38 protein-coding genes and 2 pseudogenes are annotated in these 45978 nt (G+C 40.1%); 4 read left to right on the top strand and 36 right to left on the bottom strand.

Annotation, left to right across the window (positions count from 1 at the left end; all coding sequences use genetic code 11):
* Both HMPREF2794_RS10050 and HMPREF2794_RS10045 read left to right on the top strand, forming a co-directional pair.
* Positions 1-251, top strand: a pseudogene (locus HMPREF2794_RS10050) (alanine racemase); the annotation flags it as partial.
* Between the two features lie 15 nt (positions 252-266).
* Positions 267-1247, top strand: a complete 981-nt coding sequence (locus tag HMPREF2794_RS10045; RefSeq protein ID WP_070751444.1) for a dihydroorotate dehydrogenase-like protein — start codon at positions 267-269, stop codon at positions 1245-1247.
* Between the two features lie 102 nt (positions 1248-1349).
* Here the strand turns inward: HMPREF2794_RS10045 and HMPREF2794_RS10040 are convergent, their stop codons facing one another.
* Positions 1350-2675 (bottom strand): PhoH family protein, encoded by a 1326-nt coding sequence (locus HMPREF2794_RS10040; RefSeq protein ID WP_010538565.1) that lies wholly within the window; start codon positions 2673-2675, stop codon positions 1350-1352.
* A gap of 131 nt (positions 2676-2806) precedes the next feature.
* Between HMPREF2794_RS10040 and HMPREF2794_RS10035 the strand changes: the two genes are divergently transcribed.
* Positions 2807-4282: a bifunctional folylpolyglutamate synthase/dihydrofolate synthase gene (locus tag HMPREF2794_RS10035; RefSeq protein ID WP_070751443.1), complete on the top strand. Its 1476-nt coding sequence runs from the start codon at positions 2807-2809 to the stop codon at positions 4280-4282.
* Here the strand turns inward: HMPREF2794_RS10035 and HMPREF2794_RS10030 are convergent.
* The 35 genes and pseudogenes from HMPREF2794_RS10030 to dnaN all read right to left on the bottom strand — a co-directional run bounded on the left by HMPREF2794_RS10030 (position 4250) and on the right by dnaN (position 44847).
* Positions 4250-4624 carry a RidA family protein gene (locus HMPREF2794_RS10030; protein ID WP_010538567.1) on the bottom strand — a complete coding sequence of 125 codons (375 nt, stop codon included), beginning with the start codon at positions 4622-4624 and terminating at the stop codon, positions 4250-4252. The genes HMPREF2794_RS10035 and HMPREF2794_RS10030 overlap by 33 nt on opposite strands.
* A gap of 103 nt (positions 4625-4727) precedes the next feature.
* Positions 4728-5255 carry a DUF805 domain-containing protein gene (locus tag HMPREF2794_RS10025; RefSeq protein WP_010538568.1) on the bottom strand — a complete coding sequence of 176 codons (528 nt, stop codon included), beginning with the start codon at positions 5253-5255 and terminating at the stop codon, positions 4728-4730.
* 1374 nt (positions 5256-6629) lie between these two features.
* Positions 6630-7880: a DegT/DnrJ/EryC1/StrS family aminotransferase gene (locus HMPREF2794_RS10020; protein ID WP_070751442.1), complete on the bottom strand. Its 1251-nt coding sequence runs from the start codon at positions 7878-7880 to the stop codon at positions 6630-6632.
* Positions 7881-7978: 98 nt separating this feature from the next.
* A pseudogene (locus HMPREF2794_RS29495) lies at positions 7979-8219 on the bottom strand (IS66 family transposase); the annotation flags it as partial.
* Between the two features lie 81 nt (positions 8220-8300).
* Positions 8301-8954: a sugar transferase gene (locus tag HMPREF2794_RS10015; RefSeq protein WP_070751441.1), complete on the bottom strand. Its 654-nt coding sequence runs from the start codon at positions 8952-8954 to the stop codon at positions 8301-8303.
* 161 nt (positions 8955-9115) lie between these two features.
* Complete coding sequence (locus HMPREF2794_RS10010) at positions 9116-10123, bottom strand: glycosyltransferase family 2 protein (protein ID WP_234076565.1); 1008 nt, start codon at positions 10121-10123, stop codon at positions 9116-9118.
* Positions 10110-11378 carry a nucleotide sugar dehydrogenase gene (locus HMPREF2794_RS10005; protein ID WP_070751440.1) on the bottom strand — a complete coding sequence of 423 codons (1269 nt, stop codon included), beginning with the start codon at positions 11376-11378 and terminating at the stop codon, positions 10110-10112. Before HMPREF2794_RS10005 ends, HMPREF2794_RS10010 begins: the two co-directional genes overlap by 14 nt.
* A 24-nt stretch (positions 11379-11402) precedes the next feature.
* A complete protein-coding gene (locus HMPREF2794_RS10000; protein ID WP_070751439.1) occupies positions 11403-12377 on the bottom strand; it encodes an SDR family oxidoreductase in 975 nt (324 codons plus the stop codon).
* Between the two features lie 360 nt (positions 12378-12737).
* On the bottom strand, positions 12738-13025 hold the full coding sequence (locus tag HMPREF2794_RS09990) for a hypothetical protein (RefSeq protein ID WP_139147246.1): 288 nt from the start codon (positions 13023-13025) through the stop codon (positions 12738-12740).
* A 361-nt stretch (positions 13026-13386) separates the two neighbouring features.
* Positions 13387-13821 (bottom strand): hypothetical protein, encoded by a 435-nt coding sequence (locus HMPREF2794_RS09985; protein ID WP_139147245.1) that lies wholly within the window; start codon positions 13819-13821, stop codon positions 13387-13389.
* On the bottom strand, positions 13794-14456 hold the full coding sequence (locus tag HMPREF2794_RS09980; protein WP_070751435.1) for a glycosyltransferase family 2 protein: 663 nt from the start codon (positions 14454-14456) through the stop codon (positions 13794-13796). The genes HMPREF2794_RS09985 and HMPREF2794_RS09980 overlap by 28 nt, the downstream gene beginning before the upstream one ends.
* An 11-nt stretch (positions 14457-14467) precedes the next feature.
* Positions 14468-15172 (bottom strand): acyltransferase, encoded by a 705-nt coding sequence (locus tag HMPREF2794_RS09975; protein WP_070751434.1) that lies wholly within the window; start codon positions 15170-15172, stop codon positions 14468-14470.
* A 438-nt stretch (positions 15173-15610) separates the two neighbouring features.
* Complete coding sequence (locus HMPREF2794_RS09970) at positions 15611-16684, bottom strand: glycosyltransferase (RefSeq protein WP_070751433.1); 1074 nt, start codon at positions 16682-16684, stop codon at positions 15611-15613.
* Positions 16685-16688: 4 nt separating this feature from the next.
* Positions 16689-17759, bottom strand: coding sequence for a hypothetical protein (locus HMPREF2794_RS09965; protein WP_139147244.1), 1071 nt, complete (start codon positions 17757-17759; stop codon positions 16689-16691).
* A 184-nt stretch (positions 17760-17943) separates the two neighbouring features.
* Positions 17944-18813, bottom strand: a complete 870-nt coding sequence (locus HMPREF2794_RS09960; RefSeq protein WP_070751431.1) for a glycosyltransferase family 2 protein — start codon at positions 18811-18813, stop codon at positions 17944-17946.
* 2 nt (positions 18814-18815) lie between these two features.
* Positions 18816-19385, bottom strand: coding sequence for a dTDP-4-dehydrorhamnose 3,5-epimerase (gene rfbC, locus HMPREF2794_RS09955; RefSeq protein ID WP_070750318.1), 570 nt, complete (start codon positions 19383-19385; stop codon positions 18816-18818).
* Positions 19386-19657: 272 nt separating this feature from the next.
* Positions 19658-20569 carry an NAD-dependent epimerase/dehydratase family protein gene (locus tag HMPREF2794_RS09950; protein WP_070751430.1) on the bottom strand — a complete coding sequence of 304 codons (912 nt, stop codon included), beginning with the start codon at positions 20567-20569 and terminating at the stop codon, positions 19658-19660.
* Positions 20570-21511: 942 nt separating this feature from the next.
* On the bottom strand, positions 21512-22579 hold the full coding sequence (gene rfbG / locus HMPREF2794_RS09945) for a CDP-glucose 4,6-dehydratase (RefSeq protein WP_070750315.1): 1068 nt from the start codon (positions 22577-22579) through the stop codon (positions 21512-21514).
* 206 nt (positions 22580-22785) lie between these two features.
* Positions 22786-23598 carry a glucose-1-phosphate cytidylyltransferase gene (gene rfbF / locus HMPREF2794_RS09940; protein WP_070751429.1) on the bottom strand — a complete coding sequence of 271 codons (813 nt, stop codon included), beginning with the start codon at positions 23596-23598 and terminating at the stop codon, positions 22786-22788.
* Positions 23595-24812 carry a glycosyltransferase gene (locus HMPREF2794_RS09935; protein WP_070751428.1) on the bottom strand — a complete coding sequence of 406 codons (1218 nt, stop codon included), beginning with the start codon at positions 24810-24812 and terminating at the stop codon, positions 23595-23597. Before HMPREF2794_RS09935 ends, rfbF begins: the two co-directional genes overlap by 4 nt.
* Positions 24809-26281, bottom strand: a complete 1473-nt coding sequence (locus tag HMPREF2794_RS09930) for an O-antigen translocase (RefSeq protein WP_070750312.1) — start codon at positions 26279-26281, stop codon at positions 24809-24811. Before HMPREF2794_RS09930 ends, HMPREF2794_RS09935 begins: the two co-directional genes overlap by 4 nt.
* Positions 26282-26290: 9 nt before the next feature.
* The gene (locus HMPREF2794_RS09925; protein WP_070750311.1) at positions 26291-27319 is read right to left on the bottom strand and encodes a Gfo/Idh/MocA family protein; all 1029 of its coding nucleotides are present in this window, start codon (positions 27317-27319) and stop codon (positions 26291-26293) included.
* Between the two features lie 10 nt (positions 27320-27329).
* The gene (locus tag HMPREF2794_RS09920) at positions 27330-28769 is read right to left on the bottom strand and encodes an NDP-hexose 2,3-dehydratase family protein (protein WP_070750310.1); all 1440 of its coding nucleotides are present in this window, start codon (positions 28767-28769) and stop codon (positions 27330-27332) included.
* Between the two features lie 5 nt (positions 28770-28774).
* Positions 28775-29662: an NAD-dependent epimerase/dehydratase family protein gene (locus tag HMPREF2794_RS09915; protein ID WP_070751427.1), complete on the bottom strand. Its 888-nt coding sequence runs from the start codon at positions 29660-29662 to the stop codon at positions 28775-28777.
* A gap of 578 nt (positions 29663-30240) precedes the next feature.
* Positions 30241-32172 carry a polysaccharide biosynthesis protein gene (locus HMPREF2794_RS09910; protein WP_070751426.1) on the bottom strand — a complete coding sequence of 644 codons (1932 nt, stop codon included), beginning with the start codon at positions 32170-32172 and terminating at the stop codon, positions 30241-30243.
* A gap of 46 nt (positions 32173-32218) precedes the next feature.
* Positions 32219-33355 (bottom strand): chain-length determining protein, encoded by a 1137-nt coding sequence (locus tag HMPREF2794_RS09905; protein WP_070751425.1) that lies wholly within the window; start codon positions 33353-33355, stop codon positions 32219-32221.
* A gap of 12 nt (positions 33356-33367) precedes the next feature.
* Positions 33368-35779, bottom strand: coding sequence for an SLBB domain-containing protein (locus tag HMPREF2794_RS09900; RefSeq protein WP_010538593.1), 2412 nt, complete (start codon positions 35777-35779; stop codon positions 33368-33370).
* A 17-nt stretch (positions 35780-35796) separates the two neighbouring features.
* Positions 35797-36165 carry a UpxZ family transcription anti-terminator antagonist gene (locus tag HMPREF2794_RS09895; RefSeq protein ID WP_010538594.1) on the bottom strand — a complete coding sequence of 123 codons (369 nt, stop codon included), beginning with the start codon at positions 36163-36165 and terminating at the stop codon, positions 35797-35799.
* A 43-nt stretch (positions 36166-36208) separates the two neighbouring features.
* Positions 36209-36781, bottom strand: a complete 573-nt coding sequence (locus tag HMPREF2794_RS09890) for a UpxY family transcription antiterminator (RefSeq protein ID WP_010538595.1) — start codon at positions 36779-36781, stop codon at positions 36209-36211.
* Positions 36782-37398: 617 nt separating this feature from the next.
* Entirely contained in the window at positions 37399-39105 is a 1707-nt protein-coding gene (locus HMPREF2794_RS09885) for a serine protease (RefSeq protein ID WP_010538596.1), read from the bottom strand.
* A 1-nt stretch (position 39106) separates the two neighbouring features.
* A complete protein-coding gene (rlmB, locus tag HMPREF2794_RS09880) occupies positions 39107-39850 on the bottom strand; it encodes a 23S rRNA (guanosine(2251)-2'-O)-methyltransferase RlmB (protein WP_010538597.1) in 744 nt (247 codons plus the stop codon).
* A 33-nt stretch (positions 39851-39883) separates the two neighbouring features.
* Positions 39884-41551: a DNA repair protein RecN gene (recN, locus tag HMPREF2794_RS09875; RefSeq protein ID WP_010538598.1), complete on the bottom strand. Its 1668-nt coding sequence runs from the start codon at positions 41549-41551 to the stop codon at positions 39884-39886.
* A gap of 38 nt (positions 41552-41589) precedes the next feature.
* The gene (gene coaBC / locus HMPREF2794_RS09870; RefSeq protein WP_055268958.1) at positions 41590-42792 is read right to left on the bottom strand and encodes a bifunctional phosphopantothenoylcysteine decarboxylase/phosphopantothenate--cysteine ligase CoaBC; all 1203 of its coding nucleotides are present in this window, start codon (positions 42790-42792) and stop codon (positions 41590-41592) included.
* Positions 42792-43571, bottom strand: a complete 780-nt coding sequence (locus HMPREF2794_RS09865; RefSeq protein WP_022302366.1) for a 3'-5' exonuclease — start codon at positions 43569-43571, stop codon at positions 42792-42794. The genes coaBC and HMPREF2794_RS09865 overlap by 1 nt, the downstream gene beginning before the upstream one ends.
* Positions 43572-43722: 151 nt before the next feature.
* Positions 43723-44847 (bottom strand): DNA polymerase III subunit beta, encoded by a 1125-nt coding sequence (dnaN, locus tag HMPREF2794_RS09860; RefSeq protein ID WP_010538602.1) that lies wholly within the window; start codon positions 44845-44847, stop codon positions 43723-43725.
* Between the two features lie 152 nt (positions 44848-44999).
* On the opposite strand from dnaN, the gene HMPREF2794_RS09855 reads away from it, so the two are divergent.
* Positions 45000-45374, top strand: a complete 375-nt coding sequence (locus tag HMPREF2794_RS09855; RefSeq protein ID WP_010538603.1) for a DUF3127 domain-containing protein — start codon at positions 45000-45002, stop codon at positions 45372-45374.
* The last annotated feature ends 604 nt before the right edge of the window (positions 45375-45978 follow it).

The raw sequence follows: 45978 nt of genomic DNA, 5'->3' as shown, positions 1-45978 counted from the left end.
TGTCTCACATACGCATCTGCGGATTGATGGGAATGGCAAGCAACACCGACGATGTTGAACAAATTAACCGGGAATTTTGTTTACTGAATAGGCTCTTTCAGGAAATAAAAGCAAACTGGTTTGCCGATTCGGATACTTTCCGCGAATTGTCGATGGGTATGTCACACGACTATCACGAAGCAATCGCTGCAGGAAGTACTTTAGTGCGGGTCGGAAGCAAGATATTCGGAGAAAGAAACTATAATACTTAATCAATCATTATTACCATGACCGATTTAAAAACTACTTTCGCAGGGCTTTCTCTCAGAAACCCAATCATTATCAGTAGCTCGGGACTGACCAACAGTGCCGGCAAGAATAAGAGACTGGCAGAAGCAGGAGCAGGTGCCATTGTACTGAAATCTCTGTTTGAAGAGCAAATTATGCTGGAAGCGGATCAACTGAAAGACCCCGCTTTTTATCCGGAAGCAAGTGATTATCTGGAAGAATATATCCGTAAACATAAGTTAGCTGAATATCTCACTTTAATCAAGGAAAGCAAGAAAGAGTGTTCTATTCCCATCATAGCCAGCATCAACTGCTATTCAGACTCGGAATGGGTAGACTTTGCCAAACAGATACAAGAGGCCGGCGCCGATGCACTGGAAATCAATATTCTGGCATTGCAATCGGATGTGCAATATACGTATGGCTCATTTGAGCAGCGTCACATCGACATTCTGCGTCATATCAAACAAACGGTAACCATTCCGGTTATTATGAAACTGGGTGACAACCTGACCAACCCCGTAGCCCTGATCGACCAGCTATATGCTAACGGAGCAGCTGCAGTGGTTCTTTTCAACCGTTTCTACCAGCCGGACATCAACATTGAGAATATGGAACAAGTATCCGGTGAAGTGTTCAGCACCTCCGCCGACCTTGCCACTCCTCTCCGCTGGATTGGAATCGCTTCTTCAGTGGTAAACAAAATCGATTATGCAGCCTCCGGCGGTGTCGCCAATCCGGAAGCGGTAGTAAAAGTAATCCTTGCCGGTGCTTCAGCCGTAGAAGTTTGCAGTGCTATCTATCAGAATACGAATGCATTTATCGGAGAATCCACCCGTTTCCTTTCCGCATGGATGGAACGCAAAGGTTTCAATAATATCGCTCAATTCAAAGGAAAGCTGAATATTAAAGACGTTCAAGGTATCAATACATTCGAACGTACCCAATTCCTGAAATACTTCGGAAAGAAAGAAGCCTAAAAAATGAAGAACTTTGGGGAAATGAAGAATGAAGAATTCGCTAGCGCATTTATGCTGCAAGTAATTCTTCATTCTTTTTTCTTCATTCTTATTTCTTCATTTTTATAACAAGTTGCTAGCCAACTCACTCAACTGACTACGTTCCCCTTTCACCAGATTGACATGTGCAAAGATATTCTGGTCTTTCATACGGTCGATCATATACACAAGACCATTGGACTGGCTATCCAGATAAGGCTGGTCAATCTGCTGGATATCTCCTGTGAATACCATCTTCGTACCTTCACCTGCACGGGTAATAATCGTTTTTATTTCATTCGGGGTAAGGTTCTGCGCTTCATCAATGATACAGTACATTTCGCTCAAACTACGTCCGCGGATAAATGCCAATGCTTCAATCACCAGCTGCTCGCTTTTCTGCATATCTTCGATACGCTTCACTTCGGTCGAGTTGGCGGCAAACTGACGCTTGATCACATTCAGATTATCGAATAGCGGCTGCATGTAAGGAGCCACTTTTTCCTGGGCATCCCCCGGAAGAAAACCGATATCCTTGTTGGACAATGCCACTACCGGACGTGCCAGCAATATCTGCTTATAGTCAGTCAACTTGCCTAAAGCTGCTGCCAAAGCCAGCAATGTCTTACCTGTTCCCGCTTTTCCGGTCAATGCCACTAATTTGACGTTCGGATCATTCAGTATCTCGAAAGCGAAACTCTGTTCGGCATTACGGGGCTCAATACCATAATTACGTCCTTTCGTTACCCGGCAAATGGAATGAGTAAAAGGATTGTAGCGCGCCAGTACACTGTTACGATCACTCTTTAAAACGAAGCATTCGTTAGGGTGAATGACATCCTTAAAGTCAAATTCGCTCAGATCAATGCCCTCTTTAGATGAATAGATGCGATCGATCAATGCCGGATCTACATTTTCAAAGATCTCATTGGATTTCTCGAATATATCGACATTGGATACCTTATCTGTGATATAGTCCTCACTGGTAATACCGATAGAACGGGCTTTCATACGCAGGTTTACGTCCTTGGTCACCAATATAGCCGGAGTTTTCGGATATTTGGCTGCCAGATATTCAACAGCTGCCAGTATCAGATGGTCGGGTTTCTTCACCGGAAAAGACTCATGCACTTTGGGAGCATCCACATTTCCGGGAACTACAAACAGGCGACCCATTCCTTCTCCCAGACTCACCCCTTGGGAGAACAGCTCGTCACTCGTCAGCAAATCCAGTTCCCGGACAAATTCACGGGCATTGAAATTTATCTGCTCGTTTCCTTTCTTGAACTTGTCCAGTTCTTCCAGTACGACAAGGGGAAGATGAATATCATTTTCCTGAAAATTCTTCAAGCAATTGTAGTCGTGAAGAATAACATTTGTGTCAATTACAAAATTTTTCTTAGTTCCCATGATTTCTTAGAATTTAATGTTGATATTTGCAGTCTGATTCATCAATCCTCCGCTATCGGTTGAATTGATGGTTCTAAAGATAAACAATTTTGCGAGCAATAAAGATTGCCCGGAGTTAAATATTATAAAACATGGATTATCAGAACACTTTAAAGTACTTATATGAAAGTACACCTATGTTTCAGCAAATTGGTGGAAAAGCATATAAGCCGGGTTTAGAGACAACACACAAATTGGACGAACATTTAGGTCATCCGCATCAACAATTCAGAACGATTCACATCGCCGGAACAAATGGAAAAGGCTCCTGTTCACACACGATCGCAGCCGTACTGCAAGCAGCAGGATACAAAGTCGGGCTATTTACTTCCCCGCATCTGATTGACTTCCGCGAGCGTATCCGTATCAACGGTGAAATGATTCCCGAAGATTATGTAGTCAGCTTTGTAGAAGAACACCGTTCTTTCTTCGAGCCTCTGCACCCTTCTTTCTTCGAACTCACCACAGCAATGGCATTCCGCTACTTTGCCGACCAGCAGGTAGATGTAGCTGTAATCGAAGTAGGTATGGGCGGACGTCTGGACTGTACCAATATCATCACCCCCGATCTGTGTGTCATTACCAATATCGGTTGGGATCATATGCAATATCTGGGCAACACACTGACTAAAATCGCCAAAGAAAAAGCAGGAATCATCAAAGAAGACATTCCGGTAATAGTGGGTAAAGTATCAGGAGCAGTGAAAAGAGTCTTCACGATGAAAGCCAAGGCTATGAATGCCTGCATCGTCTTCGCGGAAGAATTAAAGAGTTGCACCAATGTGAGATATGCCCCCTATGATACCCTGAAAGAATCCAGAGTCGAGTTGCAGGAGTTATTGGAGGAGGAAATAAAACTTCAGCAGATACAGGAGCTTCCGATGAAAATGATGCAATTTGTCTCTCTTATCAACCCGACCGACGCCATACACGCCATAGACAGAATCATTGATAAAAGAAAAGACGCGATATTGATTCATAATTCCAGTTTTATGACGGGACTCTACTACGAACTGAGCGGCCTCTGTCAGACAGAAAATTGCCTCACGATCCTCGCAGCCCTGGAGATTCTGAAGAACCGGGGATATGAAATCAGCAAGAAGGATTACCATACCGGATTCTCTGACGTATGCGAAATGACCGGTCTGATGGGACGCTGGCAAAAGCTCCAGAGCTACCCCGACGTCATCTGCGACACAGGTCACAATGCCGACGGTTTCAAATGTATCCGTCAGCAGCTTAACTATATACACAATAAATTAAATCAGGAACTGCATATTGTATTTGGCATGGTCAATGACAAAGATATCAGCAGCGTCCTGGAACTGTTGCCGAAAGACGCCACCTACTATTTCACCAAAGCGAGCGTGAAGCGTGCGCTGCCGGAAGATGAGCTGATGAAAATGGCTTCGGAAGCGGGACTGAAGGGTACCTCCTATCCTACCGTAGCAGACGCCGTGCGGGCGGCAAAAGAAAACTGCCCCCCTAAAGACTTTATCTTCGTGGGAGGCAGTAACTTTATTGTTGCCGATTTGTTAGCGAACCGCGATACACTCAATCTCTACTAACGCATCCTTCGGCAAAGCCTTTACAGCAACTGCCGAACGTGCCGGAAAAGCTCCGTCAAAATACGTAGCATATACACCGTTCATCCCGGCGAACAATGACATATCCTGGAGGAATACAGTCGTTTTCACAATGTTTCCCATTGTCAAACCTGTCTCTTCCAGGATGTGTTTTATATTCTCCAGCGACTGGCGTGCCTGTTCTTCAATTCCTTCCGCCATCTTTCCGGTAGCCGCATCAATAGGCAACTGACCGGATACAAATACCATTCCATTGGCTTCTATCGCCTGACTATAAGGTCCGATAGCTCCCGGCGCTTTTTCACTGCAAATTACTTTTTTCATATTTATCTTTCTTTTTTTGTTTACCAATCCTCAAAGGTAGCAAAAAAATGCCTCCCGCAAAACGAATTTTGCAAGAGGCAACCATATTTCTTCTTATTAAAGACTATTCAGCTTTTTCTGTTTTTTCTTCTTCAGCAGGGGCTTCAGCTGAAGTTTCAGCCGATGCTTCGGCAGGAGTGGCTTTCACCGTCTGATCCACCTTTACTCCGTCTCTCGACACGTTCACCGTTACATTGACAGAAGCAGGCTGTGGCTGATACGGCATACGGTTTTTCGGATCTTCACCATACTGGTTAGGACCTACCGTACCATCGGCAAACAACATATAAAGGCCGAATACCCAACCAATGATAGGAACACAGCAAATCAGAATCAGCCAGCCGGATTTGTTCAAGTCGTGCAAACGCTTAACGCCCTGTGCCAAAGAAAACCACAGGGAGGCAATACCTGCCACGAAACCAATCAGGATACCGAAAACAGAACCACCTGCAGAACCGGCAGCCGCACCAAGAAATAAAGTAGCTAATCCCAGAGAATAGGCAATACCAAAAACGATACCACCGATAATACCAGACAGGAAATATTCGATCCTGCGAATACGACCGTCAAAAGAAAAAGGAGCTTTGAACATAATTTTATTAAGTTTATGTGAATAAATAGTTGATTGTAATCTTGATATGCTAGCAAAGATATAAAATAAATTAAATAAAGAAAGCTTTTATGTCAAAAAATCGCCTTTTCTATCAAGAATAGAAAACAAAAAAGAAACCAAGTAGTTTTTTGTAGCATATTTTCTTAAACCTATTAACTGTTGACCGATGAAATCTCCTCACTTGCGAAGCCTGCCACAAAAATATTCCCCCAAAAAGCATATTACGCGATACTACAACCTATTTTGAGGATTCCGTTTTTCCTATCCGAGAAACAAATAGCATGTTATAATCTGGTTTACAAATAGTTGCACGCACTCATCCGCATCCAACACTTCGCTTTACCCTTCTCTCTCAAAAAGACAAAAGGACAAAAAGACATATAATAGTTTTGAAAATGGCAATGAGGAAAAAGAAGCGGATCAGCAAGGTAAAAAACAGAAAGCAAATGCCATGTTTTCCTAAAATCGTGTACAAATATCTACCTGATTTTTTGTTGTTATGAGCATAACCAGTTATTATTGTCCTTAATGCTATCTCCCACACTTCATCCTTTAAATAATTCGTACAACATCCAACACTTTATTGGTAAACTACCAAAAGCATTCATCAACAAAGCAACAATCTAACTCGCGTAAAATACGATTTCGGCAATCACATAAAAACAGTCCATAAAAGGCACTCAATGAATTAAAAATCAGCAAGATAGTTTAAAGAATGTATCATAAGAATTTATAAAAGGGACCATATGTCCTTTTTGTCATTATGTCACTTTGAAAGTTTACAAAAATCATTGGGAAGTTTGAAAAAATCTTCTTAATGATTGGGTTCAAACATTGAGAAGATTCAATACAATCTTCTCAATGTTTTTTTCTTTTTATCGGTGTATTCGTTCAAGAATACGCTCCCAATCGTCGTTTATTTCAATTCTAAGAATTAAATTGCAAGCAATTACAAATGGAGTAATATCCTATTTTATAACTCGCACTAATTTACTTTGTAAGCATTCGCTGCCCCCGTCTTTTCACTTTCTTTGTTCCGTTCTACCTTTATCACCCAAAAGCTATGTGGAAGCTTAAAGAGTTTGAATCAATCTATTCTCATTACGAGAGCAACGATTTGAGGACTCGTGATTTTATGCCAATGAAGTAATCAACGAAGCGAATTCTATTATTAGCAAAAAAAGTTGCGTGAGTCGAGAAACACAAATCCCAACTTTCTTTCATATCACAAACAGCATCGGCGCACGATTCCAAAACTGTGGGTGAATGTGCATCGTGCAAACATATGTACATTTCGTCTTTGTAAAAAGAGTTTTTTTAATGCTAATCACAAGCAAAATCGGATATGAAGTATTAACCGACTAGAATTGCTTCTTTAATACACTCAACGATGTAACGCACCTCATCATCAGTAACGCACGGTCCACTAGGCAGACACATACCGACTTTAAAGAGCTTTTCTGAAACCCCGTTCACATATGCATCAGCATCGGCATATACAGGTTGTTTATGCATAGGTTTCCAAAGAGGGCGACTCTCAATGCCTTTTGTATCAAGAAAAATACGCATAGCTTCAACATTAGCATTAGGTTCGCAATCGGTATGCAATTCCCTTGCCTCATGAGTCACACCGGCAGCACCTCCCACTGCGCCTTGAACAACTACCTGATAAGCATTTTCCTGTCCTCTCACCTTCAGCGCAGGGTCCAGGGTTATGGTACAGAGCCAATAATTGCTATCATATTCTCCTGTGGAAGGCTGACTATGAATAGTTACGCCTTTAATGTCTGCAAGTAACTCCTCATACATCTTCTGAATATGCTTATGGTGAGAAATATGCTCATTAGCTACAGTCATCTGACCTCGACCGATACCAGCGCAGATATTTGACATACGATAGTTATAACCGATATTCTCGTGTTGATAATATGGATATGCTTCACGGGCTTGGGTAGCATAGAACATTATTTCTTTCTTATCATTTGCAGAAGGAGTTATTAGAGCCCCCCCTCCTGAAGTCGTAATCATCTTATTACCATTGAAACTCAGCACACCGTACTTTCCGAATGTACCACACATCTGCCCATTATACTTCGAGCCAAAACCTTCGGCAGCATCCTCGATAACAGGAATGTCATACTTCTCCGCAATTGCTATGATTTCATCGATCTTGGCAGGCATACCATACAGATACACAGGCACAATTGCTTTCGGTTTCTTTCCGGTTTTCTCAATACGGTCTTTAATAGCTATTTCTAATAGTTCTGGATCCATGTTCCAGGTATCCATTTCCGAATCCACGAATACAGGCTTAGCACCTAAGTAAGCGATCGGATGCGAGGAAGCGCAAAACGTAAACGACTGCACAATCACTTCGTCCCCGGGGGTCACACCGCAAGCGATCAAGGCCAAATGTACGGCGGCCGTACCTGCCGAAAGGACCACAACCTCATTCCGACCACCTACAAACTGCTTCAGGTCTTCCTCAAACCCATTCACGTTCGGACCAAGAGGAACGACCCAGTTCGTATCGAACGCTTCTTTAATAAAATTTTGTTCTTTACCACTCATGTGAGCCAAGCAAAGATAAATTCGTTTATCCATAAATTTATATGATTAATAAGTATTCAATTAGGGCATACCCTTTTGAAAGGAAACTTTTGAGTACCTTAAACCTGGTTGTATAAAAAAATACTTTGAATTTAACATTGACTTATAGCCAAAGTAATTTTGTCAGGAGTCATATTAACATGACCTTTGTAGCCGTTAAAAATATCTTTGAAAAAAGTCCCGATGAAATTCCTCCAAAAACTTCCATAAAGCTTCACCATTTCAATTACACTGTGATAAGGCAGCCATTTCTACTCCTGCATCACTACCATAATGAAGCAAATTGTTACGTTGAGTCATTAGCTTTCGGATAGTTCGTTCGGCAAGATTATCCAAACTTCGTGGTAATCTTGCTTATCACAACTTTTATTTTATACCAACTTTTTGTTCTAAGAAAAGTCGAATAATTGCAAATTATATAATTTCGTTATTATAGTTCATATTTCTACCGAGAACAGTACAAAAAACCATCTGGATATCTTTGATAAAAGAATAGTGCTCGTAGTAGTATTTGTTGATGCGCACCTTATCGGGATAAATCACCTTATTGTTATACTCTTCGGCGATTTCTTGAGCGGAACGGCAGTCCCCCTCTTCCTGCTTCTTCGCCACATACTCCGAAATCATCTCATCTTCCAAACGATACTTCAGCGTGGCAGGCCCCGTAATGCCCGGGCGAAGTTTTAATACAATACGGTTATCCCCCTGCAGTTTATCAGCATAACCAGGCACATCGGGACGAGGACCAACGAACGACATATTGCCAATCAGGACATCCCACAGCCCCGGAAGCTCATCAATCTTGTAATGGCGAAGTGTAGCACCCAAAGGCGTAATACGACTGTCGCCCGCCACACTCACCGTCGAACCACTGTGCTTCATCGTCATCGAGCGGAACTTATGGCAAGTAAACAACTTACCATCTTTCCCTACCCGTTTTTGAGTGAATATAGCAGGACCACCCGGCATTTTTATCTTGATAAGAATGGCCACAACGATAAGTAAAGGCCACAGAAAGAGCAAACCGATCAGAGAGACTAAGCGATCGAAAAGAAATTTAAGACACATAACGTTAGGAATAACTCATCATAAATCTGTTCCAAAACATGTTCTAAAGTATCCCCCGGATTACCATTCATATGACACTCTATCAGAATCTTGTTATGAAAAGAAGGAGATTCTGTATCAAACATATTATGAAAGTTTCTCATATACTTGAATTTCACAAATCAAATCTTCTTGAATATAGCCATTATATACCCCCAACCATATGCCAGATGTAGGGACATAAATAGCCAAGACATTTCTAAAATCTCTAACAAAGAGTGCGTTTTCTTGCCAGCGAAATATAGCCCCAAACATAAATGAAGACAAACAATACCCAAACATAAAGCCCATATTGTCCTCCAAAAGTACCCCCAAATAATGGATAGCATCAAGAAAACCACAAATGCAAACGGAATTAAATGACGTAACGAAAGTGCAGAGCTTCCTTTCTTAAGCAAAATCATATTCCAAAAGCCGTTACCATACGCCTGTTTCAACATTTTAGACAGAGTAGTACGAGTATAATAAGTCGATTTGATTGAGGGATCAAAATAAAACTTATAACCTGCCGCTTTTATTCTGCTATGGAGTTCAATATCTTGATTTCTCACCATCTTCTCATTAAAATATCCAACCTCTTCAAACACACTCTTCTTATACAAACCGTACACTGCAGTATCTGCATAACATGCTTGACTTGACACGCGAAATGATGAGTTTCCCACTCCGAACGGAGAAGACAGCACCTTTGATATCACATTCTCAGCACCATCCAAAGAAAGAGAAGTTAGCTTACCGCCTACACATACAGCATCAACTTTTAAGATTGCTTTAATGCTATTTTCCACAAAATCAGGTTCTGCTTCGGCATGAGCGTCTATACGTGTAACATATTCTCCCTTAGCTGCATTAATAGCGATATTCCATCCCGTAGCTAAGATTTTCTTCTCATTTGTCACAACAGTAATCACCAGCCCTTCCTTTATATATTTATCTTGAAATTTCCTAATAACATCAAGGGTTCCATCTTCAGACTTTCCGTCCGCTATGATAATCTCATATTTGTCTTTAGGGTATGTCTGATTAATAAGAGACATCAATGACCTCTCAATGTAGTTCTTCTCGTTACGAGTAACGAGAAGAACTGAAACAAAGGGTAACTGCGCTGAACCCATATTACAATCTAGCATCGATAATATTTCTATCCAATGTACACTTCACATCAAAGATAACATGATTTTCCTTTAAGAGAGTACAAATATCCATTCCTTCAAACTTTTTGTGAGCAACAGCAGCAATTGCAACATCAAATTTTTGAGTAGGTAGTTCATTTACTACCTCAACACCATACTCGTGCATTGTTATGGCAGGATTAGCCCATGGGTCGTAAACTGTTACGTTCACATTATACTCCTTCAGAGTTCGATAGATGTCAACAACCTTAGTGTTACGTACATCAGGACAGTTTTCTTTAAAAGTGAAGCCTAAAAGAATAACATTTGAGTTAAGCACTTGAATTCCTTTCTTAAGCATACACTTAACCGTTTCAGTAGCTACATACTCTCCCATACCATCATTCATTCGTCGTCCGGCAAGAATAATCTCCGGATTATGACCATGACGTTGGGCACACTGAGCCAAATAGTAAGGATCAACGCCAATACAGTGACCACCTACCAGACCTGGACGGAAAGGCAAGAAATTCCATTTAGTACCAGCAGCTTCAAGAACATCGAGAGTATCAATATCCATTTTGTTGAAAATACGTGAAAGTTCATTTACAAATGCAATATTAATATCACGCTGAGAGTTCTCAATCACTTTAGCAGCTTCAGCTACTTTAATTGAAGGAGCAAGGTGAGTTCCAGCTGTGATAACAGAAGCATAAACCTCATTTACATATTGCCCAATCTCAGGAGTTGAGCCTGATGTTACTTTCTTGATATGTTCAACTGTATGAAGTTTATCACCAGGGTTGATACGCTCAGGAGAATAACCTGCAAAGAAATCTATATTCATCTTCATGCCACTTACTTTCTCTACCACAGGAATACACTCATCCTCTGTTACCCCAGGATAAACAGTTGATTCATATACAACCACATTACCTTTGGAGATAACTTTACCGACAGTAGTAGATGCTCCATATAGAGGAGTAAGATCAGGGTTGTTATTCTCATCCACTGGAGTAGGAACTGCAACTACATAAAAGTTACAATCTTTAATTTGTTCGATGTCTGCTGTGCAAAGAAAACCATGATTATTGATTGCATCCTGAAGCAGTTCGTCGCTTACTTCAAGTGTTGAATCATGACCAGCCATCAAAGCCTCACAACGTTTTGCGTTCATATCGAAACCAATGGTCCTGTACTTAGAACTGAAAAGACGAGCAAGGGGAAGTCCTACGTAACCCAAGCCTATTACACAGATTTTAGTCTCTTTCATTTTTTATTGCCTTAAAACTATTTATTACAAATTTGCTTTATACCAATCAATCGCTGCAGCTATACCTTTCTCGAAACTCCAGTCCGGATCATAATCAAGGAGCTTTTTAGCCTTAGAGATATCCGCATTAGAGTGCTTAATATCACCTGCTCTATCTGGACCGAATTCAGGCTCAATATTTACACCAAGTGCTTTAGTCAAGCCATAATAAATGTCAATCAGATATTCACGCCCACCATATGCGATATTAAAAGTTTGACCGGCAGCTTCACTTGGAGCGAGACATGCCTTAAGGTTAGCCTCTATTACATTCTCAACATAAGTAAAATCACGCGATTGCTTGCCATCACCATTGATGCGGCATACCTGACCGTTAAGCAACTGCTTTATAAACTTAGGAATAACTGCTGCATAAGCTCCATCCGGATCTTGTCTGCGACCAAACACATTGAAGTAACGCATTCCATAGGTATCAAGACCATAATGTTTTGTGTACTGCTTTGCCCACTCTTCATTGCAACATTTGCTTACGGCATAAGGAGAAAGGAGATTACCTTCTATACCCTCTCTTTTAGGAAGATTTGGCTCATCTCCATAGACAGAAGAACTTGACGCATACACAAACTTCTTCACACCTTGTTGACGAGCCGCCTCAAGCATATTAAGTGTACCTTGAATATTGTTCAAAGAATAGAATAACGGCATTTCAATAGAGCGGGGAACAGATCCCCAAGCAGCTTGATTGAGAACATAATCCACTCCTACGCAAGCCTTCATGCAAATATCAAGGTCTTTAATATCCCCCTTTATAAACTCATAGCCAGGATTATCAATAAACAACTCGATATTCTTTTGCTTACCAGTTGAAAGATCATCCAATGCACGGACACGATACCCCATATTCAAGATTGCCTCGCACAAATTACTACCAATGAAACCTGCAGCTCCAGTCACCAAGAATAATGAGTTCTCTGGAAATTTTAGATGTTTATATGCCATAATATATTTTATTTTTTATTCTCCATGATTAAAGTTCTACTGCATAAAGACCTCTCTATGCCCTTCAAAGATAGAATCGAAGCAAACTTTCTTGCCATCTCTGCTCCAACGAAGACGCAAATCACAATGAGTATCATTATCGTATTTAAAGAAAGCGAATACACGGGCTATTATTTTTATATTTTTGCCCTCAGGGGCATTATCCCTAAGAATTTTACAACTGCAATACGAGCTCTGTTTGAATATGAGTCAATCACAATCAAATTCTTATCTACAGAGTAGTAACTAGAATGGCCAGCATTACTTTACTGAGCCCACAGGGGTTTCCACTCTTGAGTTTTATCTTTCATCAAATAGTAGCTATTGCCTTCTACATATTTGCGTCCAAAGGCGAGGTTGGAAATTTGCAAAATCTACGTATTTAAGAATATCTACAACTTCTCCAATTTCAATATCCATTCGCCAAATAGCTGTATTATTAGGAAGAGCTTCACCTTTGATGGTTTCTAGCAAAACTGCATATCCATACCCCAAGCGCAAACTATATAAACGAGAGAAATCAAGTAACAATGCTATCTTACCATCTACCGAAACCGTATATGCAAGCATTGGCAATACACTCTCAACACCTGTTTCTATATTCAGCACTATCAAGCAATATTTACCCTGACGTATATCATTGTAAAGAATATGCCTCTTGCAATCAAGATCCAGCCGCTGTGCTATACACTCTTGTTGAATGTTCCATGTATGTGTAGTAGTAATTTTACGTATGCTATTAACCTTCAAATGTTAATTAATAAAATATCAGCTGATCCAACTGGATCTAGTTCATTCCAAGTATCCTTGGCTCGCATACAAATAATGTAATGACCTGTCGCATCCCAAAGGTTCTTGTCATGATAAGCAAAGAAATACTCATAATTCTTACCGTTTGGCGAAATACGAATGATATTTCCTTCTGATTTTTTTCTTACTTACTTCATAGTAAACAGACTGATATACTCGTTTAATCATTCTCTTTACTGATGGAAATTTGTTCAGTTGGTAGTTTATTTTTTTTTCTATGTTCATATATAAATCGTCTTAAACGGCTAATTAAAATAATAGGCCATGAGATATTATATTTCAATAGAGGTATAAATATTTTCGCTTTTAGGACAAGGTACTTGTTATCAACACCAGCATTGGTCTCATAGGATGCATGATATTTTTTAAGCCTAGAAGATACTTCTCTCTTTAATTCCTTACCACTAAACAGACCTGTTAATCTATCAATAGAGACAATAACCGCAAATACATTAAAAGCATTGACTGTATTTGCATAACTATCATACAAGTGTACAGATTTTATTAATTCTTTAAGAGGCTCTACAATATCACCCAAAGGATCAGAAAGTGGCAAAGAAGATAAAGTCATTTGATGCTCAACATAATAATACACAGGTTTTGTGTCGAGAAAGGCATATGATTTAGAATAAAACATCTCCTTAAATGTAAACATAAGTTCTTCACCATTTTTAAAATTAGAGTATCTAATATCATTTTGATGCAATAAACTTGTCCGCACACACTTTCTACACCCCCCCAATTAATATATCCCGTTATTTGCCCACGAATTAAAGAATCTTTTGATAATTCTGCATACTTCGACATAAATTGCTTTTCGATAGTTTTTCCATCTTCAGAGACCCTCAAAATATCAATAAACACCAAGTCATTGCCACTAGTTTTTTCACTCAATAATGACAAGTAGTCACTGCTGATATAATCATCGGCATCTACAAAAACAATCCATTCTCCCTTAGCCATTACTATAGCCTTATTACGGGCAGCACCTGCTCCTGTATTGTTTTGATGAAAAGGAATAATTCGGCAATCTTTCTGAGCATATTCTTGTATGATACACCAGCTATTATCTTGCGATCCATCATCTACAATTATTGCTTCCCAGTTCTTATAAGTTTGCGACAATAAACTATCTACACATTTCTTTAAATACTTCGAGGCATTGTAGACTGGTACAATAAATGAAAACAATGTGTTTTCATCTGTCTTGCAATTTTTATAATTTAACATATTCAAAATTGTTATAGGCCTGCCTTCATCAAGAAATCATCAAAGCCGTTAAATATAGGTTTATTATGTTCCTTGTAATATGGATAAGATTCTTTCAGTTGTTCCTTTATAGGCAATCTATCATCTAATTCATCACCCTGCATAAAAAGGGGAAATTCTTCATAGAATTCATATATATGAGGTTTCCGATTAAATCGTTCCTGAATGCTAGCTGCATAATCCAATGCTTCTTGAACAGACTGCTCCTTTCGCTTCTTATAATACTCCTCTATAGTACATATTACCTTGGCAGGTCTTCCAATTGCTACGCTATTTGCAGGTATACTTTTTGTAACTATAGACCCATATCCTATAATACAATTATCACCGATTTCAACCCCTTTAAGAACAGTACACCACCGACCAAAATATACATTATTACCAATTTTCACTTTCCCTGAACTGCAAACAAAATCATTAAACAATTTTCTCAAAACCATATTAGAGGCATCATGTGTCATCAAAGTGAAACCGGTATTAATTCTTACATCAGAGCCTATTTCCACTAACGATGGTCTAGAAAAATCTATGGAAATGGTTTTGAAGTCCCCCCACCATATACGCTCCCCAAGTTTTACCCCTTTATAAGATAGAAATTTAGGAAAAAATAGGGTTCCTCTTACTAAACGAAAATACACAGCATTAAATAAACGCAGAAAAAAAGGAATTTTATTCATGACAATTAATGATTATAATTCAATATAAGGAAAATTCATCTATTTATTAAGAACAACTAGTGAACAGAACACGATTAATATAATTGAATATCAAGCAGTTGATACATAAAATGCAGGTAATACTTTGCATCTTCCCCCCTCTTAATCATCAAAGAATGAATCTTAGCTAGCAATCAGATTCTTGGTCTGAAACCCACTCAAATCATTGTAAAACAGTTATTTGAGCTTCCATAAGTAATGGATAATTTCATACCTTCACCACTCAGAATACTTACTTTCATACCGCTCAATATAACTCATGATTTCAGCACTTGGCTTGCCGACTTTGCACATCATTAACAACACACCATAAAGTAAATCCACAACTGACTTATTCTTCATTTCCAAAGGAATTATTATTGAATATTTAGTCATGTTGAATTTTAAATAAAAACAACATTATATTTTTGCAAAAATATCTATATATTGTTGAGCGACTTTCGAAATATCAAATCTTCTAACATAGTTCTTTAATAGTTGAGTATCTATAGGATGCTCACAAGCATAAGCAATAGTTTTAGCCATTTCTTCAGCATCTTGAAAGCTCTTTAAAAGATATCCTCTTCCGTTTTCAAGTAGCTCGTTAGGACCACCAGACGGTGTAGATACAACAGTCGTTCCTGTCACAAAAGCCTCACAGATAACCATGGGAAAAGCCTCAGAATAAGATGATAACACAAGAGCTTGAGATCTTGCTACATAACAATGTGGATTAGGAACACTACCAATAAAGAAAACATAACTATCTAACTTTTTTTCTTTGACCAGTTGTTTTAGATGTCTTTCTTCAGTTCCTCCTCCTATCAAAAGCAATTTATAGTCAGGATACTCTCTGAGAAATATTTCAAAGCCATTAATTAGCAAATCAATATTTTTAATGGGACTTAATCTTCCGCAGAAACTGACAAAATTCCCTGATTCAATGATAAATTTCTTACTACCCTCTTCAACTGTTTCAATATCTATCGGATTATAAATAACTGCAGTTTGATTTTTTTCAACATTTAAGGTCATTACATACTGTTCAATTCCTTTGGCAACACAGATGATAAAATCCGAATGACGGTATAACAACTTCATTAACAAATATATAAATCCTTCTCTTAAAGACTTCCTATCCTTATTTTTTTGATAGAAGTAGTTATGCTGCGAAATAATTACTTTGCAACGACAGCGAGTAAGCATCTTCATAGCTATAAAGAACATATTTTCTATGTCTTTACCTACCATAAAGTACTCAATTTTATGCTGACGAAGCAATTTAGAAACCTTAAAACAAGATTTCCATAAGTTATTGCAATTGAGATTAATTATAGAAACTCGGGCATCGACATCCCTATTAAATTCGCCTTCATTGCGTAATACATAAGCATAAACGTTATGACCTAATTTAGCCCACTCATTTAATAACGTGAAAAATACTTTTTCAACTCCGCCAATCTGATAAGAAGTAAGAAAAACTGCTATTCTCATAAATCTATTTTTTATATGGTTCCTTAAAGAGCCATACCATTGCGGCTGGCATAAAATAAACGATTAATTCCGAAATTCCTTTAAATTGAAAAGATAAAAATAGAACAAAAACAATTAGATAGTTGATCTTTTGTACAAAGACTACTTTTAATAGTTTCCACTGCATAAAGATAAATGCAATAGTCCCTATTAAGCCAAAATCAAAAATTAACCGACACCAACCAATATCTGTAAACATATAATACGAAAATTCATCTATTCCTTTAAGTTTGGCATCACCAATAAGCCATGTCAAAAGATTGTCAGGCCATATATATGCATCGAACATTTTTTCTGAAGATGACGTAGTGAATTTACCATCGTTAAACAAATTACATATCCCTTCAAATGCATGTTCTATAACGGATTCAAGCAAAAAATTATCAGCAATATACTTATTAAACAGTATAAAAGTTAGTAAAAGGACAAAGGCACCACCAAATACATATTTTACAAGCTTTATTATTCTTTGAGATCCCTTTGATTGCCAAATAACCAATCCTAAATACATCAATGCAACAATAAGCCCCATCATAGTAGTACGTGACACTGCACTACCTACAGCAAAAAGGAAGACTAATATTATTGGTATAACCCACCGTTTGATAAATTTATAATTATGTTGGGATAGTATAACTGTTAGGAGTATACAATATGAATATAATGCTCCAGCACCAAAATAAGCTATTCCTACAGTATGAAATCGATTTAGTATTGTAAGTTCATTTGCTCGTTCCTCCAAAGCAGATTGCTGTATGATAGAGAAAACCACATCGTTCACTACTGGAAAGAAAAACATCGCTATAGATAATAACTGATGACCAACACAAGTCAATACAAGCAGCCAAAAATATCGCCTTAAGTCAACGCCTTTCCATATTTTATTCAGCAAGTATATTAGACAAAAACTAGCAGTGGTGATTAATAATATCGTAATTGGGTAAGATGAGTAAAAACCATCAAACCTACCGTTTAATATGCTTGAACATAATACTGTAAAATAAAAAAGCCACAAACTTTTCCAAAAGCTATTCATTGTCTTTTTATAATGAATAGTTCTTTTGTATAGACTTTTATAGTAGATAAGCATCAAGAAAGCTCCTGGCAGTGCCAGGAACCATCTTGTTGATATCAATGAAGGTAGAAATGTAACATTCACCGAAAATAGATAAACGAACATTAAAGCTATACTAATTAAATACTTTATTAGCATATGGAAATTACAATTTTCCTATAAGATATAAAGCAAATCTCTTCAAACAAGATAAGTAAGAGCGACTGCATTTTAGTTGAAAAACACCTTTAAATGCCTCCATATGATTATGATTCTTAAGATTATCTTCTAAAGTCATAATTTCATATTCATCATTATATTTATTCAGCCCTTCTCTACATTCACTTTTTTCTTTATCCGAGAATTCCTCATCAAACTTTTTCAATATATCCTTATACTCTAGTCGCGTTTTTGTATATGTTGATGACAAATTCTTTGCATGAGTACGATATTTAACAAGGTTTTCTTTAATATGATAGCACTTTGAAACGCGCGAAAGCCTAATAAACAAATCAAAATCTGCAATAATCTGATATGATTTGTTTATATTAATGTTGTACTTCTGCAAGAGTTCTCTTCTAAACATGGTGGAAGAAAGCCCTAAATCATAGTATGCTAGCATTTCACTGGTTGTTCGATAGCCTTTTTTACTTGTGCTTCTCATTGAATTATCTACACCAAACTTTTGATAGTCAGTATAAACAACTCCTATACATGAATCATGCTCCATTACAGCTACTTGTTTTTCTAGGTTCTCAGGAAGCCAAAGATCGTCTGAATCGATAAAGCAAACATAATCTCCATGCACTAACTTTACTGCCTCATATCTTCCATGTCCAAGAGGTACAGTATGATCATTATGATAATACTTAAATCTTGGATCCTTATATGATTTGAATATCTCTGCAGATTTATCTGTAGAGCAGTTATCGAAAAGCAAATATTCCCAATCTGCATATGTTTGGCTTAAAACAGATTGAATGGTTTCATTCAAGAACGCCTCTCCATTGTAGCAATTTGTAATTATTGAAACCATACTTACTTCACCCTCTTAATATACTCCTTAAAACTCATCAGATTCTTATCTTTATCTGAGATTATCAGGTTCTCAATACCTCCAATCTTCTCAAACGGCCATTTAATATTAATATCCAGGTCATTATACATTATACCAGAATCACCTTCACCATAAAATACTTCACCACACTTATAACTCACCACTGAATCTTCCAATACAAGATAACCGTGCCCGAAGTACTGAGGAATATAAAGCTCAACTTGGTTCTCACCTGTAAGATCAAAACCTCTCCATTGACCCAATGTGGGAGAATCCGGGCGCAAGTCCACAATCACATCATAAACATGACCACTGATGCAACGAACGAGTTTTGCCTGCTGTTTCACAAGTTGGAAGTGCGTAGCACGAACCACACCTCTCTTACTGATGGTATAGAACACTTCTTTCAGTTCATGCTCAATGCCGTTAGACTTGAACACATCTATATTGTAATCTTTTACAAAACCACCTCTCTCGTCGGTGGCATAAAAAGGCTGAATCTTGAAGGCTCCCTTCAAATCCAGTTCTTCAAAATTGATTTTTTTTATCATATTAACGTTTTCCGACCAACGCTGAGAAAGCCTCGGTACCAACTTATTTAATAATCGGTATAAATCACACAGATAAAATAGGTGAAACAGTACATCCTAAATATCTAACTACACCCATCCATTGAAAATCTAACAGCAATAAAATATTTAAGATTTTTAAAATGCAGGAAGACTGTATATTAGATGTGTCGCAAATACAAGAGTCAATAGAGCCCGAACGACAAATATCGGCTAAACAGTTGTGATACCATATAGAGATCATGATAAATATTTTAAATAGTTTTCAGCCAATCCATGGTCATCTTGGTTCCCTCACCAAAGGTTACGTCCGGCACAAAGCCACAATCGTTCTTAATTGCTTCGATTGAAAATGTACTCAATGACATGTTAGTACCTGTGAAAGGAATATCGCCAAACAAAGGGGTACTTTCGGGACCACAGCTTACCACCATCTCAAGTATAAAATTCTTCAATGGTTTAGCATCACCCGAACCAATCATATACTCACAGAATGGTTTACCCTTTTCTGCTACCAAATAGAAAGCTTTTGCCACGTCACTCACATAAACAAAATCATAGTTTTGGGTAGCTGCAGTAAACTGAAGAGGTTCTCCGTTGATAATCTTACGAAGTGTAGTATTCACAAAACGTGGGGAGAACTCACCTACCCCATAAGCATTGGTAATCATGGGCCAAAGAAGGTCAATACCGATATTTACAGCAACAGATTTACACATGCAGTGAGCAATGTGTTTAGCCATTCCATAGATATACCCCATTCCCGGTTTACTTCCTTGAGTATGGATAGCAGCTTCAACTTCATACTCCATAATAGAACCAGCACATACAAAACGGCTACAACCCAGCCCTTTTGCAGACTTCATACACTCTACTGTATTGAGCGCATTCTGCATCTGAAGATTGTAATCGATACGAGCCTCACCAGCTGATCCGGCCCAGGCAAAGTGAATGAAGGTATCATACACGTCATGCTCAATATTCTCGAGTATTGCCTGCGTATTGGTGATGTCACACTGCATATAGGTAAGATTGGGATGAGCCTCCAATCTGCGAGCAACAGAGCCCATATCCAAAGCAAGAACGACCTTACCCTCATTCAAAAAATGTTTTACCGTATAACTGCCAACAAAACCGTCAGCACCTGTGATTATTACTTTTTCCATTTATATCGTCTTTTTTCTTACAAGAAAGAGGCATAGTACCACTATCATTAAAGTAGATAGTAAACAATACTCTTTCGGAACATGAATAATATTGATTAACAGATAATTTGCAGGTAATAAGAAAATCCAATGCCACACATAATACGTCATAGAATTAGTGCCTACACAAGTAAATAGATTATATTCACTTTCTATAAATCTAACTGATATATGGTGTACTATATTGTTAAAAAACAGACAGCCGCTAACCGAAAATGGAAGCCATAGGCAATAAAAAACATGGACAGTCAAATTAGTACGCATATCTATAATAGGAATGTCAAAATATAAAAACGTGATATAAACAAACCCAGAGATCAAAAATATATGCCTGTCATATTGAATGTCTTTCAGCCCCCCAACAGGAAGAACATTGTACCTGTACAAATAGTACATACCATATAGGGAATATAAGATGTGACATTTACTTGAATGTAATTCAATAATATCGAAACTGTATACAACAATGTTACATTAAGGATCATATTCCATTTATGGTTAACAAAATAATTTGATAGAAGCCTTGCACCCAATAATGCAGGAAGAAACCATAGAGGTAAATTACCAAAGAATGATCCTTGTAGCAGGATATATTTGACTTGACGTAACGAGAAATCCAAAACTGACACATCCTTTAACTACGATAATATAAAATCTATGCTTAACCCTATAATGGAGTATTTCATAAAAGGCAGTAGTAACCTTTTACCCTACCATTAACATTTGTTCACTTTCTAAAGTTTTAAAAAACATTCCTCCTTTATAAAAAAAACAAGGCATATAAAAAGCTAAAAATGAAAGATCTATGCTGACAGATTTACTTATAGAGCAACAATGGTTGTAAATTATCTGAAGAAGCAGAATACCAGCTAAAAAATCAAGCGAATAATCCCTATTCATAACTTACCTCTGAAGAAATTCTATAATCTGTCTATCCATACAAGCACGCACATCACCACCGGATAACCAAATCTTGCTCCATTCCACAATCTTCTCCATGGCCTTATCCAGGTTCCAACGAGGAGTCCAACCAAAGGTTGATTTGAGTTTAGAGCAATCCAGTTTTAGAAAATTAGCCTCATGAGGACCACTATCATATTTGTTCACCCACTTCATACCTTCCCCCCACGTATTCACAAAAAGGTCAACCAAAGCACCTGTCTGGAAGCAGTCAACATCATCTGGACCCACATTGTAATAAGCGGCATACGAGCTATCCTCATACTGCTTCTTAGCAATTAAAAGGTAAGCATACAGAGGCTCCAAAACATGTTGATATGGACGTGTAGAGAATGGGTTACGAACTATGATATCTTCATGCTTAGTTGCTGCACGAATACAATCAGGAATAATACGATCATTAGCAAAATCACCACCTCCTATCACATTACCAGCACGTGCAGTTGAAATAGGAATAATTGCCTTGCCATCCTTATCAGTAAAAAACGAACGCTTGTATGAATGTGTCACCAGTTCAGAGCAAGATTTCGAATTAGAATATGGATCATAGCCATCCAACTCTTCATTTTCACGATAACCCCAATTCCACTCCTTATTTAAGTAAACTTTATCGGTAGTAACGTTTAAAAATGACTTTACGCAACTCGACTGACGGACACACTCCAAGATATTAACTGTACCCATTACGTTAGTCTCGTAAGTATAGGCCGGATTTTCGTAAGAGTTTCGTACAATAGGCTGTGCAGCTAGATGAAAAACAATCTCAGGCTGAGTCTCATCGAATGCCTTCTTTAAAGCTACCATATCGCGAATGTCACCAATCACACTTTTTATATCACTCTCAATGTCAGCGATTTTAAAGAGAGACGGATCTGTAGGAGCTTCTAACGAATAGCCAGTAACGATAGCACCTGCGTTGGTAAACATTTTGCACATCCAGCTTCCTTTAAAACCGGTATGTCCTGTTAGGAAAACTCGTTTATCTTTGTAAAAATCTAGTATATTCTCCATATCTTAACATAGTATTTATTAAACTGGCAACTAATGATTCTGACACGTTGCACACTTTTCGTAGCCAACAACGATGGTTACCTAAAAAGAGATTTCACCATAAAAACAAATAGCGTGAAAATGACAACCGATATTGTTGCTAAACCTCTCAATATTGACCTCCATCAAGTCTATTAACTTTATAGAGGTCAATATTGATATTAAAATTATTTAGCATATTCAGGTATCTTAGGTACAGAACGCTCCCAACGTTTCCAAGGAGCTTTATCCTCTGCCAATAACTTTTCAAGTATTGACTTTTCACGAACGTTATCCATACACTGCCAAAAACCTGTATGGATATAGGACATTAACTCACCTTTGTTAGCAAGCTCCACTAGTACATTTTTCTCAAATACACAAGAATCATCATCCAAAAGTTCGAATACCTCTGGCTGCAATACCATGTAACCAGCATTGATAGGAGAACCGTCAACAGAATTCTTTTCGCGGAACGCACGAACAGCCTGATCATGGGTAATATCAAGCACTCCTTTATCTTGTACCATCTTTACAGCAGTAAGAGTAGCTAATTTGCCATGGGACTTATGAAAATCTATCAACTTATCAATTTCCACATCACACACACCATCACCATAAGTCATCAAGAAAGGCTCATTACCCACATACTCTTGTATGCGCTTGATTCTACCTCCAGTCATAGTGTTGTAACCAGTATCTACAACTGTCACTTTCCATGGTTCCAAATTAGTGTGATGAATAGTTATATCATTCTTGCCTTCACGAAAGTCAAAACTTACATCTGAGTTATGGAGATAGTAGTTAGCAAACCACTCCTTAATATACTCCTGCTTGTAACCGGCACATATAATAAACTCAGTATGACCATAATATGCATACTCCTTCATGATATGCCACAAAATTGGCATACCACCAATTTCAATCATTGGTTTTGGTTTAAACTGAGATTCCTCAGATATGCGAGAGCCAAAGCCTCCGGCTAATAAAACTACTTTCATTCGTTATATAATCTTACTATATTCTTTGCATATGATTGTGCACTAAAACATTCTTCATACCTACGACGAGCATTTTCCCCTATCACTTTTCTTTCTTTATAGGCCTTTTTGATTGCATCTGCCAGTCGATAAGAAAAACCGTCTTCTTTTGGACTAACTAAAATGCCTGATACTCCATCGATAATCTCTTCAGGAATACCGCCTATATCAGTTGATACAATAGCTTTCGATAATGCCATAGAAGAAAGTATTATTAGAGGCATATCTTCATCCTTAATTGATGGCAAAGCTATGACATCTGCCTTATTTACATAATCAAGATAATCATCTCTATAACCAAGTAATTGTACACAAGCTTCAACACCCTGCAATTTAATATATTGTTTTATTTCATTATAACATTCACCATTGCCTATAAGTAACAAATGATATTTAACAGAAGAATTAGCATTTAGAATTTTCAATGCATCAATTAAATACTTCTGCCCTTTACGTTCTTGAAGCAATGCAACTTGAAGAATAGTGATTGTACCATCATTTAAATCTTCTTTGCATCCTTTGCCATATTGAATAGATACATCTTCAACGTAATTTGATAGTGTAGTAACCTTTGAAGGTTTTATTTTCCGTTTTAAAAGAAGTGCCTTACGTGCATTTTGGGAAGCTGTTATAAATTGATCAACAGAAGAACATACTCTACCATCAATTTTTTCATAACCTGATTGCGCCAAATTATTGACCTGCATAATAGTTCTAATTTTAGGATACTTTCTTAATCCTAGTGCAAACTGCAGACAAGAATATGCACCAGGATAACCACCATTATTTATATGCACTATCGCATAGTCATGGTGTTTTTTGATGAATATATCTATGATTATACGATTAATGAATTTATAAAAACCTACAATCTCTAAAATATAAAACGGCAAGAAAAGAATCCTTCTAATTATACGAATAGTGATTTTCGATTTTAAATATCTATATATTGTATAGTTTGTTAACAGATGTATTGAATACAAATTATCACAATATTGACTGTAGCTTAGTTCGATCACTTTATCTTGATATAGTTTGCTATATCTGTATAAGAAAGAAAAAGAGAATTTTTCCTTCAAATACGGATTACGAATGATGTTATATATCACATGTTCACTTCCACCAAATAAATTACAATCGCTATATATTAAAACCTTCTTTTTCATCGCTTTCATTTCTTCTTTAATAAATTGCGAATTCCCATTCTTCTATCTAGACCTACAAATGAATAAATACCTGAGCACAATATACAAACAGAACCGAGTATATATGACAACAATTTATTACTACACAACACAAAAAGAAAACACATTAGAACCATTAGATTTTGCACCGTGAATAATTTTCTAAAACTCACGCTAAAGCAATAACCATATCGGACCTTTGCAATACAAAAAACTTGGAAAAAGTATAATAAATTACTCAAAGAATATGCTGCTCCCAAACCTGCCAATCCAAAGTATTTATAACCTAATAGAGATAAAACAAGAGTATACGAATTTAAAAGTGTTTCATTAACTATATAAATTCTTGTTTCACTCTTTGCTATAAACTGAAATGCAATAAGCCAAGAAGCAAGTTTAAAAAGCATACCTACAACTGCCCAAATTACGAAATTATTAGCCTCTAAGAACTTATCTGAATACAAAATTTGTAATATGAGTGACATAAATACCAAACATATTAATAATAAGGGAGCCATAATAAGTGAAGCAATCTCCCCTTGTTCGTTAGATAAATTTCGGCATTTCACATTATCAGAATTAACGGCCGCAAGTCTTGGATAATAATCTGTAGCAAGGGCATTAAATATCATGGAAAAATAGGTAGTAACTATAGTAAAACCTGCTGTATAATAACCTACTATTTCTGTTCCTCCGTTATTACTGATAAAAGCTCTTAATACAAAAGCACAAACAGTTATCAGAATATTACTAACACTCATTGCTATACCCATAGTCAGCATTGAACAACCTTCAGTAACAGTTTGCTTTATTGTGACTTTAGGACAAGCTTTTATATAATGCCTTGCATAGAACCAAGAAAGCAAAAACGTAGTAACAGAACTTAATATTAACGTCGGTACAATACCTTTCACTCCAAATGAATAGTAAATTGGAATTGACACCAACAATCCTACTGTAGAACCCCATGCTGATGCTTTTGCAAGTTCTTTTATTTTTCTCAGCCCCTGAAGAATAACTTTTTGACCTGCTGAGAGTTGTTCTAACAACAGAGTAACAGACAGAAGTATAAAGGGAACGGTATAATCGTAATTCCCAAATAAAGATTGGCTTAAATATGGTGACAGTATACAAACCAAAATTGCGCCTAAGAGTCCAGTGATCCAAACCAGTTTATTGATGACTGAAGTAACTAGCTTTATGCGCACTTCATCTTTATTCCCATTAGCTTCAGAAACTTCTCTGACAGCACTTTGAGATAATCCAAAATTAGTTAAAGTACGAATGACCTCAGTACCCGACTGAAAAAGTCCCTGTATTCCAACACCTAAAGGACCAAGTAAAATAGCGATAAACTTGGATTTAATTATACTAATAAAAATCAGATATAATTGCAACCCGCCAAATAAAGATGTAGCTTTAAAAATACTTCTATATGTAGACTGTTTGCTATCGGACATGCTCCTTCCTTATTTACACAAATATTTAAATTCTTCAACTAGCTCTTCTTGCTTTTTTAAAAGATTGTACTCTTCTATACGAACACTAGCATTCTCCATACAAGCTACAAATCGCTGAATTGATTTGAAGAATGTATCGTCTGCAGAAAGCTGACGAATTTCAATATCTTGATTCTTCTTTATACTGTATGTAGGTACAAAGCCCGCTGGTGCAGTCAAAATACGACCACTGGTGATGGTTCCATTGCTCCCCCAAATCTCAATATCGCAACGATAGTCGTTATCCATACCGAAAGCAAGTTGTGCAATATGACCATCAGAATCAGCCATAATAGCAGAACCATACATGTCAACCTCAAAACCTTCTAAATAGTTAGCTTGAGCTGAAATCACATGGGCATCACCTCCAAGAAGCCAATTAGCATACTTCAAACAGTAACCACCTGCATCTAATAACGCTCCACCTCCCAATGTTTTATTGTAACGAAAATCATTAGCTGCGCGTTGGGGAAAGCCAAATGTAATGCGGTACAAACGCACTTCTCCTATCTCACCTTTCTTCACTACTGACTGGATTTCTTCTAACTGAGAGTGATAAATAAACATATAATTCTCATGCAAAACAAGTTCTTTTTTTGAAGCTATTGAAATCAAATCATTTGTATCTGCCAAAGTTGTAGTAGAAGGCTTCTCCACAAACACATGTTTACCATTCTGAAGAGCTAATTTAGCCCATTTATAGTGTAACGCTGGGGGGAGCGGAATATAAATCGCATCAATCTTATCAGATGATACCAACGTTTCATAACCCACAATAATCTCACCACCATATTGATCAACAAAAGCACCAGCTTTAGTAAACTCTCGAAATTGTTGTTCTTCAATTTGTTCAGCTGTGACATTCTCCAAATCCCCAAACCATTCTTTAGGAGAGGCAATGCCTATAGCGGAAAACAACACACCCTGCACTTTTTGGAGAGCTGGCATAAATCTACGTAAAGCTATTTCTGAGGGGCAAATAATGCCTATTTTAATCATATATTAATCTTTAATAGAAACTGACAGCAGACAAGAGACTGCGAGCTGCAATATTTAAGTAATTATTATATGTAACAAATGAAAGCATCTGGTTGAGCGTCATCCAACAGTAGTTTTCCTCTACTTCTATAGGGAATTCGTCACCAACCTCTACAATTATGTTGAAGTTCTGTTCTTGAAAGAAACGTCCACCTTCTTCACTCTGGTAACTGCTATACCAAATATTCTCATTGGGCGCATTTAGTACCTGTTCCAAATAAGGTATAGTATATTCGTTCTTACCTTTTCTGTAGTTTCCAGTCAAACACTGTACTGTTGGAGCCATTTCCACTATATCAAAATTACCCGCTTCTAATTTTGCCTGAACCAAAAAATGATAAATACCATTTATCTTCTTCACGATAAAGCCCATGAGTCCTTCCTGAGCAGATCGTACCATAGGCTGATCCCAAGATATGACCTCACGATTACCAATTTCAACTCGTACTCCAATCACATCAAAATACTTATTATCTTCATGACGCAAAACATTTCCGTCATAAACCCAATACTTCATTTTCGAAATACCGATAGAATTCACACCAAGTTCGTATTTAAATTTAAGTGATGTCATCCATTGGATAATATCTTGCAATTCGTGAAGATGGTTATCACTACTCAAAACTGAATACAGAAATGAATCAGGTTTATCGTTCTCAATTCCATACATGTTCTTCACAGAAGAAAGTAATTTAAGCGATTGTTCTGAATAGTTACCAAACTTAATGCAAGAGATAACAGTACGGCTATCCATATTTACAACATTAGGATAACGTAGTAACTCTTTTATCTGACCAAGAGATACCCATATGAAACCATCCTTTACAGATATTTCTTCATCCTCATTAATCTCTACAATAATATTTCTATTACGCTTATGAAGGAAGCGAGCGCCTTGCTCTGACTGCAATTGGTCAACCAATACATATACTTCTTTCTCACCGTTAAAATACTCCAAATAATTAGGAGATTTACCTCCATGGACACGTGTATAATTACTTCTTGTAGCCTGAAGAGTTGGGGAAAGTTGAACAATATTCAAGTTTCCAGGTTCAATTTTAGCCTGCATCAAAAAATGCATTACCCCATTGAACTTCTTTACTATAAAGCCAAGAAACCCAATTTCAGGTTGATTGATAATAGGTTGATCCCATTCTGGTACATTACGATAATTAGTCATGATGTGAATACCATCAATACTAAAGAATTTACCGCTATCATGGCAAATACGATCATCACGATAGTTCCACCCTTTAAGTTGTTCGATTGGAATCTGCTTGATATTACTAACAACATCTTCATTCTGTTGCTTCATCCACATAAGAATATCAGTAGTACTGATGAAATTACCATGGCTAAGCGCTGAAATAAGGAAATCTAATTGCACGTCCTCTATATTTCTTGTTTTCATAGAGTTTATAAGTCTTTTGAAAATTCTTGTAATTGTTTGTACTCACCAATGCATAACAATGAGCGGATTTTTGTATCATCAAAGTATGTATGATTGCTCTCTATACGAAAATCTTTTTCCGGCCATTCCACTGCAACTACATTGGTCTTAAACTTCTTGGCAACAAATTCGGCAGCTTCTCTCAAAGAAAGAGTCTGACCACCAATATTATAAATTTCGCCATTACTATCTTTATTCATTGATCCCTGTACTATTTGGTAGCAAAGATCTTCCATATGAGTAAAAGTACGTTTAGTATCTCCACCTCCATAAAGAGTTATATCTTTACCAGCTTTAGCCTGTTTGATAAAGAAACCAATTGTCCCAAAACTATAGTCTGTTGAAAGCATATTGCCATATGGAATACAGATACGAAATATTGTGTATGGAATATCAAAACTCTTGTTGTAAGCATAGAGAATACTCTCGCAAGCTAGCTTATTGATAGCATATAGAGTCTTTGTCTCTTTCTCATCCTCTTCTTTAAGCGGTTTATCAACTCCTTTATATATTAATCGAGTTGAAGGAAACACGATCTTAGGTTTTTTCTCAGAAGTTCGTATAGCATCAAGAAGATTAAGCAATCCAATCTCATTAATGCTAACGTAAGTTTCATACTTATCAAATCCAGCATAAGTACCGGTAAGACCTGCAAACATATAAATATAATCTACATTGATATCAATATTTTTAACAGACTCTTTGTCTGTTATATCAACCTGCTTATAATTTTCACGACTATCATCTTGTATATCGTAACACGTAGGATCTAATCCCATCCTTTTTAAATAGAACTCAAGATGTTTACCAATGTAACCATTGGCTCCGATTATTGCTGTTTTCGTATTCTTCATGCGCATTTAACATATTATCATATAGACAAAAACTCTTTAAATAAATTATATAAAACACAAGCATATCCAACCTTAAAAGAGCTGCACAATATTTAAAAACACGTATAATGCTTATTGATTTACATACTGTCTACTATGTTTTTTATCCTATTATATACCACATCCTTATAGCCCCAATGATAAGCCAATATTCTTTTAGATGAATAGCACCCAACTGTTCTTGCAACGAAAGTCGTGGAAGTTCCTCTGGTAATAGAAGCGGTAAATGTCTGAAATGCTCAGCATAGCCCCTCCAGTTTCTCCACCAAACTTCTATTTGTAAAAGAGATTGTAAGGTCCTTATCTTAAAACAGAAATCCTGAATGGATTTTCCCTGCGAAACTATCTCTGCCTTATAGCGGATGAACAGATGCTCATAATACTGCTGCTATACATACTTTATAAGTTGATTACAGTAGTAAAGAGCTAGCTATTTATGCTTTGAAGCAATACGTCATTTTTGGACGTTTACGTAACGTTACCATGGACAAACCTAAATTACGGATTCCTGCTACTGTTATTTTCATGTTTCTTTGTTTTTAATCCTCTTTTTTGTCCAACACCTCAAACCGGGAGTTCTTGGAGATGAACTCTGGGACCATCTTTTTCATCAGAGCGACAGTATCCATGATCCTGACATTTCGGGCCAAGACTTCAAAATCAGAGTAAGAATCCAGCACATCATCATACTCATAACGACGGACCTTAGCAATCTTGATCTTCTTATTAGAAGTAGGAAGAGTATTCTCTTCAGTACTCAAAAGCTCCTCATAAAGTTTCTCTCCCGGACGAAGACCAGTAAACTCCACCTTGATATCCTCATCCGGACGGTAACCGGCCAACTCAATCATACGGGTAGCCAAATCCACGATCTTTACAGGCTCACCCATCTCGAAAACAAAGATCTCGTTCCCCTCTCCCATCATGCCAGCCTCCATCACCAAACGACAAGCCTCAGGAATAGTCATAAAGTAGCGGATAATATCGGGATGGGTGACAGTAACAGGACCACCGTTCTCAATCTGCTCTTTAAAGCGGGGAATAACAGAGCCGTTACTGCCTAAAACGTTACCAAAACGGGTAGTAATAAATTTCGTATTACCTTTTACTTTTCTTTCTTTTATAGCCGTACCTAGACTCTGAACATAGATTTCAGCCAGACGTTTAGAAGCTCCCATCACATTCGTGGGATTGACCGCTTTATCCGTAGAAATCATAATCATCTTCTCAGTGCCATACTCTACTGCCATATCAGCCACCTGACGGGAACCTATCACATTCACGTAAACGGCCTCACAAGGATTTTCCTCCATCAAAGGGACATGCTTATAAGCGGCTGCATGGAATACGATCTGGGGGTGATACAGTTCAAAGACCATACGGAGACGTTGAATCACACGAACGTCACCGATCACAGGAACGAAGTCTATCCTTGGATATTTCTTCTCGAACTCCAAACGGACGTTATGAAGTGGGCTCTCTGCAGAATCAAACAATATCAGTTTACGGACACCGATTTGGGCCAGTTGTCGGCAAAGTTCACTCCCGATACTGCCGGCAGCTCCGGTGACAAGAACAGTCTTATTGCAATATTCCGCTGCGATTTCCCCCATGTTGATTTTGATTTCCTCGCGCCCCAAAAGATCTTCAATACGGATGGGACGGACGAACTGATGAAAAGGACCATCGACATCCGCCTCACTGATGGAGGGAGCGATCAGAGTCTTCACGCCAATGCTCTTACTATATTCAAGAAGACGGTTCTCTTCCTCCTTAATGGAATCATAGCGGGAAAAAAGAACAGCCTGTATACGGTGCTTCTGAATCAACGTCCTAAAATCGGACTTGTCCGAGAATGAATAAACACGAGAATCGGCAAGAATGCGGCGACTATGATCAGGACTGTAAATACAAAAACCGACTATCTTGTAATGCGAACTGTTGCGCAGACGCGTCTTCAAGGCAACGCTCTTGTCATCGGTACCATAGATCAACACACGAGTGTCCGTCTTACGGACCATACCGATCAGAGAATCATAAGTAACGATGACTATGACTCTAAAACCGATCAAAGCGATCAGAGTGAACATACCGTCGGAGATGACAAATACCAGATTCTGGCTGCCGAATAAGCGGTCTCCGTTTAATATAAAAAACACATAGACGGCAAGACAGCATGTTTTGAACAGAACACTACAGGTGATCCGCCAAAGATCCTTGATCTCGGAATAACGGATGGTGTTGCGATAGGTGTTGAAAAGCAAATCACCAATTATGCTTGACAGCAAAGATACAGCGGTGACCTGTAACAACTGAAAAATATTCCAGCCGATGCCCACAATGTAATAAATGCCGATAAAGGCAGACAGAGTACACAAACCGGAGATCAGTGTATCCACCCCGAGAATAAGCCAACAATTAAAAAAATTACGGCTGGTGTATTGCAAAAATCTTTCCAATGATTTCTTCATGATCGTATTCTATATTCTCCCTTTTTTAAAACTTCTATACGACGTATTACACAAATTCACGCCTCAGCTTGTCCCAAAACTCTTCCCCAAAGAGTTTCCAACCGATGACTGTCGCCACAGACAGAAAGACAAAGACGATCACATACATCTTTCTGCTCGTACCGGAAGATTGTTGAGGTACAACCGCAGGTTCTACTACCGCAAATACGGGTTTCTCTTCCTGAACTTTTGCTTGGGCTACTTGAAACTGGTTGGCAACCTGACTGTAAACCTGATAAGCCAAACTCATGTCGTTCTGCAAACGCTCCTGCTCGGCACGAACACTCAGAAGAATCAGGTTGTCATGGGTATCCACATACTCAGCATACTTCTTCTGAGCCGCGTAATACTCCTCCCGGCGTTCCTTGAACAGCTTCTCCAAATAAGCGCAATCCTCCTTTGCTTTAAAAGTACGATAACCTGTGATGTATTCCTGTAACTTATGGACAACGGAATCGGCTACGACAGCGGCAACTTTGGGATCTTGTAAAGTGACGGAAACATTGGTTATGGCAGTCTTCTTATCCATCACAGCTGTTATGTTCTTCTTTAAAGAAGTGATTTTTTCATCCTCTTCTTTAGTAAGTTCAATAGTACCGAACTTATTGTTTCTCAAACCGTCGGACTCATCTTCATCTGCGAACAACGCCCTTACCCCGCTTATTGCCATACCTGGAAGTCCCATAACGTAACTCCACCAAGGAGAAGACTGGCTATCCAAATAAGATCCTAAATCAATCTTTTCACTTTCTTCACCACCGCTAGGTACGCTCATAGACAAAAGCTCCAGCAGAAAAGGAGTGGAAGAGACAATCTCAGGTGAAAGGGAAGCATTTAGAGCATCCACCCCATCACCACTCATACCTGTCCCAGCTCCTAAGAAGGAGGCAGCCATTGATGCAAGACCGCTATTGCCTTTGGAATTGCCCATTTCAGGAGACAAAGTTACCTCAACCGTATATTTCTTTGGAATACTCAAAGCCACAATGATACCAATGACCAAACCTATGCCGACAGCCTTATATAAGGTCTTACGAATAGCGATGATTTTTCTTAGAATATCCATCAGGTCAATTTCCATCTCATCAGCCTTCGGTTCGTTGGATACGGATGAGAGGTCTTTTGCTAGTTTCTGTTCTGTCATGATAGATATCTGTTATTTTTTTATCAAATTGGCAATAGAAGCAATCATCATCCCCAAAGAACTGAAGGAAGTAGCATAACCCAGTATGTTCCCAATATTCGCCTTCTTCTTAGCCTTACTAGGCACAATAATCTCACAACCCGGTTCAATCTGTTTCTTACCACTACCCTTCACCTTCGTCACCTGACCATTCATGTAAACGATGAACTTCTTACTCTTCTTCGCATTATCTGAATAACCACCGGCCTGATTCAAATAGTAGTCCACATCTTTTCCCTGTATATAAGAAACCGTATTCGGAACCATGACAGCACCATTGATAGTTACGGTATTATTATTCTTAGGAACAGAGATCACATCACCTTCACGCAAAACAAGATCGGCATTACCTTTAGGGTTACTCAAGGCCTTCTCCAAATCAATCCCAACCGTAAAGGTATCTTCAACGCGGATACCCAAAGAATCAATCATGGCCTCACCCAACTGTCTCTGCATTAAGCGGACGACATCGCTCATACGTTTCTTCTCACTGGCATTAGCCACACGAGTCAGCTTTGCACCACGCAGGTAAGCGTAACTGGTCGGACCACCGGCTTTATTCACCAGATCAGAAAGACGTTCCTCACGGCTGGTCATGGCGTAATTTCCTCCGAAAAGGATTTCACCCTCAATGGCGACGTTCTGCTGTGCCTGATAGCCCGGACTGCGACGGACATATACCTGATCATAAGGCTGAAGGATAAAACCGGGCTGGCCGTCTATTACGAAGCCATCCTTCAAAGAGAAGCTGTACATCTGGCCGATCGTATCATTATCCGCAGTACTGCGGGGATTCTTGATTCGTCTCGAGACATCAATCCGGACAGTAGAGGCAGCTTCGCGCAGACCACCGGCCTGAATGATCAGATCCTCAAGAGTCATGTTATCCGCATAGGGATATGAATCGGGATGCGCGACCTCACCATGAACTGTGACATTGCCACGGTCCTCCAGATCATGGATACTTGGAATGTAGAGGATGTCATTCTTCATCAAGGCAAGATTCGGGGAAGTACCGTCCATGATAGACCTGATATCTACGGGAACAACTTCACTCGTCAAATCTTCACGCTGCCGATAGAGGACGGCACGATTCAGGAAAGCGTCACCGGTCAGACCCTGAGCCTCATTGACTAATTCGCGGATGGTATTCAGTTTGCCGCTGAGCTGGTAGATGCCGGGACGGTACACCGCACCACGGATTTCCAGTTTATTTGTGAAGCGGTTAAGGATGGCTTCGGCGGTTACGACATCACCGTTACGCATTTTGTAGATACTGTAATCCATGTCCTTGACCGTGTTGACTTCGTATTCCTCACCATTCTGACGGACAACACGCAATGAACGCGTGTAGGCATCGGCATCGAAGCCACCGGCATAGGTGATAAGGGTAGACAGCGACTCCCCCTTTTTCATTTCGAAACGCATAGGACGTTTTACCTTGCCGCTGATCTTTACCAATACATCATAAGCGGGAACAATCACGACATCACCTTCCTGCAGGCGGATGTCGTCCTGCGTATTGCCTTTCATGATGAATTCGTAGACGTCAATGGTGGCGATGTTCTTTCCGTTTCGTACCAGCTGCACATTCCGGAGGCTACCGATATCACTCACGCCGCCTGCGCGATAAAGCGCATGGAAGACCGTAGAGAAGGAAGACAAGGCGTAGGTACCCGGCTGCACTACTTCTCCCATCACATTGATCTGGATGGTACGGATATTACCAAGTGTCAGACGGATGTCCGAAGTGGGGTCGGTAGTATTGTTTAAACCGTTATATATCTTATTCAATGCCGCTTTCAGATAGTCATTGGCGGCAGAGACCGTCATACCGCTGAGGTTGACAGGACCGATCTTCGAAATATTGATGGTACCTTCCGGAGAGATCTGCTGGCGGATGGTGTTCTGACTGGCACCCCAGATATCAATGATTACTTCATCACCGGGACCTAGACGGTAATTGGAGGGAGTAGCCAGATTGACACTGGGTTCAAATGTCAGGTTGCGGGTATTGAAGATGTTGCGTCCGAAGACCTGATCACCACGGGCAAGGTCCTGAGTGGTGGGATGGTCCTCCAGCATGTCGGAAGTATTTTCCTTTGTTTCTTCACGCAGGCGGGATTCATTGATGTCCGTACCCGTTGATTTCGAGGTATTTACATTGTTCTGCTGCTCGTACAGCTGCTTCACACGCATTGCCTGTTCCTTGGTTACACCCTTACGGGCCAGTTCGGAAGCGAGCTGCTTCTGTTCCTTACCTTGCCGGATACCGTCCTTTACATATTCCAGTACTTGTGAGTCACTCATGGACTGAGCCATAAGCGAGCCACTTCCCAGCATCAAACAAAAGAGTAGAATGCCAAAAAGTTTTTGCATTTTCATTGACAAATAAAAAAGTTTCAGTTGATTTCGCACAGCTCCTGCATCTCGTGACAAACGGCAGATAACTGTTGCTTAAGAAGAGAAGGGGGAAGAACATCGAGAAGAGACAGAGAACGGATCAAAACAGCCTGTTTTCTTTCTTCGTCTTCCGGATTGGCGTACATCGACACATTATATCCCATTAGGATTGCCAAACACAGGGTAGCATCCTGCTCCGGTGTCTTCCCCCGTTGGGAATATAGATCTATGATTTTTTCGTGAATTGCTTGATGTAATTCTGAAAGGTCATCAGCGTATATATACCCATTTTCATCGCTGATATGAAGTAGACGATCCGACAGCTTTTGCAGATCATCTATGTTTTCTTGCAGTAAAAAATTCACCATACCCCTTTTGTTCACTTAATGCTTGTTTCACTTATTTAAACCCTTATTTTTCCAGCGGTTCCACACACCCTACTGGTATATCTACAAAAGCACATCCCAGCATAGTAAGCCGGACTGCGACTTTCGATTTCCCATTTACAGTAACCAATTCTCCTTGAAGTCCGGATAGTGGTCCTTTGATAACCTTAATTTTTTCTCCTGGTGACAAGGGAGACGTACTCATATTAATCGTCTCGTCAGAATAGTCTAGCATGAACTTAAAGCGGTGCATCTGTTCATCGGGAATGACAGCAGGAGTACTCTCTCCACGCAACACCATATATCGGCTGATAGAACCCAATGTTAAAACTTCTTTCTGCTCATAAAGATCGACATGCACAAATATCATCATCGGAAGAAGAACACGCTCGACTACCTTTCGACGATCACTCCATTGATGCACTTCTTGCTGAACAGGAAGGAAATTTTCAATCCCCATTTTAGATAGCCGCTCACTCGTTTTCTTCTCATGAGAAACACGTACTAAAGCCACTAACCAACGTTTAGGGTGCGCTACGCTCCTGCCAGTCACATCTGCCGGCAGAACTTCTTGTATGCTTTTTTTGCTATAAATCATCTATTTACCCCACACTTATCCGTTACCTATTACGCAACGAATCAAATAACGGCACAAAGATGGGCATATTTATGAAAACAAACAAATAAATTTAATATAAGTTTCGATTTGCGCCTAAAATATAGATAACTCTAGTTTAATTTTGCAATTCCCAAACTTGCTACTTCTAATTTTCGCCTTTCAAAAAACTCTTTCTGCAACTCTACTATTTTCCACTTATAAACAAGAAAAACGAAGACAGGATTACTAAAAACATGAAAATACAACAAGAGTATGCACGACATAGATACTATATTTTAAATTTACTCACTGAACAAAGTCGATTTCAGGCTTTTTATAGGTCAAAAAGTAAAAAAGTAACCATTTGGAGAAAAAAAATGAAGAGCGGATGCAGTATTTCACAAATTACTGCATTTAACTTATAAACAAGACAAAAAAGAATCAAACCTATATATCATATTAAGACCTGAAACCTGAACTTGACAAGTGGGGAGAAATTAGAGAGAGAGAGTATTTTACAACGTCCCCAAAAACGAAGAACCCCTGCCGACTTCTGTAGTCGGCAGGGGTTTACTTTTTCAACATTAAGTATATATCTCCGGTCGGCAGATATACGCTTATTTACAATATTTCTTTATAAGCCCCTCCACATTCGGATCGCCCAGTTCTTTCGCTTTATTGAAGTTTCCACAAGCCTCATCTGTCTTCTTCAGCTGTATCTGACAAAGTCCCAACAAGCGGTATGCTTCTGCATACTTCGGCTCATCCTTCAATATATCGTTCAATATCTGCATAGATTCTTCATAACGCCCTACCCGCAGATTAATAACCGCATGCTCTGCCCGATAAGTCAGATCCTTAGGACTCAGTTCTATCGCTTTCACGATATCATCCAATGCACGCTGGTATTGGCGGGCTTTCAATGCAGCCTGCTCACGATAGTAATAGAAAAGGTCATTGACCTGACCATTCACAGCCTTATAATAAGCATCATAATCGAGCATTGCATTTCTTGCCTGATCGTTATTCATATACAGTTGTGCACGTTCCAACAGATAAGGAGCAAAGTCTGCTGTGACAGGCTGCGGACAATGAGCTACGCAACTGTCCATCAATGCGATTACTTCTTTTGCATCTGCCTTCAGCAACTCTTTTGTCTTGGCAGCACTAAAGAACGAAGCAGCCGAAGCCAGATTGCTGGCATTCACCTTCTCATAAGCAGCCAACGCACCGGCATAATCCTGCTGAGCAAAAAGTATATCACCTTCCAACTGCGTATAAACGGGCAGAGGATCGATAGCCGCCGCCTGACGGACATTCTTCAAAGCCGTATCGTACGTCCAGTCTTTATAAGTTTGCTCCGGTTTCGAGAGCTGGTAACCGTATATCAGTTTGGCGATATTATAATACACATCATCCTTCTTGGTTGAAATCTTCAGGGCCTGATTAAAATCAGCTACCGCCTTATCGAAATAAGACTGATCTTCCTTCCCTTTTGCCACATAATAGCCGGCACGGCGAATATATCCATCCGTACTGCCAGGGAACTGGCGGATGAAATCGTCCATCAATTTCTCATAGTCATCAGCCGACATCTGCGTGGAAGCCATAAACAGATACACCAATGCCTGATCTTCAGCTTCGGGCAATCCTTTACGGATACCAATGTTTTTCAAGGCTACATCTCCCAAAGACAAAGCATTAATCTTCTGCGACATCGCAAAAGCCGCTCCTGCCGCATAACAAGTCGTTATTGTATCGGCACCGGAAGACTTCTGGGAAATACCGAACACCTGTCCTTCCACATTCATCACCGGGCAACTCACCATCTTGTCCTTCATCTGCATACTCAAGGTGTAATAATGATATTCGCCGGCAATCTTCGATACTTCTTTCACTTTACCCGAAACGCAGGCGATACTCTTCTGCGTAGAATAAGGAAGCATCCACGCATCAGCCCCTACAGCCGGAGCCGTATTTGCTACGGTCAACGCCGGCACTTTCTTCTCAGTGATGGCCACACGGAACTTAATCACATCGTACATATCATCTGCTCCCAAAATCAGGCTGACCGGCATCTGCTTGCCTTCAGCCGTGATAATCACCGCACGTTCGGCCCCTTTGAAAAGACTGTAATCGGACAGAGCCAACCCGTCTTCGGATACGAAAAATCCGTTCCCGGTATTCAGTATCTTGTCATTCTTGTCATAAGTCACTACTGAGAATACAGCACGTTTCGCCTTCTCCACCCATTTCGGGGTTTGCGCCCAACCGCTCTGTACCAAAAGGAAAAGCGCCAGAGGTAAGATTAAAAGTTTCTTCATATCAGTCGTTGTTTCTTTGTTTCACAGCTTCATAAATCAAAATACCGGCAGCCACGGAAACATTCAGAGATTCGATGGTTCCCAGCATCGGTATTTTCACCCATTCGTCACAGAGAGCCAGATTTTCATAGGATACACCCGTATCTTCCGCCCCCATAATAATACACATCGGACCTGTATAATCGGCTTTCGTATAGTCATAATCTCCTTTCTCGGTAGCGGCAACGATACGAAAACCGCTATCCTTGAGATACTGCAAAGTAGCACGCAAATTTTGTTCGCGGCAAACAGGGAGTGTATGCAATGCACCTGCGGAAGTCTTCATGGCATCGGCATTCACCGACACGCTGCCACGTGCAGGAATAATCACCGCGTCTACCGCTGCACACTCGCAGGTACGGGCAATCGCGCCAAAGTTACGCACATCCGTTATGCCATCCAGCATCACAAAGAACGGATTCTTGCCTTGCTCGAAAAGGAAAGGAACAAGATCTTCCGTCTTCTGATAAGTCACAGAGGAAATGAAGGCAACCACACCCTGATGATTCTTCCGTGTGATGCGGTTGATACGCTCCACCGGCACACGCTGAACAGGAATCAGCAAGCCTTTCAATGCTGCGAAAAGTTCCTTTGAAAGATCACTTTGAATATCTTTCTTGACGAGGATCTTATCAATCTCTTTTCCTGCCTGAATGGCTTCTATGACGGCACGGACGCCGAAAATCATTTCACTTTTATCGGTCATTGTAATTTTGAATTATAAATTTTGAATTATGGATTATGAAATACGGGTCAACAAGGCTTTCGCATTGCTAAGAGCAGCCTCTGTCAGTGTGGCTCCACTCAGCATATGAGCTATTTCCTCTACCCGTTCTTCATCGGTGAGACGGCGGATATGGCTGTTCGTTTCCGTATCGCTGTCTTCCTTATATACTTTATAATGAGCGCGCCCGCGAGCTGCAATTTGCGGCAGGTGCGTGATACTGATCACCTGGCGGTTGCGGTCACCCATTTCCTGCATCATATCTGCCATGCGGTCGGCTATCTCACCGGAAACTCCGGTGTCAATCTCATCAAATACAATCGTCGGCAATTTCACCGCACCGGCAATCATCGCTTTGATAGAAAGCATCACACGTGCAATCTCTCCTCCGGAAGCGACAGAAGATATGCTTTGCAAGGTTCCGTTCTTGTTAGCGGAGAACAGGAAGTTGACAGTATCCTCACCCTGTACGCCCGGTTCTTTCTTCAAGCCCATTTCCACCTGAAAGCGGACGTTGGGCATCCCCAGCGGGACAAGCCGGCCAGCCAGCTGTTTCTCTACTTCGCGGGCGGCTGCCGCACGGGCTTTTGTCAGTACGGCTGCCTGTTTCTTCACCCGGTCATACTGGGCGTCTTTGCGGGCAGTCAGTTCGGCTATCCGGTCATCATAAGAGGTAATCTCGGACAGTTTATTCCGGTATTGATCCGCCAAGGCAATCAATTCTTCGAGTGTCTGCACCCGGTGCTTCTGCTGCAAAGAATAAATCAGGTTCAGACGGTCGTTCACTTCGTCCAGCCGGGCAGGATTAAACTCTATCGATTCTCCCTGCGATGATACTTCCTGCGAAATATCCTTCAGTTCGATATAAGCGCTTTCCATGCGGTCGCTTAGTTCGCCGGCAGGCTGATATACTTTTTTCAGGCCATTCAGCGTATTCAGATTATCTTTCAAGAACGAAAGCAGTCCGCCTTCATCCGAGAAAAAGGACTGCTCGATGCGGTAAAGTCCCGCTTTGATTTCTTCGGCATGACTCAATGTTTCCGCTTCCTGTTCCAGCAGGCTCTGCTCTCCTTCGGCAAGATGAGCCTCTTCAATCTGTTCCAGCTGGAAACGGAGATAGTCTTCATCTGTCCGGCTTTGCTCGGCAAGTGCCGTCAACTCGGAGAGTTCACGGTCGAGCTGTTTCCATTCGTTATACAATGAATGGTATTTCTCCAGTGCGTCGTCATTATGAGCCAGAATGTCGAGCACATTCAACTGAAAACCTTCCTTATTAAGCAAAAGATTCTGATGTTGCGAATGCACATCGATCAGCTGTTCGCCCAGTTCCTTCACCTGTGCCAGCGAAGCGGGCGTGTCATTAATGAATGCACGGCTTTTGCCGGATGCCTGCACTTCGCGTCGCAGGATACATTCTTCGTCGTCGTATTCCAGTTCGTTCTCTTCAAAAAACGGACGCATGCCGTATGCCGAGATATCAAAACGTGCTTCGATAATACATTTAGAAGCTCCACGACGAATCGCTTTCACGTCGGCACGCTGCCCCAGCAGCAGACCGATTGCTCCCAGAATAATCGATTTTCCGGCTCCTGTCTCACCTGTGATGACAGAGAACCCGGTTTCAAAACCGATATCCAGTTTTTCTATCAATGCGTAATTCTGAATATAGAGTGAACGTAACACTTTCTGTAATTTAAAAATTAAAAAATGAGAATTAAAGATCAGAGAGTTAAGACAGCGGCCAGATGGTCGATAATGTCCTGTGCTACTTCCTGTTTAGGCTTCAAAGAATAATCCTTGCGACCTTTGCGATCAATAATGCTAATCTTGTTTGTATCATGACGGAAGCCGGCTCCTGCATCATTCAGGGAGTTAAGGACGATAAAGTCGAAGTTTTTGCGTTCGAGCTTTCCTTCGGCATTCTGCTGTTCGTTGTTCGTTTCGAGGGCAAAGCCCACTAACAGTTGATTTTCTTCTTTGATCTTTCCCAAGCTTGCAGCAATGTCCTGCGTAGCCTGAAGGTGCAAGGTCAGTTCTTCTTCTTTCTCCCGCTTGATCTTTTGGCCGGCCACCGTTTCGGGACGGAAATCAGCAACCGCCGCACAAAGAATCCCTACATCAGCAGTCGGGAAACAGGCTTGCGCTGCTTCATACATTTCCCGGGCAGACTCCACATCAATCCGGTGAATACGCGAATGTTGCGTTTTCAGTTGTACCGGTCCGGCAATCAGCGTCACCTCTGCCCCACGGCGTGCACACTCTTCCGCCAGTGCAAATCCCATCTTACCGGAAGAATAGTTGCCGATAAAACGGACAGGATCAATTTTTTCGTAAGTCGGTCCGGCGGTTATCATGATTTTCCTTCCCTGAAGTTCGGCACTTGCAGAGAAAAATTCATCCAGCACACGAATAATGTTTTCCGGTTCTTCCATACGCCCTTTGCCTACCAGATGGCTGGCAAGTTCGCCCGTTCCGGGTTCGATGATATGGTTGCCGTAGGAACGCAGTATATCCAGATTCTTCTGTGTAGAAGGATGGGCATACATATCGAGGTCCATAGCCGGTGCCACGAATACCGGAGCTTTTGCCGAAAGATAAGTGGTTATCAGCATATTGTCGGCTATCCCATTCGCCATCTTTCCGATGGTAGAGGCGGTGGCGGGTGCGATCAGCATGGCATCTGCCCACAATCCCAGGTCTACGTGGCTGTTCCACGTGCCGTCCCGCTGGGCAAAAAACTCGCTGATGACCGGTTTGCTGGTCAGAGCCGAAAGAGTGATGGGAGTAATAAATTCTTTTCCCGCCGGAGTAATGACAACCTGCACTTCCGCTCCTTGCTTTATCAGCCCACGGATAATGTAACAAGCCTTATAAGCAGCGATGCTACCGGTTATTCCAAGAATTATCTTTTTTCCTTTTAGCATTATTTTGTAATCAAATTACTCATTTCACGCAAACGGATTTTGGTCAGCACCGCTTTGGTATTCAACGTGAAATCACTGTTTAAAATCCAGCTGTAGTATCCGGGATCTTTCTTCAGCACCTCGGCTACAGACATTCCTTTATATTTTCCGAAGTTAAATACTTCCACACCGTTGTCGTCATACACCATTCGTCCGGCAAAATCTACATTTTTACTGAAACTAGAATATTCTGCCAGGAAAGCGATATCGTTCTGAAGATCCGGATAACGGTCGAGCTGTGCTTTCAGCACCTCGTAAGTGGCACGTGTATCAGCCTCAGCCGTATGGGCATCTTCCAGACTCTTTTCGCAATAGAACTTATAGGCAGCCGAAAGGGTGCGTTGCTCCATCTTATGAAAGATCACCTGTACATCCACAAACTTGCGTTTTGTCATATCAATATCTACGCCGGCACGAAGAAACTCTTCTGCCAGTACCGGAATATCAAAACGGTTGGAATTGAATCCGGCCAAATCGCAGCCTTCAATGTCACGGGCAACATTCTTCGCCACTTCCTTGAAAGTCGGACAATCCGCCACGTCGGCATCATAAATGCCATGTACGGCAGAAGAGGCTTCAGGAATATGCATTTCGGGATTGATACGCATTGTTTTCGTTTCCTCATTCCCGTTAGGATATACTTTCAGATAGCAAATTTCAACGATCCGGTCTGTGTTGATATTGGTTCCCGTCGTCTCCAAATCGAAGAAAACAATCGGGTTTTTCAAATTTAATCTCATATCTTTCTTTAATGGATAATTATTCAATGGATAATGGACAATTGATAATGGATAATGAAGAATGGACAGGAAACATAAAAAATGGATAACTCCTGACTACTGACAGCGCAGCTCATTATCCATTATCCATTCTCAATTATCCATTAAATAACTAATCGTTCAACATCATCGGCATCAGCAGCATCAGCAAGTCTTCATTTTCTTCCTGCTCTACCGGTACAATGACTCCGGCACGGGATGGATCGGCAAGTTCGATTACCACTTCATCGGCTGAAATATTGTTCAGGATATCGATGAGGAAAGTAGACTTGAATCCGATGCTCATGGCAGCGCCTGCATATTGGCAAACTTGCGTTTCTTCGGCAGAAGTGGAGAAATCGATGTCCTGTGCGGAAATCACAATCTGATTTTCCTGCATGCGCAGTTTGATCAAGCTGCTTGCCTGGGAAGAGAAGATAGACACACGGCGCAAAGCTCCGATCAGCTGCTGGCGGTCTACGGTCACTTTATGAGGGTTGTTCTGCGGAATCACCGAGTTGTAGTTCGGATAACGTCCTTCGATCAGACGGCAGACCATGCGGTAGCTTTCCAGCATAAACACGGCGTTGCGTTCGTCAAATTCGATGGTCACGGTTCCCTGTTCTTTCGGAAGCAGGTTTTTCAGCAATGTAGCGGGTTTCTTCGGAAGGATGAACGCAGCACGCTCGTTTCCTTTGGCAGCCAGCGTTTTGCAACGCACCAGCTTATGACCATCCGATGCCACCATTGTGATGTCTTCTGTTGTAATATCGAAATATATACCATTCATTACCGGACGGAGCTCATCGTCGGCAGTCGCAAATACCGAGCGGTTGATACCGCCGAGCAGTACGTTCGCTTCCATTTCCACACGGACTGCATTGTCGCCCAATACAGCCGACTGAGGAAATTCGTCAGCATTCTGTCCCATCAGACTATACTTTCCGTTCTGATACTGCACTGTGATTTCGTAATTGTCCGTATTGACGTAGAATGTCAACGGTTGTTCCGGAATTTCTTTCAGTGCATCAAGCAATGTTTTTGCTACTACGGCAAAACGCCCGTTTGTATCGCTTTCATTTACCTCTACGGTAGTCACCATAGTCGTTTCACTGTCAGAAACAGTCACAGACAATGTTCCGTCTTCCAATTCGAAGAGAAAACAATCGAGAATAGGCAGCGCATTCTTTGAGTTAATTACACGACTGATAGCCTGTAAATGGCTGGAAAGAGCAGTACTTGAAACGATAAATTTCATATATTTTCGAGTATTTAAGTTTTGAATTATATATCGCACAAAGTTACGAAAAAAGATTCGTGCTGCCCAAGAAAACGAAAGAAAAAACAAGCATTGTGTGAGGGATATTCCTAAAAAATTGTAACTTCGCCGCAGAATTTAAAATTATCGCAATGGAATTTACAGGAAAAATCATCGCTATCCTCCCTCCGAGAGGTGGAGTTTCAAAGACTAGCGGCAACGAGTGGAAATCACAAGAGTTCGTAATTGAAAACCATGACCAATATCCGCGCAAAATGTGTTTCGACGTATTTGGTGCCGACAAAATCGAACAGTTCAACATTCAGATGGGCGAAGAACTGACCGTATCATTCGACGTTGACGCCCGTCAATGGAACGACCGTTGGTTCAACAGTATCCGTGCATGGAAAGTTGAGCGTGTAAGCGCAGGTGCCCCTATGGCTCCGGGTGCTCCCGTTCCTCCTCCGGCTCCGTCTGCTACTCCGGATTTCACTCCGGGCGATGCAAAAGACGACCTGCCGTTCTAAGAATTAAAATGATCCGCATAAAAAGACTTCCGATGAAACCATTTCTATCGGGAGTTTTTTTTATGACTGTCCTCTGCAGTAACCGTACACCGAACTGAAGTGAATTCACCTCGGAGCCAACGCAGATTCAGCAGCGAGCTGAAAAGGACTGAGCAGCGAGGCGAAAGAAATCGAGCAGCGAGCTGAAGGAGATTGGGCAGCGAGACAAAAAAAGCCCCATGAAGGTGCGCCAAAAGTCGGATCAGTTCGAAAACCCGGTTGTTTTCAGATTATTTTTTGTACGGAAATGAACAAAATTATAAATTGAGGATTAGGCACGGATTACACGGATTAACACGGTTGTTTTACGTAATCATAGCACTAAAACCGTGAAATCCGTGTAATCCGTGCCTAAATATATTCTTTTCGGTATAGCATGGAGCTCAAACAGGGTTTTCGGACTGACCCCAAAAGTCAATAGTAACTAAACAGTCCCCATTGATACCTCTTCATGAATTCCCTCAAAGACATCTTACGGAATGGAATAAAAAGTGAGTCGGCGGCGGCAAAATCCTCTATCTTTTTTCTTATTAATTCTATTTCTTTAGAATAGAATTATATACTC

This window comes from Bacteroides sp. HMSC067B03 (assembly GCF_001811315.1).
Lineage (GTDB): Bacteria > Bacteroidota > Bacteroidia > Bacteroidales > Bacteroidaceae > Bacteroides > Bacteroides faecis.
The sequence above is the reverse complement of the archived record's forward strand: the minus strand, read 5'-3'. Positions and strand labels throughout refer to the sequence as shown.

Coding starts and splice junctions, on each gene's coding strand:
- HMPREF2794_RS09890 (WP_010538595.1), bottom strand. CDS start 36,781: ATGATTTATAGCAAAAAAAGCATACAAGAAGTTCTGCCGGCAGATGTG.
- dnaN (WP_010538602.1), bottom strand. CDS start 44,847: ATGAAATTTATCGTTTCAAGTACTGCTCTTTCCAGCCATTTACAGGCT.
- HMPREF2794_RS10005 (WP_070751440.1), bottom strand. CDS start 11,378: ATGAAAGAGACTAAAATCTGTGTAATAGGCTTGGGTTACGTAGGACTT.
- HMPREF2794_RS10030 (WP_010538567.1), bottom strand. CDS start 4,624: ATGAAAAAAGTAATTTGCAGTGAAAAAGCGCCGGGAGCTATCGGACCT.
- HMPREF2794_RS10035 (WP_070751443.1), top strand. CDS start 2,807: ATGGATTATCAGAACACTTTAAAGTACTTATATGAAAGTACACCTATG.
- HMPREF2794_RS10015 (WP_070751441.1), bottom strand. CDS start 8,954: ATGTGTCTTAAATTTCTTTTCGATCGCTTAGTCTCTCTGATCGGTTTG.
- HMPREF2794_RS09905 (WP_070751425.1), bottom strand. CDS start 33,355: ATGACAGAACAGAAACTAGCAAAAGACCTCTCATCCGTATCCAACGAA.
- HMPREF2794_RS09975 (WP_070751434.1), bottom strand. CDS start 15,172: ATGAATAAAATTCCTTTTTTTCTGCGTTTATTTAATGCTGTGTATTTT.
- HMPREF2794_RS09965 (WP_139147244.1), bottom strand. CDS start 17,759: ATGAATAGCTTTTGGAAAAGTTTGTGGCTTTTTTATTTTACAGTATTA.
- HMPREF2794_RS10000 (WP_070751439.1), bottom strand. CDS start 12,377: ATGGCATATAAACATCTAAAATTTCCAGAGAACTCATTATTCTTGGTG.
- HMPREF2794_RS10020 (WP_070751442.1), bottom strand. CDS start 7,880: ATGGATAAACGAATTTATCTTTGCTTGGCTCACATGAGTGGTAAAGAA.
- HMPREF2794_RS09960 (WP_070751431.1), bottom strand. CDS start 18,813: ATGGTTTCAATAATTACAAATTGCTACAATGGAGAGGCGTTCTTGAAT.
- HMPREF2794_RS09885 (WP_010538596.1), bottom strand. CDS start 39,105: ATGAAGAAACTTTTAATCTTACCTCTGGCGCTTTTCCTTTTGGTACAG.
- HMPREF2794_RS09915 (WP_070751427.1), bottom strand. CDS start 29,662: ATGAAGAATACGAAAACAGCAATAATCGGAGCCAATGGTTACATTGGT.
- HMPREF2794_RS09855 (WP_010538603.1), top strand. CDS start 45,000: ATGGAATTTACAGGAAAAATCATCGCTATCCTCCCTCCGAGAGGTGGA.
- HMPREF2794_RS09935 (WP_070751428.1), bottom strand. CDS start 24,812: ATGAAAGCGATGAAAAAGAAGGTTTTAATATATAGCGATTGTAATTTA.
- HMPREF2794_RS09920 (WP_070750310.1), bottom strand. CDS start 28,769: ATGAAAACAAGAAATATAGAGGACGTGCAATTAGATTTCCTTATTTCA.
- HMPREF2794_RS10045 (WP_070751444.1), top strand. CDS start 267: ATGACCGATTTAAAAACTACTTTCGCAGGGCTTTCTCTCAGAAACCCA.
- HMPREF2794_RS09950 (WP_070751430.1), bottom strand. CDS start 20,569: ATGGAAAAAGTAATAATCACAGGTGCTGACGGTTTTGTTGGCAGTTAT.
- HMPREF2794_RS09900 (WP_010538593.1), bottom strand. CDS start 35,779: ATGAAAATGCAAAAACTTTTTGGCATTCTACTCTTTTGTTTGATGCTG.
- HMPREF2794_RS09930 (WP_070750312.1), bottom strand. CDS start 26,281: ATGTCCGATAGCAAACAGTCTACATATAGAAGTATTTTTAAAGCTACA.
- HMPREF2794_RS09980 (WP_070751435.1), bottom strand. CDS start 14,456: ATGTTAAATTATAAAAATTGCAAGACAGATGAAAACACATTGTTTTCA.
- rfbC (WP_070750318.1), bottom strand. CDS start 19,385: ATGATAAAAAAAATCAATTTTGAAGAACTGGATTTGAAGGGAGCCTTC.
- HMPREF2794_RS09895 (WP_010538594.1), bottom strand. CDS start 36,165: ATGGTGAATTTTTTACTGCAAGAAAACATAGATGATCTGCAAAAGCTG.
- HMPREF2794_RS10040 (WP_010538565.1), bottom strand. CDS start 2,675: ATGGGAACTAAGAAAAATTTTGTAATTGACACAAATGTTATTCTTCAC.
- HMPREF2794_RS10025 (WP_010538568.1), bottom strand. CDS start 5,255: ATGTTCAAAGCTCCTTTTTCTTTTGACGGTCGTATTCGCAGGATCGAA.
- rlmB (WP_010538597.1), bottom strand. CDS start 39,850: ATGACCGATAAAAGTGAAATGATTTTCGGCGTCCGTGCCGTCATAGAA.
- HMPREF2794_RS09970 (WP_070751433.1), bottom strand. CDS start 16,684: ATGAGAATAGCAGTTTTTCTTACTTCTTATCAGATTGGCGGAGTTGAA.
- coaBC (WP_055268958.1), bottom strand. CDS start 42,792: ATGCTAAAAGGAAAAAAGATAATTCTTGGAATAACCGGTAGCATCGCT.
- HMPREF2794_RS10010 (WP_234076565.1), bottom strand. CDS start 10,123: ATGCTAGATTGTAATATGGGTTCAGCGCAGTTACCCTTTGTTTCAGTT.
- rfbG (WP_070750315.1), bottom strand. CDS start 22,579: ATGGAGAATATACTAGATTTTTACAAAGATAAACGAGTTTTCCTAACA.
- HMPREF2794_RS09865 (WP_022302366.1), bottom strand. CDS start 43,571: ATGAGATTAAATTTGAAAAACCCGATTGTTTTCTTCGATTTGGAGACG.
- HMPREF2794_RS09925 (WP_070750311.1), bottom strand. CDS start 27,319: ATGATTAAAATAGGCATTATTTGCCCCTCAGAAATAGCTTTACGTAGA.
- rfbF (WP_070751429.1), bottom strand. CDS start 23,598: ATGAAAGTAGTTTTATTAGCCGGAGGCTTTGGCTCTCGCATATCTGAG.
- HMPREF2794_RS09910 (WP_070751426.1), bottom strand. CDS start 32,172: ATGAAGAAATCATTGGAAAGATTTTTGCAATACACCAGCCGTAATTTT.